This window comes from Ruegeria sp. HKCCD7181 (genome assembly GCF_057221055.1).
Window position 1 is genome coordinate 1 of the sequence record NZ_JBWVBC010000001.1, and the last position, 57671, is coordinate 57671.

The 57671-nt window shown below is 56.1% G+C and carries 48 protein-coding genes, 1 tRNA gene and 3 pseudogenes (1 of these 52 running past the window's edge); 26 read left to right on the forward strand and 26 right to left on the reverse strand.

Translation table 11 applies throughout. The features are described from left to right. Positions 1–368: 368 nt before the first annotated feature. A complete protein-coding gene (gene katG, locus AC2TCY_RS00005; RefSeq protein WP_480844668.1) occupies positions 369–2579 on the reverse strand; it encodes a catalase/peroxidase HPI in 2211 nt (736 codons plus the stop codon). 409 nt (positions 2580–2988) lie between these two features. Here katG and AC2TCY_RS00010 point away from each other — a divergent pair, with 409 nt between their 5' ends. Then, positions 2989–4617 (forward strand): GMC family oxidoreductase, encoded by a 1629-nt coding sequence (locus tag AC2TCY_RS00010; RefSeq protein WP_480844669.1) that lies wholly within the window; start codon positions 2989–2991, stop codon positions 4615–4617. A 187-nt stretch (positions 4618–4804) separates the two neighbouring features. Here AC2TCY_RS00010 and AC2TCY_RS00015 read toward each other — a convergent pair whose 3' ends face one another. After that, a complete protein-coding gene (locus AC2TCY_RS00015; RefSeq protein ID WP_480844670.1) occupies positions 4805–5662 on the reverse strand; it encodes an SDR family oxidoreductase in 858 nt (285 codons plus the stop codon). 87 nt (positions 5663–5749) lie between these two features. Between AC2TCY_RS00015 and AC2TCY_RS00020 the strand changes: the two genes are divergently transcribed. After that, entirely contained in the window at positions 5750–6382 is a 633-nt protein-coding gene (locus tag AC2TCY_RS00020; RefSeq protein ID WP_480844671.1) for a class I SAM-dependent DNA methyltransferase, read from the forward strand. Between the two features lie 72 nt (positions 6383–6454). Here the strand turns inward: AC2TCY_RS00020 and AC2TCY_RS00025 are convergent, their stop codons facing one another. Together AC2TCY_RS00025 and AC2TCY_RS00030 are read right to left on the reverse strand one after the other, a co-directional pair. After that, positions 6455–7441: a sterol desaturase family protein gene (locus AC2TCY_RS00025; RefSeq protein ID WP_480844672.1), complete on the reverse strand. Its 987-nt coding sequence runs from the start codon at positions 7439–7441 to the stop codon at positions 6455–6457. A gap of 21 nt (positions 7442–7462) precedes the next feature. Continuing rightward, complete coding sequence (locus AC2TCY_RS00030; protein ID WP_480844673.1) at positions 7463–8218, reverse strand: class II aldolase and adducin N-terminal domain-containing protein; 756 nt, start codon at positions 8216–8218, stop codon at positions 7463–7465. A gap of 123 nt (positions 8219–8341) precedes the next feature. On the opposite strand from AC2TCY_RS00030, the gene AC2TCY_RS00035 reads away from it, so the two are divergent. The 7 genes from AC2TCY_RS00035 (at position 8342) to msrA (ending at position 15120) form a co-directional block, all read left to right on the forward strand. Then, positions 8342–9223, forward strand: a complete 882-nt coding sequence (locus AC2TCY_RS00035; protein ID WP_480844674.1) for a LysR substrate-binding domain-containing protein — start codon at positions 8342–8344, stop codon at positions 9221–9223. Positions 9224–9398: 175 nt separating this feature from the next. Continuing rightward, positions 9399–11201: an adenine deaminase gene (gene ade, locus AC2TCY_RS00040; protein WP_480844675.1), complete on the forward strand. Its 1803-nt coding sequence runs from the start codon at positions 9399–9401 to the stop codon at positions 11199–11201. Continuing rightward, positions 11198–12658, forward strand: a complete 1461-nt coding sequence (locus AC2TCY_RS00045) for an AMP nucleosidase (protein ID WP_480844676.1) — start codon at positions 11198–11200, stop codon at positions 12656–12658. Before ade ends, AC2TCY_RS00045 begins: the two co-directional genes overlap by 4 nt. A gap of 130 nt (positions 12659–12788) precedes the next feature. Further along, positions 12789–13076 (forward strand): HU family DNA-binding protein, encoded by a 288-nt coding sequence (locus AC2TCY_RS00050; RefSeq protein WP_480535693.1) that lies wholly within the window; start codon positions 12789–12791, stop codon positions 13074–13076. 111 nt (positions 13077–13187) lie between these two features. Further along, positions 13188–14066: a DMT family transporter gene (locus tag AC2TCY_RS00055; RefSeq protein WP_480844677.1), complete on the forward strand. Its 879-nt coding sequence runs from the start codon at positions 13188–13190 to the stop codon at positions 14064–14066. 95 nt (positions 14067–14161) lie between these two features. Then, on the forward strand, positions 14162–14611 hold the full coding sequence (gene msrB, locus AC2TCY_RS00060; RefSeq protein ID WP_480844678.1) for a peptide-methionine (R)-S-oxide reductase MsrB: 450 nt from the start codon (positions 14162–14164) through the stop codon (positions 14609–14611). Next, positions 14608–15120, forward strand: a complete 513-nt coding sequence (msrA, locus tag AC2TCY_RS00065; protein WP_480844679.1) for a peptide-methionine (S)-S-oxide reductase MsrA — start codon at positions 14608–14610, stop codon at positions 15118–15120. The genes msrB and msrA overlap by 4 nt, the downstream gene beginning before the upstream one ends. Positions 15121–15146: 26 nt before the next feature. On the opposite strand, the gene AC2TCY_RS00070 is transcribed toward msrA, so the two are convergent. The 8 genes from AC2TCY_RS00070 to AC2TCY_RS00105 all read right to left on the reverse strand — a co-directional run bounded on the left by AC2TCY_RS00070 (position 15147) and on the right by AC2TCY_RS00105 (position 27404). Continuing rightward, positions 15147–17150, reverse strand: a complete 2004-nt coding sequence (locus AC2TCY_RS00070; protein ID WP_480844680.1) for a hydantoinase/oxoprolinase family protein — start codon at positions 17148–17150, stop codon at positions 15147–15149. A 70-nt stretch (positions 17151–17220) separates the two neighbouring features. Then, positions 17221–18258: a tRNA epoxyqueuosine(34) reductase QueG gene (queG, locus tag AC2TCY_RS00075; RefSeq protein ID WP_480844681.1), complete on the reverse strand. Its 1038-nt coding sequence runs from the start codon at positions 18256–18258 to the stop codon at positions 17221–17223. Between the two features lie 77 nt (positions 18259–18335). Next, on the reverse strand, positions 18336–19001 hold the full coding sequence (gene fzlA / locus AC2TCY_RS00080) for an FtsZ-binding protein FzlA (RefSeq protein WP_480844682.1): 666 nt from the start codon (positions 18999–19001) through the stop codon (positions 18336–18338). A 59-nt stretch (positions 19002–19060) separates the two neighbouring features. Beyond that, the gene (gene mtgA / locus AC2TCY_RS00085; protein ID WP_480844683.1) at positions 19061–19801 is read right to left on the reverse strand and encodes a monofunctional biosynthetic peptidoglycan transglycosylase; all 741 of its coding nucleotides are present in this window, start codon (positions 19799–19801) and stop codon (positions 19061–19063) included. Positions 19802–19840: 39 nt separating this feature from the next. Further along, positions 19841–20791: a Hint domain-containing protein gene (locus AC2TCY_RS00090; protein ID WP_480844684.1), complete on the reverse strand. Its 951-nt coding sequence runs from the start codon at positions 20789–20791 to the stop codon at positions 19841–19843. A 185-nt stretch (positions 20792–20976) separates the two neighbouring features. Further along, positions 20977–25509 carry a glutamate synthase large subunit gene (gene gltB, locus AC2TCY_RS00095; RefSeq protein ID WP_480844685.1) on the reverse strand — a complete coding sequence of 1511 codons (4533 nt, stop codon included), beginning with the start codon at positions 25507–25509 and terminating at the stop codon, positions 20977–20979. After that, complete coding sequence (locus AC2TCY_RS00100; RefSeq protein ID WP_480844686.1) at positions 25506–25943, reverse strand: GFA family protein; 438 nt, start codon at positions 25941–25943, stop codon at positions 25506–25508. Before AC2TCY_RS00100 ends, gltB begins: the two co-directional genes overlap by 4 nt. 27 nt (positions 25944–25970) lie before the next feature. Continuing rightward, positions 25971–27404 carry an NAD(P)-dependent oxidoreductase gene (locus AC2TCY_RS00105; RefSeq protein ID WP_480844687.1) on the reverse strand — a complete coding sequence of 478 codons (1434 nt, stop codon included), beginning with the start codon at positions 27402–27404 and terminating at the stop codon, positions 25971–25973. Positions 27405–27633: 229 nt separating this feature from the next. Between AC2TCY_RS00105 and AC2TCY_RS00110 the strand changes: the two genes are divergently transcribed. Further along, complete coding sequence (locus tag AC2TCY_RS00110; RefSeq protein WP_480844688.1) at positions 27634–28437, forward strand: undecaprenyl-diphosphate phosphatase; 804 nt, start codon at positions 27634–27636, stop codon at positions 28435–28437. Here AC2TCY_RS00110 and AC2TCY_RS00115 read toward each other — a convergent pair whose 3' ends face one another. Further along, on the reverse strand, positions 28438–29421 hold the full coding sequence (locus AC2TCY_RS00115; RefSeq protein WP_480844689.1) for a complex I NDUFA9 subunit family protein: 984 nt from the start codon (positions 29419–29421) through the stop codon (positions 28438–28440). It lies immediately after the preceding gene. A 211-nt stretch (positions 29422–29632) separates the two neighbouring features. Here AC2TCY_RS00115 and AC2TCY_RS00120 point away from each other — a divergent pair. The 4 genes from AC2TCY_RS00120 to AC2TCY_RS00135 all read left to right on the forward strand — a co-directional run bounded on the left by AC2TCY_RS00120 (position 29633) and on the right by AC2TCY_RS00135 (position 31055). Further along, positions 29633–29719: transfer RNA gene (locus tag AC2TCY_RS00120), tRNA-Leu, on the forward strand. A gap of 423 nt (positions 29720–30142) precedes the next feature. Further along, positions 30143–30427, forward strand: coding sequence for a DNA-binding protein (locus AC2TCY_RS00125; RefSeq protein WP_480844690.1), 285 nt, complete (start codon positions 30143–30145; stop codon positions 30425–30427). Next, complete coding sequence (locus AC2TCY_RS00130) at positions 30385–30774, forward strand: hypothetical protein (RefSeq protein ID WP_480845502.1); 390 nt, start codon at positions 30385–30387, stop codon at positions 30772–30774. Before AC2TCY_RS00125 ends, AC2TCY_RS00130 begins: the two co-directional genes overlap by 43 nt. Further along, positions 30771–31055: a hypothetical protein gene (locus AC2TCY_RS00135; RefSeq protein ID WP_480844691.1), complete on the forward strand. Its 285-nt coding sequence runs from the start codon at positions 30771–30773 to the stop codon at positions 31053–31055. The genes AC2TCY_RS00130 and AC2TCY_RS00135 overlap by 4 nt, the downstream gene beginning before the upstream one ends. Here AC2TCY_RS00135 and AC2TCY_RS00140 read toward each other — a convergent pair. After that, positions 31055–31753, reverse strand: a pseudogene (locus tag AC2TCY_RS00140) (Tn3 family transposase); the annotation flags it as partial. The gene AC2TCY_RS00135 and the pseudogene AC2TCY_RS00140 sit on opposite strands and share 1 nt — an antisense overlap. Before the next feature lie 316 nt (positions 31754–32069). Between AC2TCY_RS00140 and AC2TCY_RS00145 the strand changes: the two are divergent. Next, a complete protein-coding gene (locus AC2TCY_RS00145; RefSeq protein WP_480844692.1) occupies positions 32070–32951 on the forward strand; it encodes an SDR family oxidoreductase in 882 nt (293 codons plus the stop codon). On the opposite strand, the gene AC2TCY_RS00150 is transcribed toward AC2TCY_RS00145, so the two are convergent. Continuing rightward, on the reverse strand, positions 32948–33850 hold the full coding sequence (locus AC2TCY_RS00150) for a LysR family transcriptional regulator (RefSeq protein ID WP_480844693.1): 903 nt from the start codon (positions 33848–33850) through the stop codon (positions 32948–32950). The genes AC2TCY_RS00145 and AC2TCY_RS00150 overlap by 4 nt on opposite strands. Between AC2TCY_RS00150 and AC2TCY_RS00155 the strand changes: the two genes are divergently transcribed. Beyond that, a complete protein-coding gene (locus AC2TCY_RS00155; protein WP_480844694.1) occupies positions 33744–34379 on the forward strand; it encodes a PACE efflux transporter in 636 nt (211 codons plus the stop codon). The two genes, AC2TCY_RS00150 and AC2TCY_RS00155, sit on opposite strands and share 107 nt — an antisense overlap. 351 nt (positions 34380–34730) lie before the next feature. Then, positions 34731–35487 (forward strand): annotated as a pseudogene (locus AC2TCY_RS00160) (IS5 family transposase). A gap of 844 nt (positions 35488–36331) precedes the next feature. Here the strand turns inward: AC2TCY_RS00160 and AC2TCY_RS00165 are convergent. From AC2TCY_RS00165 to AC2TCY_RS00215, 11 genes and pseudogenes are all read right to left on the reverse strand, one after another. Then, on the reverse strand, positions 36332–36763 hold the full coding sequence (locus AC2TCY_RS00165) for an RNA-dependent RNA polymerase family protein (protein ID WP_480844695.1): 432 nt from the start codon (positions 36761–36763) through the stop codon (positions 36332–36334). 637 nt (positions 36764–37400) lie between these two features. Beyond that, positions 37401–38306, reverse strand: a pseudogene (locus AC2TCY_RS00170) (AMP-binding protein). Between the two features lie 52 nt (positions 38307–38358). After that, positions 38359–39594, reverse strand: a complete 1236-nt coding sequence (locus AC2TCY_RS00175; RefSeq protein ID WP_480844696.1) for an NAD(P)/FAD-dependent oxidoreductase — start codon at positions 39592–39594, stop codon at positions 38359–38361. Between the two features lie 91 nt (positions 39595–39685). Continuing rightward, the gene (locus tag AC2TCY_RS00180; RefSeq protein WP_480844697.1) at positions 39686–40624 is read right to left on the reverse strand and encodes a 3-hydroxyacyl-CoA dehydrogenase NAD-binding domain-containing protein; all 939 of its coding nucleotides are present in this window, start codon (positions 40622–40624) and stop codon (positions 39686–39688) included. Then, a complete protein-coding gene (locus AC2TCY_RS00185) occupies positions 40624–41385 on the reverse strand; it encodes an SDR family NAD(P)-dependent oxidoreductase (RefSeq protein WP_480844698.1) in 762 nt (253 codons plus the stop codon). The genes AC2TCY_RS00180 and AC2TCY_RS00185 overlap by 1 nt, the downstream gene beginning before the upstream one ends. Next, the gene (locus tag AC2TCY_RS00190) at positions 41378–42799 is read right to left on the reverse strand and encodes an aminobutyraldehyde dehydrogenase (RefSeq protein WP_480844699.1); all 1422 of its coding nucleotides are present in this window, start codon (positions 42797–42799) and stop codon (positions 41378–41380) included. Before AC2TCY_RS00190 ends, AC2TCY_RS00185 begins: the two co-directional genes overlap by 8 nt. Before the next feature lie 12 nt (positions 42800–42811). Then, complete coding sequence (gene kce / locus AC2TCY_RS00195; RefSeq protein ID WP_480844700.1) at positions 42812–43747, reverse strand: 3,5-dioxohexanoate:acetyl-CoA acetone transferase; 936 nt, start codon at positions 43745–43747, stop codon at positions 42812–42814. 12 nt (positions 43748–43759) lie between these two features. Continuing rightward, a complete protein-coding gene (locus AC2TCY_RS00200) occupies positions 43760–44554 on the reverse strand; it encodes an SDR family NAD(P)-dependent oxidoreductase (protein ID WP_480844701.1) in 795 nt (264 codons plus the stop codon). Continuing rightward, positions 44551–46092 (reverse strand): choline-sulfatase, encoded by a 1542-nt coding sequence (gene betC / locus AC2TCY_RS00205; RefSeq protein ID WP_480844702.1) that lies wholly within the window; start codon positions 46090–46092, stop codon positions 44551–44553. The genes AC2TCY_RS00200 and betC overlap by 4 nt, the downstream gene beginning before the upstream one ends. Positions 46093–46197: 105 nt before the next feature. Next, positions 46198–47337, reverse strand: coding sequence for an aromatic ring-hydroxylating oxygenase subunit alpha (locus tag AC2TCY_RS00210; protein WP_480844703.1), 1140 nt, complete (start codon positions 47335–47337; stop codon positions 46198–46200). 118 nt (positions 47338–47455) lie between these two features. Beyond that, the gene (locus AC2TCY_RS00215) at positions 47456–48478 is read right to left on the reverse strand and encodes a GlxA family transcriptional regulator (RefSeq protein ID WP_480844704.1); all 1023 of its coding nucleotides are present in this window, start codon (positions 48476–48478) and stop codon (positions 47456–47458) included. Positions 48479–48589: 111 nt separating this feature from the next. Here AC2TCY_RS00215 and AC2TCY_RS00220 point away from each other — a divergent pair, with 111 nt between their 5' ends. From AC2TCY_RS00220 to AC2TCY_RS00260, 9 genes are all read left to right on the forward strand, one after another. Continuing rightward, the gene (locus AC2TCY_RS00220; protein ID WP_480844705.1) at positions 48590–49540 is read left to right on the forward strand and encodes an ABC transporter substrate-binding protein; all 951 of its coding nucleotides are present in this window, start codon (positions 48590–48592) and stop codon (positions 49538–49540) included. A gap of 8 nt (positions 49541–49548) precedes the next feature. Then, positions 49549–50613 carry a quaternary amine ABC transporter ATP-binding protein gene (locus AC2TCY_RS00225; RefSeq protein WP_480844706.1) on the forward strand — a complete coding sequence of 355 codons (1065 nt, stop codon included), beginning with the start codon at positions 49549–49551 and terminating at the stop codon, positions 50611–50613. Then, the gene (locus tag AC2TCY_RS00230; RefSeq protein ID WP_480844707.1) at positions 50613–52688 is read left to right on the forward strand and encodes an ABC transporter permease; all 2076 of its coding nucleotides are present in this window, start codon (positions 50613–50615) and stop codon (positions 52686–52688) included. Before AC2TCY_RS00225 ends, AC2TCY_RS00230 begins: the two co-directional genes overlap by 1 nt. After that, on the forward strand, positions 52685–53719 hold the full coding sequence (locus tag AC2TCY_RS00235) for a GlxA family transcriptional regulator (RefSeq protein WP_480844708.1): 1035 nt from the start codon (positions 52685–52687) through the stop codon (positions 53717–53719). Before AC2TCY_RS00230 ends, AC2TCY_RS00235 begins: the two co-directional genes overlap by 4 nt. Before the next feature lie 324 nt (positions 53720–54043). Beyond that, positions 54044–54634, forward strand: a complete 591-nt coding sequence (locus AC2TCY_RS00240; RefSeq protein ID WP_480844709.1) for a TetR/AcrR family transcriptional regulator — start codon at positions 54044–54046, stop codon at positions 54632–54634. Further along, the gene (locus tag AC2TCY_RS00245; RefSeq protein WP_480844710.1) at positions 54631–54894 is read left to right on the forward strand and encodes a hypothetical protein; all 264 of its coding nucleotides are present in this window, start codon (positions 54631–54633) and stop codon (positions 54892–54894) included. Before AC2TCY_RS00240 ends, AC2TCY_RS00245 begins: the two co-directional genes overlap by 4 nt. Positions 54895–54903: 9 nt before the next feature. Next, entirely contained in the window at positions 54904–56067 is a 1164-nt protein-coding gene (locus tag AC2TCY_RS00250; protein ID WP_480844711.1) for an aromatic ring-hydroxylating oxygenase subunit alpha, read from the forward strand. 84 nt (positions 56068–56151) lie between these two features. After that, entirely contained in the window at positions 56152–56637 is a 486-nt protein-coding gene (locus AC2TCY_RS00255; RefSeq protein ID WP_480844712.1) for a hypothetical protein, read from the forward strand. A 7-nt stretch (positions 56638–56644) separates the two neighbouring features. Continuing rightward, a protein-coding gene (locus tag AC2TCY_RS00260) for a 2Fe-2S iron-sulfur cluster-binding protein (RefSeq protein ID WP_480844713.1) crosses the window boundary here: on the forward strand, positions 56645–57671 show its 5' portion. The gene runs 32 nt beyond the window's last position; only the first 1027 of its 1059 coding nucleotides appear in the window; the start codon lies at positions 56645–56647; its stop codon lies off the right edge, out of view.

Sequence of the window (57671 nt, forward strand, 5' to 3'; positions counted from 1 at the left end):
ATGCGTCCGACCGTCTCTCCAGCCCGTCCCGCCGTCTCGCCAGCGTGTCAGCACCGCCTCAGCAGCGCCGGTGAAGGGGTATTTACGGATTACATTCTGCACCTGCAACCCCCATTTTGAAAAAACTTCACATTTCGTCTGAGTTTCTTTGATTATCATTTAAAAACAGATAATTAAGGAAACATTGCCGGGAAATTAATCCTCTGATCAATGCTACACGCCGATGTCCAATAGTTATTTTGAAGGCCCTTTTACGGAATCGCGTTCAATACGGGGTTGCCGACGCCGGAGGAAAGCAGATCATCCATGAAAAAGTCGCCCCGATACAATGATCGGGGCGACTTGGAGGCTTGTGAAGCGCAAGTAGCTCAGCTCAGATCAAAGCGGTCCGCATTCATCACCTTGTTCCAGGCACTGACAAAGTCGCAGACGAATTTGCCGCCAGCATCGTTCTGGCCATAGACTTCTGACAGTGCCCGCAATTGCGAGTTCGAACCGAAAACCAGATCGACGCGTGTCCCGGTCCATTTGACGTCACCCGTGGCACGGTCTCGGCCTTCGTAGACGCCATTACCCTCTGCCGATGGTTTCCATTCGGTCTCCATATCGAGCAGGTTGACGAAGAAGTCGTTGCTGAGCGCACCTACGCGATCTGTGAACACGCCGTGCTGACTGTCGCCGAAGTTGCCGCCCAGAACGCGCATACCACCCACAAGGACGGTCATCTCGGGCGCCGACAAGGTCAGCAGCTGGGCTTTGTCAACCAGCAGCTCTTCCGGGGACACACTGTATTCCTTACGCTGATAGTTGCGGAAACCATCTGCGATCGGTTCCAGCACGGCAAACGAGTCAACATCCGTTTGGTCTTGCGAAGCATCAGTACGACCCGGCGCAAAGGGAACGTCGACATCATGACCGGCGGCTTTGGCTGCTTTCTCAATCGCCGCGGCGCCACCCAGGACGATCACGTCAGCCAGAGATACCTTCTTATTGCCTGACTGCGCGTCATTGAACGCCTTTTGGACGCCTTCCAATGCACCCAGCGCTTTGGACAGTTTCAGCGGTTCGTTGACATCCCAGTCCTTTTGTGGAGCAAGGCGGACATGCGCGCCGTTTGCCCCGCCACGCATGTCTGATCCACGGTAGGTCGAGGCCGAGGCCCATGCAGTTGACACAAGTTCGGAAACCGACAGTCCTGAGGCCAGGATTTGCGCCTTCAGCTCTGCTGCATCCGCTTGATCGATCAGATCGTGATCAACAGCGGGAACGTTATCCTGCCACAGCAGTTCTTCGTCTGGCGCTTCCTCCCCCAGATAGCGCGAGCGCGGACCCATGTCGCGGTGGGTCAGTTTGAACCACGCGCGGGCAAAGGCATCGGCGAATTCATCTGGGTTTTCGTGGAAGCGCTTCGAGATCGGGCCATAGATCGGATCCATGCGCATCGCCATATCAGCGGTGGTCATCATGGTCTTGACCTTTTTCGACGGATCATGCGCAGCCGGGGCCATGTCTTCGTCTTTCACGCCGACCGGCTCCCAAATCCAGGCACCCGAGGGGCTTTTGGTCAAATTCCAGTCATAGCCGAACAGCAGATCGAAATAGCCGTTGTCCCATTTGATCGGGTTAGCGGTCCATGCACCTTCAATGCCGCTGGTGGTAGTATCGTCGCCCTTGCCGCTGCCGAACTTGTTGATCCAGCCCAGACCCATCTCCTCGATCGGGGCTGCTTCGGGCTCGGCCCCGACCAGTTCCGGATCACCGGCGCCGTGCGCCTTGCCAAAAGTGTGACCCCCTGCGACCAACGCTACGGTTTCCTCGTCATTCATTGCCATCCGGCCAAAGGTGTCACGAATGTCGCGGCCCGAGGCCAGCACGTTCGGCTCTCCATCAGGACCTTCTGGGTTCACGTAGATCAGGCCCATCTGGACGGCGGCCAGAGGATTTTCCAGATCACGGTCCCCAGAGTACCGGCTATTGGGATTGTCAGTAGGCGCCAACCATTCGGTCTCGGTACCCCAATAGATGTCTTCTTCGGGCGCCCAGATGTCTTCGCGCCCACCGGCAAAGCCAAAAGTTTTTCCGCCCATCGATTCAATGGCGCAGTTGCCTGCCAGAATCATCAGGTCGGCCCAGGAAATCTGGTTGCCGTATTTCTGCTTGACGGGCCACAACAGGCGGCGGGCCTTGTCGAGATTGCCATTGTCCGGCCAGCTGTTCAGCGGCGCAAAGCGCTGGTTTCCGGTCGAACCGCCGCCGCGACCGTCAGCCGTGCGGTAGGTTCCGGCGCTGTGCCAAGCCATGCGGATGAACAAGCCGCCATAGTGGCCGTAATCTGCTGGCCACCAATCCTGCGAGTCTGTCATCAGCGCATACAGGTCGTCTTTCAGGGCCTTCAGGTCCAGCTTTTTGAATTCTTCCGCATAATTGAACGCGTCGCCCATCGGGTTCGAGGCCACTCCATGCTGATGCAGGATCGAAAGATTCAGTCGGTTGGGCCACCAGTCGCGAATCGTCTGACCGCCTGCCGCGCCATGCATTACTGGGCATTTGCCCGAGTTCGGGTTGTCGCTTCCATCCATTTCAATCTCCAATCCTGACTGAGGTCTTTGCTCGCGCGGTTAAATCTGGGGTGAACTCTGATACAAGAAGGCTAAGTTTTTCTGACGTATTCCTAAAATGCGCCCCAAAGGCGCAACTGCGATCTCGGCAATTTTCCGGAAGGAATGCATTGGCGACTCGTTCTTCTTGGCTGACACGAATGTAGCAAATCAAAGTCATGCAAATAAGTTTTGTTTTTAGATCATTATCATAACTTAAAACTATGATCCAAACTCCCCTCTACAGCGTTGTCTCGCTGGCAGAAATTGACGTGACGTTTCCACCCGGCACCTGGCAATACGACTGTATTTCTTTGAGTAAGGTCACCACAGTAATCACCGCCACCCGCCGCGGCACACTCACAGGCGCAAGTCAGTAAAGAGGACGGGGATGGAGTTTGACTATGTGATCGTCGGGGGCGGTTCCGCCGGATCGGTGCTGGCCAACAGGCTGAGCGCGAACCCCAGAATCAGCGTTTGCCTTCTCGAGGCCGGTGGACGGGGTGACAACCTTGTGGTGCGGATGCCCGCCGGCGTCGTGGCGATGCTGCCGGGACGCCCGAAAATCAACAACTGGGTCTTCGAAACTATCGCCCAGCCGGGGTTGAACGGGCGCAAGGGATACCAGCCGCGCGGCAAAGCACTGGGTGGATCCAGCGCGATCAATGCAATGCTTTATATACGTGGCCAGCGTCAAGACTATGACGGCTGGGCCGAGCTGGGCTGCGAAGGTTGGGATTGGGATAGCGTCCTGCCTTATTTCAAACGCTCGGAAAACAACGAACGCGGGGCGGATGACATTCACGGGGATGCAGGCCCCCTTCAGGTTTCCAACCAGAAAGCGCCGCGCCCGATCTCCCAAGCCTTCGTCGAGGCCGCAACTCAGATGCAGCACCGCCGAACTGACGATTTCAATCAGGGCGACAACGAAGGAGCTGGTCTTTATCAAGTCACTCAATTTCACGACCCGGCACGCAATGGCGAACGGTGCTCGGCTGCTTCAGCTTTCCTGTTTCCGGTCATGAAGCGGCCCAACCTGACCGTAATCACGGGCGCCCACGTGCAGCGGGTTACCTTGGACGGCAAGCGCGCTACTGGGATCGTCTATCGCAAAGGCAGCAAAGGTCGAGACATCTCAATTACCGCACGGCGAGAAGTTCTGCTTTGTGGAGGTGCGCTGAAGTCACCGCAGCTGTTGCTATTGTCGGGTATTGGTGATGGCGCTGAGCTTTCCCGGCACGGCATCGCGGTCCGGCACAACCTGCCCGGCGTAGGGCAGAACCTTCAGGACCATCTGGATTTCACTCTGGCATACAAAACCAAAGACACGGATACGTTCGGGATCGGCCCGGTCGGCGCTGTCAAATTCCTGGGTCACCTTCGGCGCTGGCGCAAAACTGGTGTGTCGATGGCCGCCACGCCTTTCGCCGAGGGCGCAGCCTTTCTGAAAACGTCGCCGGATCTGGATCGGCCGGACATTCAGCTACATTTCACCGTCGCGGTAGTCGATGACCATGCCCGAAAACTGCATATGGGCTATGGTTTCAGCTGCCATGTCTGCAAATTGCGCCCGGAAAGCCGCGGCTCTGTCTCGCTACACAGTGCCGACCCGGTGGCAGCACCGGCCATTGATCCCAATTTCCTGTCGGACCCCCGCGATTTGGACACAACGATCAAAGGCGCACGGATCATGCGGGACATTCTACAAGCTCCGGCGATGGCAAAGTTCAGACATAAAGAGCTGTTTGGGACTGACACAGTGCAAACGGAAGCGGATTGGGAACAGCACATCCGCGCCCGGGCAGACACCATCTATCACCCGGTTGGCACCTGCAAGATGGGAGCGGATGGCATGGCGGTGGTCGACCCGGCCCTGCGCGTCCATGGTGTCAAAGGCTTGCGGGTAATTGATGCGTCAGTCATGCCCACAATCGTGTCTGGCAACACGAACGCACCCACAATGATGATTGCCGAAAAAGCCGCTGACATGATCCTTGAGGACAGCATTCCAGCCGCGTGATGTCTGGCTGGCTGCAATTGGTGAAGGATCACTCAATGCTATCTTTTCGCTCTGGCCCATACCTCGTATGGCCGCCAAGGCTCGCGCAACAGCCTCGATGATTTCATGGAAATCAAATACCTGAGCATGGTCGGAATAGACACCGAATAATCTAAACGCTCGAACCCTTCCGAGTTTGGGTTAATACTCAGGAGGTGCTGGCCTGATCCTTCATCAGCGCTTCCAACCCGACGCGATAGTTCGGATAGCGCAACGTGACACACAGTTCGGACTTGATCCGTTCATTCCGCACCCGCTTATTCTCATTATAAAAGCTGCGCGCCATCGGGGTCATGTCCGCCTCTTCGAATGGGACGGCTGGCGGCAGCGGCAAGTCCTGCAGTTCCGCAGCGTAACCGATCACATCCTGCGGCGGTACAGGTTCGTCATCACATACGTTGTAGATCGCACCCGGATTCGGGCGCTTCATCGACGCGGCCAGAACCTGTGCGATGTCCTCCACATGAATGCGTGAAAACACCTGCCCCGGCTTGATGATCCGGCGTAGCCCTCCGCGCCGCAGCTTGGAAAACGGGCCACGCCCGGGGCCGTAGATTCCGGCCAGACGGAAAATGTGAAGGGGTAGATCGGGGATATCCGCCCACTGCGTCTCGGCTTTGACGCGCCAGCGCCCGCGCTCGGCTGTTGGGGCCGGCGGAGTTGCTTCATCGACCCAGGCCCCCTGATGGTCACCATAGACGGCCGTGGTCGACAAATACCCAACCCATTTGAATTGCTTGGCTCGTGCCGCAATTGAATCGCCCAGTTCGGCCAGAACCGGATCGCCTGCCGTATTTGGTGCGGTCGAGATCAACAGATGGGTTACACCGTCCAGATTGGGGACCGATCCGGGCCAAATCAGCGGCTCAGCACCCGAATCGCGAATGATTTCCAATTGTCCGGCATCCCGGGTCGTTCCAATCACTTGCCAGCCTTGCGGGGCGAGTTGGCGCGACAACGCTCGTGCCGAATATCCATGTCCGAAAGAAAAAAGAGTGCCTGTCATGCCCCTTTGATGGTCCGCCCAGCGCCAGGATGCAAGCGCCGGATGGACGCACTTGATTCGAATCCCAGGATGCGCCTTCATGCATGAATGAGTGACAAGAAGCCAAACATAAAAGCTGCCTACGCGCTGGAAACGCCCGAGGACAACAAACGTCTCTATGCCGAGTGGGCTGGCGATTACGACGAGGGGTTTGCGGCACTGGAAGATTATCAGCTGCACATCCACACCGCTCGCGCCTTTGTCGGTGCCGGTGGGCAGGGTCCCGTACTGGATGTTGGCGCCGGTACCGGTCTTTGCGGCGCTGTACTGGCCGGGCTGGGCGTAGGCCCCATCGATGCAGCCGATATCAGTGCAGAGATGTTGGAAGAGGCCATGCGCAAAGACATCTACCGGGACGCGATAGAAGTCGACCTGCATCAGGGCTTGCCGGTGCCGCGCGACAGCTATGCCGGTGTCGTATCATCTGGCACGTTCACGCACGGCCATCTCGGGCCAGGTGTTTTCCCCGCACTTCTGCGCGTGGCGCGACCCGGCGCGCAATTTGCCGTGTCGATCAATGCCAGCCACTACGAGACGCTTGGATTTTCCGACGCCCTGAACCGGATGGAAGCCGGCCAGATAGAAAACCTGACCCTGACCCGCGTCCGCATCTACGGAAACCTCGCCGCTGGTCCGAACAAGGATGATGAGGCCCTGATCGCTCTGTTTGAAAAATCCTGAGATCGAGCGGATCAGAGCCTATTACTGTGCATTCCAAACGCGGTAACGTGGCCCCACAAGGGGCGCACGCACTTACGTGTACATCTGTTTTTTGAAAGCTCGCGTACGGGTCGTCGCCTCGGCCGAGCCATCGTGATAAGTTCCGAACCACTTGTCGAAAGGGATTTCCGACGTGCCATAGTTGCACTCGAAATACCGATGATGCAGCTGGTGAAAGAAATCCCCTGCCCGTGCAGCGTCTGTATTCCCGGCTTTCAGCTTTTCGAACCCCGAGTGGGACAGAACCGGACTGATCTGCTGGAAATAGGCGTGAAACAGCAGATGCAGAGGATGGGAAGGGATAACCAGGTGGACGAAATAGGTGGTGAAGTAGAGCAGGTTCTCGAACCAGTGATTTGAAATCCCGGACCACGGGCCGGTGTTGACGTTGCGATGATGCACGGCATGGACATGTTTATACAGCCTTGGGTGATGTTCCAGACGATGCACCCAATAGAAATGAAGCCCTGACCACATGGGAATGAAAACCATCCAGGCAACAAACCAGACGGGTGCAGCAGCCCAGGTGACCACCGGTACATAGGCATTGGCCATCGCCCAGTAGATCAGGCACTGATAAACGGTCGCCACGGTCATCGCGCTGCCCAATGTCCACCAGATATTGTCCAGCACCTGATTGCGGAATGTGAATGTACCATTTTCCCGGGTCAGATCACGCCGGTCAAACTTCTTGTACATGCCCTGCCCCTTTCGCATGTACAGCCACCAGTGAAGCCCCCCCGCAATCAGGATCTGAGGCACCATGTTCAAAAGCCAGATTCGAAACACCCAGCCAGGAGCGAAGCTCTGCATTGTTTCAAGCGGCGGGAGAAAGGCAAAATAGGTCACCAATGCCAGCACCATGCACAAAGTCAGCGACGTTATCTGTAGCCAGGCGCCAGTGTACCAGTGCAAGACTGCCATAGGGCGCGGCGGCCAGTTGAACAGGGGATTCAGGCCGACAGGTCCCTCAGGTCGGTAATTCCAGCGGGCGGTTTCGGGATCGTGAACATCTGTCATAGCATGCACTCTTTGCAGCAATCAGGTTGCGTAGTCTGAGTTTTCGGTGTCCAGAACGGCCTTGATCTCGCGCAGATGCGCTTCGGCCTGCCCGGGATATTCGTCCAGCTCTTGTGCTGTTTTCTCGGCGACTTCTTCGGACAATACCCGCAGCGGCTGGCCAGTTTGCAGCGCGCGGATATAGGTTTCGGCTGCTCGCTCGAAATAATAGAGTCTGTTAAAGGCATCACCGACATCACTGCCGATTACCAGAACTCCGTGGTTGCCCATGATCATGACCTTCTTTTTCGGGTCAGACAGCATCCCGGCGCAACGCTCTCCTTCGCTATCGAAAGCCAACCCGCCAAAGGCGCCATCGACCACATAGCGGTTGTAAAACGTTGCCGTGTTCTGATCGATCGGTGGCAAATTGCTGTCGGCCAGTGAGGCTAAAACTGTGGCAAAAATCGAATGCACATGCATGACGCAACGGGCATGTGGGCAATGCCGATGGATAGAGCCGTGCAACCCCCATGCCGTCGGATCGGGGGCTCCGGGCTGGGTCATGACGTCCGGGTCATTTGCGTCCAATAACAAGAGGTCCGAGGCCTTGATGCGCGAAAAGTGCATTTGGTTGGGGTTCATCAGGAATTGCGTGCCCTCTTCATTGACGGCCAGGCTGAAATGGTTGGCCACCGCTTCGTGCATGTTCAGTCGCTCTGTCCATCGGAAGGCCGCCGCCATGTCGACGCGTTTGGACCAGTGATCAATGTTGGGGCGCAGGTTGGTGACGCTCATCCCGTGGCTCCTGTATTGGGCGTTTTGGTTACTTCTGCGCAAATCGTGCCTATCGACGCGTCATTTGACCAACGAAAAAAACGCAACTATTCCATTAGCTGAACTAATGGCTGAGTTATGCAGATGCAGAATCCACTTCCCCCACTGGGCTGGTTGCGTACATTCGAGGCTGCTGCGCGGCACCTATCCTTTACTGGCGCCGCCCGTGATCTGAACATGACCCAGAGCGCTGTCAGTCAGCAAATCAAGTCGTTGGAAGGGTATTTAGGCCAGCCATTGTTCCTGCGCCGACCCCGCGTGCTGGAGCTGACTGAGGCTGGAATTACTTATCTGCCCGTTGTGCGCGAAGCCTTCCGGACGTTGGCCCGGGGAACTCAGGCCGTGACAGGGGCCAAACAAAATGCGGTTCAAGTTCAGTGCAACCTCACCTTCGCCGTCAATTGGCTGGCGCCTCGCCTGCCCAGGTTTCGAGCGCAACACCCTAACGTCCAGCTCAACATTTTTACCGAATTGTGGGAACCCCGCGAAATGGCCGAGGGCGCATCAGTCGAGATCCGGTATTCCCTTCGACCTGCGGACACTGTGAGAACCGAACTCTTGAGGACTGACCAATATTATCCCGTCTGCGCGCCGGACTACCCTGCACAATTGGAAAAACTTGACCAGCATCCGCTGTTTGACTGCTCGAACCTCATGTCGAACTGGTCAGACTGGGCTGATTCTCAGGGTCTAACATTGGAAAATCAGAGTATAACCTATGCTACGACCTATCTTGTCTGCCTGTCTGCAGTGATGGCCGGAGGCGGCCTGTGCCTTGCTCACGACACGATCGCGCAAGATCTTATCGATCAGGGGCGCCTGATTGCCCCATTCGAGCATCGCGCTGTTATGCCGGAAGCCTATTACCTATTGTTGTCCCCTCAGGCCGAAGATACTCCCGGAGCGGTGACCTTTGCCGATTGGATAAGAACGGAAATCAGCCGGGGAACACCTCGATTGACGTAAGCCGACGTACTCCCACCCATCGTCGAAGCTCTCTCAGCTATCTCCTCTGGCTAGGCCGGGCATCGCGGGCGCGCTGTGCTGAGAAGCAATCCAGCCGGCCCGCCAATCATAATGGTTTTATGATAACGCTAACTCTGGGGGTTGAACCTTTTTCTTCATTAGGGAAAGTTGGGCCATGGAATACACACCTTTCCCCAGCTGGCCCGAAACCGCCCCCCGTCTGATTGCCGTCGCTGCCGGACGCGACGTCGCTGATATGGTCATTCGTGGCGGGGTTTGGATCAATGTTCATAGCCGCGAGGCCCTGCCCGATCACGACATAGCGATTGCCGAGGGGCGCGTCGCTTATGTTGGCCAGGATGCAAGCCATTGTATCGGCCCGAATACACAAGTGATTGAGGCCAACGGCGGCTACATGATCCCCGGTTTGTGCGACGCACACATGCATATCGAGTCGGGAATGCTGACCCCGGCCGAGTTCGCAAGGGCCGTCATCCCGCACGGAACAACGTCGATGTTCACTGACCCGCACGAGATTGCCAACGTGCTGGGCCTGGACGGCGTACGAATGATGCACGACGAGGCGATGATGCAGCCGGTGAACATCTTTACCCAGATGCCTTCCTGCGCACCTTCGGCACCAGGGCTGGAGACGACCGGATATGAAATCACTCCGGAGGACGTCACCGAAGCGATGGCTTGGCCCGGAATCATCGGTCTGGGCGAGATGATGAATTTCCCCGGCGTGATCAATGGCGATCCAAAGATGCTGGCCGAAATCGCCGCGACGCAAAAAGCTGGAAAAACAGTTGGCGGGCACTACGCTTCCCCTGATTTAGGGTCTGATTTCTCGGCCTATGTGGCCGGGGGACCGGCAGATGACCACGAGGGCACTTGCGAAGAGGACGCCATTGCGCGGGTCCGGCAAGGGATGCGATCAATGATGCGGCTGGGCTCGGCCTGGTATGACGTGGAAAGCCAGATCACGGCTGTGACGGAAAAGGGGCTCGATCCGCGAAACTTCATCCTTTGTACGGATGACTGCCACTCGGGGACTCTGGTTAATGATGGCCACATGAACCGGGTCGTACGGCACGCGATTGCCTGCGGCTGCGATCCACTTGTTGCCTTGCAGATGGCGACGATCAATACGGCCACGCATTTCGGGCTGGAACGTGAGATCGGCTCTATCACACCTGGTCGGCGGGCGGACATAATATTGTCGTCGGATTTAAGAGAACTGCCGATTGAGACGGTTATTGCCCGCGGTCAGATCGTCGCCGAAAACGGAGAGATCAACGTAGATTGCCCCCATTTCAGCTGGCCTGATACGGCACGAAACACTGTGCATCTGGGCCATGAACTGAGCGCACGCGACTTCCAGATCGAAGCCCCCACAGGGGCAAACCGGGTTCAGGCCAACGTGATCGGTGTGGTGGAAAATCAGGCTCCAACAAAGGCCCTTAAGGCTGAGTTGCCAATAATCGAGGGACTGGTCGAGGGCGAAGGCGACGTTTGCCAAATTGCGCTGGTAGAACGGCACCGCGCGACCGGAGGGGTCACGAATGCCTTTGTCTCGGGATTTGGCTATCAGGGCCGGATGGCGATGGCGTCAACTGTCGCTCATGACAGCCACCATATGATCGTTGTAGGTACAGATCGCGAACAAATGGCGCTGGCGGCCAATCGCCTGGCCGAAGTGGGCGGCGGCATCACCATCTTCCGGGACGGGCAAGAGCTGGCACTGGTCGAATTGCCCATAGCTGGCCTGATGTCCGATAGCCCTGCGGCGCAGGTTGCCGCGAAGACACAAGATATGGTCGAGGCCATGGAGGCCTGCGGCTGTGTTCTAAACAACGCTTACATGCAGCACTCACTTCTGGCGCTGGTCGTGATCCCGGAATTAAGAATCTCGGACCTCGGGCTGGTAGATGTGCGGACATTTGAAAAGATAGACCTTCTGGAACCACTTGCATGACAATAATAAAAACACCCAACGCGCCAGAACCGGAACAATTTACCGACCCAAAGGCCGCAGTCGCACGGCTGGAAGAGCTGTATGAGCAGGCCACAGGTTTTCTGTGCGACAGCTTCGCCAAGGCGATGCAGAGTACACCCGATGCGCGATTCAGAGCCTATTACCCGGAAATTCGCATCAAAACCTCGTCCTATGCGCAAGTCGACAGCCGATTAAGCTTTGGACATGTATCCGAACCTGGCACCCATGCCACAACCGTGACACGGCCCGATCTGTTCAGATCATATCTGACGCAACAGATTGCCCTGCTGATCAAGAACCACGACCAGCCAGTGACAATTGGCGCCTCGGATACTCCGATCCCGGTGCATTTCGCAGTCGCCAACAATCCCGATCTGGTTGTTCCGCATCAGGGAGCGGCGGGGTTTACTTTGCGTGACGTATTCGATGTCCCCGATCTGACAACGACCAACGACGATATTGTCAACGGCGTGCACGGCAGTGAAGACGAAGTGGGTCCGCTGTCACTGTTCACGGCCCAGCGAGTGGATTACTCGCTTGCGCGGCTGGCACATTACACTGCGACCGATCCCAGCCATTTCCAAAACCACGTGTTGTTCACCAACTACCAGTTCTACGTTTCGGAATTCGAAGCCTATGCACGCGAGCAGTTGGCGGATCCGAACAGCGGCTATACGAGTTTTGTCTCGACCGGGAATGTGCAGATCACAGCGCCTGAAGCCAGCTTGGAACAGCCGTTGAAGCTGCCTCAGATGCCGACTTACCACCTGAAACGCGCGGATGGGTCTGGGATTACGCTGGTCAATATCGGTGTCGGCCCATCGAATGCCAAAACGGCCACTGACCACATCGCAGTATTGCGCCCGCATGCCTGGCTGATGGTCGGGCACTGCGCCGGGTTGCGCAACACGCAGGCGTTGGGTGATTTTGTTTTGGCCCATGCCTATCTGCGCGAAGACAAGGTGCTGGATGACGATTTGCCGGTTTGGGTGCCGATCCCACCGCTGGCCGAAATTCAGGTGGCCTTGGAACAGGCAGTGGCCGAGGTGACCAAGCTGGAGGGGTACGAGCTCAAGCGGATCATGCGTACGGGCACGGTGGCTTCCGTAGACAACCGCAACTGGGAACTGCGCGATCAGTCGGGACCAGTACAGCGCCTCAGTCAATCACGGGCGATTGCTCTTGATATGGAAAGTGCCACTATCGCTGCGAATGGTTATCGCTTCCGGGTGCCTTACGGCACTTTGCTTTGTGTCTCGGACAAGCCGCTGCATGGAGAATTGAAGTTGCCTGGTATGGCTTCATCCTTCTATACAACGCAAGTCAGCCGCCATCTGGCCATCGGAATACGCGCTATGGAGCACTTGCGCGGCATGCCGTTGGAACGGTTACACAGCCGGAAATTGCGTTCATTCGACGAAACGGCCTTTCTCTGAAGCAAAAAAGCAACGATTTCCCCATATTTTTAGGGTTTTCGACGCTACTATTCGTTGTGTTCACCCACAATATCCCGTTAGAGTTACGCGGTGAGGCCCAAATTATCGGGCACGTTAAGGAGACCAAGAAATGGCAAAGCCTATGACGAAGACTCAGCTGGTTGCTGCTCTCGCTGAGGAAATGGGAACCGACAAGAAATCCGCGAATTCTGCGCTGGAGGCCATGACCGGCCTGATCACCCGCGAAGTTTCGGCTGGTGGTGCAGTCACTCTGCCCGGCGTCGGCAAAATCTACTGCCGCGAGCGCCCCGAGCGCATGGTTCGCAACCCCGCCACTGGCGAGCAGTTCAAAAAAGAAGCCGACAAGGTGGTCAAGATGACCATTGCGAAGGCTCTGAAGGACAGCGTTAACGGTTAATACGCCGCTGACAGATCGCAAGTTCAAGGGGTCGCCAATGGGCGGCCCCTTTTCCTTGCAGCCGGATTGAAAACCGGAAACAGTCGCAATCGATCTCATCAGGAGTCCGACATGGATCTGCGCGCCATCGCAATGGGCCTGACATTTGCCTTTATCTGGTCGTCGGCCTTTAGCTCGGCGCGGATCATTGTTGCGGACGCGTCACCGCTGTTTTCTCTTGCAGTTCGATTTCTGATCTCGGGCCTTCTTGGAGTGATGATTGCACGTGCCATGGGCCAGAGCTGGCGCCTGACTCGTGGTCAGTGGCGGGCAACGATCATCTTTGGAATATGTCAAAATGCCCTTTATTTGGGTCTGAATTTCTATGCAATGCAAACGGTCGAAGCCTCTGTCGCGGCCATCATTGCCTCAACCATGCCATTGCTGGTTGCGCTGGCCAGCTGGCTATTGCTGGGCGAGAAATTGAGGCTTGGCGGATTGATCGGTCTGTTAGCGGGTTTTGCCGGCGTTGCTGTAATCATGAGCAGTCGGATCAGCTCTGGCATTGATCTATTCGGGATCACCCTGTGCGGTATTGGTGCTTTGGCACTGACATTTGCCACGCTGGCAGTGCGTGGCGCAACGTCAGGCGGTAATTTCATGATGGTCGTCGGCCTTCAGATGCTGATCGGATCAGCTGTCTTGTTTGTAGCATCGCCTTTGCTGGAAACCATATACATCAGGCCAACCGTGCCACTGGCGTTGGCCTTTATCTACACAACACTATTTCCGGGCCTGCTGGCGACCCTGATCTGGGTCACTTTGCTGAACCGGATCGGACCGATCCGCGCGGCAACTTATCACTTTCTCAACCCAGTCTTCGGAGTCACAATCGCCGCAGTTTTGTTGGGAGAGAAACTAGGCCCGTTAGACGTTATCGGTGTTGCGATCACGACATTGGGGATTCTGGCGGTGCAACTGTCGCGCCAGCCGACCGAAAACACCGTCTAATTCAACGCACAACTGCGCGAGCCCCGACCACAAGCCTTTGCTTTCGCCGTCCGGAACCCATTTATTGGGTCAAAGCCCCAAAAATCGGAGGAGCCATGCCCCGCTACACCAAAGACCCTGATGCCATCGCTGCCCTCTCACCGGAAGAGTTTCACGTCACCCAGCGCAGCGGTACCGAACGACCTGGAACAGGCAAGCACCTGAACAACAAGGAACCCGGGATCTATGTGGACATCGTCTCGGGCGAGCCGCTATTCGCCTCGACCCACAAATACGAATCCGGCTGCGGCTGGCCCAGTTTCACCAAACCCATAGTTCACGAGCATGTCGAAGAGTTTCAGGATCAAACACTGGGCATGATCCGAACAGAGGTCCGATCAAAACACGGGGACAGCCATTTGGGGCATGTGTTCCCCGACGGCCCGCGCGAACATGGCGGGCTGCGTTATTGCATCAACTCTGCCTCGCTGCGATTCATCCATCGAGACGATATGGAGGTCGAAGGCTATGGCGAATACCTGATCCATGTGGAGGAAATCCTATGACTGACGAACGAGCTGTTTTGGCCGGAGGCTGCTTTTGGGGCATGCAGGATCTTATCCGCAAACTACCCGGAGTGTCGCGCACCCGCGTCGGCTATACTGGCGGTGACGTGCCAAACGCCACCTACCGCAACCACGGAACCCATGCCGAAGGGATCGAAATATGGTTCGACCCCACGCAGATTTCGTATCGCAACTTGTTGGAATTCTTCTTCCAGATTCACGACCCGACAACCGTGAACCGTCAGGGAAATGATCGTGGTATGAGTTATCGGTCAGCAATCTATTTTGTCGACGACGCCCAGAAACAGGTGGCGCTGGATACAATTGCGGATGTCGACGCCAGTGGTATCTGGCCGGGCAAAGTGGTAACTGAGGTCGAACCGGTTGGTGACTTCTGGGACGCTGAACCGGAACACCAGGACTATCTCCAGCGTATTCCTAACGGGTACACCTGTCATTTCCCGCGCCCGGATTGGGTGCTGCCCAAACGCGCGGACGCGGCGGAGTAACGACTTCTCTTCGTCAATAGGTAAGATTAGCCAGCGGCCACCCTTGGTCGGCCGCTGGCTTCAACGGTGACCAGCGCCTCGACGAAGACCACCTGACCTTCGATCTGTGCCTTGCGAATATCGCGGTCGACCAGAACGCGAATATCCTCGGCGCCGGCCTCGCGAACGGATTGCGTCGTCGCATCCCGAAGAACGGATTCCAAAAGTGCCAACGCTTCGTCCGCCGTCGAAAAATCCTGCGGACCCTCCTCAAGATGCACACGGTAGCGCCCTTCAGCCGGTGACGTGACCGTACCGGCGCGGCGCAGAGTCAGCCGTCCGACAACGGCGCCGATAGCGTTGGCCACACCAGCATGTTCGGGCAGGATCATGTTACAGTGCACCCGATCCGCAACGGCCGGGTAATAGCTGGGCGCCGAGGCTCCCAAGCCAACAACATCCACATTTAACGCGGCATCCAGCGCCAGCAGCCCGCGATGCTGCGTTAAGCCTTTCTGCATCAACACATGTCGCGCCAACTCGTTCGGTGCTAGGCCGAAATTTTCTACTTCTTCGGCAAATGCAGTCTCTAACAAGGTCAAAGAAGTCTGTTCTGTCAGTTGATCCACGATCATCTGAGCCAGTTCATCGGGCGACTTGGCCAACAAGTCACCCGACCCGACCCGCTTGCGCGAAATCAGCTCAAGCGCCTTGACGGCAGCAGTACTGTCCCACTCGTTCAAGCGCCCCAAAACGTGGCTGGCGTCAGATGGTGTCACGCCCGAGACCTGAACAATTCCGCGATCCACTAACCGGCTCAACGCACCATGTTCTATGCGGGTTCTCAGCAGTTTGCTGAGTGGCACAACATGGGCCCCAAGCCTATCCAGCAAATCGGCTTCACGAGGAACGACCCCATCCGCAGGTAATCCCGGCACCCTGCGCGCAAAACGTGTGTCGTGCTCGCCCACGCTGGTTGCGCGCAATTGTTCATCCAGTGCTGCGTGCACGACTTCAGGGGACTCAGCTGCGATCAGCGATACTGGCAACACGCGACGTGGACCCAAGAACACGCCGCCGTTCAACCCTTGCGTCACGACGTGTACCTGGCTGTCGCCTCCCAATCCGTGCGTGCGCATGGCTACCGCCTCGACCATAGTGCGGAAGCCGCCAACCTGGGCTCCGCCCGGATCAATCGCAGGCTTGCCGTCCCGGATCAACGCGACATCGGTTGTAGTGCCGCCGATATCGGACACCAGCGCATTCTCGACCCCGGTCAGCCACCGCGCCCCCACGATCGAGGCCGCCGGTCCGCTGAGAATCGTTTCAATCGGTCGTTCCCGCGCCTGTTCCGCGCTCATCAGGGCGCCATCCCCACGTACAACCATCATGGGCGCCGAAATACCAAGATCCTGCAGCCGGTCTTGCGCGCGCCCGATCAGTCGGTCGATCATGCCGATCAGTCGCGCGTTCAGCACAGCCGTCACCGCCCGTTTCGGGCCGTTCAACTTGGCGGAAAGATGGTGCGAACAGGTCACTGGCACACCGGTTTTCTCGGCGATGATGCGGGCAACTTCCAACTCATGCGCCGGGTTTCGCGTGGCGAACTGAGCAGCCACAGCGTAGCCGGAAACACCTTTTTCAGACTCTAAAAAGGCCTCCAGCATGGCTATGTCCAGCGGCGCAGCTTCTCTACCCGAGTGGCTGTGACCACCTGCCAGAACAAGGGCTGGATCGCCCTTCAGAACTTCGGCCAACCCATGTTTCGCTAAATCACTCTCGCGGAAGCCGACATAGACCAGCGCCACGCGCCCGCCTTGTCCTTCGACAAGCGCATTTGTGGCCAGCGTTGTCGAGAGCGACGCTAGGGCAATCTGATCCGGCGAAACCTGCGAGGCCTCCAAAACCGCGGAGATCGCTTTTCCGACCCCAATCGCAAGGTCTGCGCGTGTCGTCAGGGATTTGGCCGAGGCGATGACCTCTTGCTCGTCCCGGACCAACACCGCATCCGTATAGGTTCCACCAGTATCCACCCCCAAAGCCAGCGCCATCGGGTCCTCCATCCATTCGCGTAGATCGGGTGTAGCGGTTAATCGCGGCGCGTCCAGCCTGTTTGCGGCATTATGACAACTGTTCTACCGCCCAGCGCGCAGCATTAGAAACTGCAGGGTCCGGATCATCAGTCAGAGCCTGCGCCGATGGCAGCAGAGCAGCAGAACCGGAATTGCCGATCGCATACAGCACGTTCCGGACAAACCGATCCCGGCCAATACGCTTGATCGGCGAGCCCGAGAACAGGGACCGGAATCCGGTGTCATCCAACGCGGACAGCGCAGCGAGCCGTGGTGCTTTCAATTCATCGCGAGCCGCATAGCGCATATCGCTCGCCGCGACAGCAAACTTGTTCCAAGGACAGGCCGCAAGGCAATCGTCACACCCATAAATCCGATTGCCCAACAAGTGGCGCAAACCCTCTTCAATCGGCCCTTTATGCTCAATTGTCAGATAAGAAATGCACCGTCGTGCATCCAACTGATAGGGGGCCGGAAATGCGTCTGTCGGACACGCATCCAGACAGGCGCGACACGAGCCGCAATGGTCTACTTCCGCCAGATCAGAAGGAAGTTCCAAAGTCGTGAATACAGACCCTATAAAAGCCCAATTGCCCCAATCCCGGCTTAACAGATTGGTGTGTTTACCCTGCCAACCCAACCCTGCCGCATGACCCAGCGCCTTTTCCGGAACCGGAGCGGTGTCGACGAAAACTTTCACTTCGCCGCCCGACTCGGAAATCAGCCACCGCGCCAGTCGCTTCAATCGTTTCTTGACCAGATCGTGGTAATCCTTGTTCCGGGCATAAACGGAAATCGCACCCAGTTCCGGATGGCTCAGGATCTCTGTCGGATCGGATTCAGGTGTATAGCTTTCGGCAAGCATGATCACAGATTGCGCCTCTGGCCACAGCGCCGCCGGATCACCGCGCCAATGTGTCCGCTCGGCCATCCAACCCATTTGCCCGTGATACCCGGCCTCCAGAAACGCCTTCAACCGCGCGGGCACCTGAGGAACATCCCATGGCCTGCAAATCCGGCATGAAACAAAACCTTCGGACAAGGCCTGCGCCACAAGCCTTTCTTTCAACTCCGATCCGCTCTTCATCTGGCCCAAAACATCCTCGGGAATTAACTGGCCCATAGGACCAGGAGGAGCAGACAGCCCCCTCGGCCGCTACCCTATCAAAAATCCAAATCAGCGTAATGAGCCGGAGGTCGAAACCCGGGGACCTGATCGGCAAGAATGGAACGGAATGCAGGGCGAGATTTGATCTTTGCATACCAGTCCTTAACTGCGGAGCTGCGATTCCAATCCACATCCGAGATGTAATCCAGCGCTGACAGATGCGCCGCAGCGGCAAAATCTGCCAAGGTCATCTGATCCCCCGCCAGCCAACGTCGCTGGTCCAGCAACCACGCCATATAATCCAGGTGATATTTGATCGCCCGCGCGCCTTCCTTGACATTCTTGCTGTCAGGGTACCCTTGCCCGGTCACCTTCTTGTTGACCCGCTCATACAGAAGCTTCGAGGTTACCTCATGGTGAAACTTGTCATCGAACCAGCCCACCAAACGCCGAACTTCGTACCGGTCTTCGGGTTTGTTCGGCATCAGGGACGGTTCAGGGCGGGTTTCCTCAATATATTCGCAGATCGCTGCACTTTCCGACATGACGCGCCCGTCCAACCGTAAGACAGGCACTTTGCCCGCCGGATTCCGACGCAGAAAGTCCGGGTCCTGTTCCCAGTATCTCTCTTCAACCAGCTCGACCTCAATCTTCTTTTCGCCCAGAGACAGGCGAACTTTGCGGCAATAGGGGGACAGGGGAACGTGAAACAAGCGCGCCATGAACTTCCAATCGAACCAGAGAATACTCTTCCAGCTTTAGCCTTTGACGGGTCTTGGTTTCAATCCTCGAAACAATCGGCGCGACCATCTGCGCGGATGGTGGCCGCCCCATCAAGAATTGAAGCCGCCCGTCTGCGCAGTCGAGCCGAAGGATCGGCAAGCGATCTGTTGCGCGGCGAAGGTAATATGGCCGCCAGGCGCGCAGCCTGGACCGGTGTAAGATTGGCCGCGCCAACACCGTAATAACGTTGCGCCGCAGCCTCGACGCCAAAAACGCCTTGCCCGGTTTCGGCGACATTCAGATAAACCTCGAGTATGCGCTGCTTGCTCCACAACAGTTCGACGACTGGTGTCATGGATGTCTCAAGCGCCTTGCGTATCCAGCTGCGGCCTTGCCAAAGGAACACGTTCTTGACGACCTGTTGCGAGATGGTCGATGCGCCCCGGGCTCCGCCATCCTCCAGCGCGTCGCGAATTGCTTCGACATCAAATCCCCAATGAAGACAGAAATTCGCGTCCTCTGCCGCTACGACTGATCGAGCCATAATCGGAGATATCTCTTCGATCGGCACCCAGTCACGCTCGACGCGACCCAAACGGCGCCATTCAGACCAGATAGTATGCGTCACCGGGGGGTTCACGACCGAATATAACAGAACCAATGCTACAAATACGGCCGCGGTGCCCAACGCACCCCGCGTCAGCCAGAACCGAATCCGGCGGCCCAATGACATGCCTGTCTTTTTCTTTGTTGCCTTGTTTTTCTTACCGCGTGACTTGCGGGCTGCTTTCTGTGCCATGACCATGCTATACGTCGCGCCGCGCCCGTTTGGAACGGCTTAAATCGCGATCAGCCGTCCTTCTCGCGGATGTACTATCGGGCGAGCTGTTGTCAGAGAGCCAAAATCGGTGTGATCAAGTTCCGGGAAAAGAGCCAGGATTTCCGCCTGCGTGCGGCGCTCGGGTTGCGATACGGCGTGGCCGGGGTAGTAGCTTTCGGTTTTGGCACCGTTGGCCACGATAATCTCGTGCTGAGCAAAAAGCAGATGGATGTAATCGACCGTGCCTCCTTCGATCCGCGTCACGGTATCCCCGTTCACCATGCAATGCGCAGCGACCAATACCTCGGGCTCACCATACAGATACTGAGCGCGCCAGTCGTCGATCAGCATCCGATGCTGCGGAGACACCAAAAGCGCCTGCTTCAACCCGAACATTCCGGCCGGAAACCGAATGGGCGCAAACTTGCCTTCGGCGGCAACTGTCGTTCGCCCGATCCACAACAAGGGCTGAGGTCCCCTGTCTTGCGTGTTTACCAAATCCCCAACCTTGAGATCTTCGACCGCACGAGGTCCGGCCGGAGTGTCGATCATTGTGCCGGGTGTGAAGCACGGCGGGCCGAGATCTCCACCTACGGCGTCCACTGATCCGAAGGAACCGCCGTTATCGCTGAAATCCGTGACGGACGAGGACACAAACGTCCCCTCCTGCAGCACTTTGCCGTCGGTTGGCGTAAACACTTCACGCCCATCAGCCAGATAAAACGTCACCCCGGTATAGGTGACCTGTGAGCCGTCCGGCAACTCGATGGTCACGACATCGTCGAAATAGGAAGCAGAGATATCGGAACCGTCAACCGAGTCCCCATTCAACCGATTGATCAGGCCATTATCATTCTGATCGACCAGATCGAAACTCGAGACTGTCAGCGTCGATCCTGGCACAGTTCCGTTCGCCCCGGGATTTGCCGGGTCGAGGATGAAGAACTGGTCCGTATAGGTTGTGGGCATCTGAACACTCCACTTAACTCACACCATCAGGGATGCACCTTGACCGGGTATCCCAAAGAAACTGTGACCAACGCTAGGCGTTTTTTGTCGATTTGAGCAAGGAAATGCGATCAGAACGCTAAAATAACAAAACCCCGCGTGTTGCACAGGACACGCGGGGTTCCAATTCTCAGGCCGAAACGGTGTTATTCAGCTGGCACCGCTGTCGCTTCAACAGACAGAGGATGGCTCAGCTTATTCAGCATTTCTTTCGGGCAAACCTGCAGGAAGTTGCCTTTCTCGACATCCCAATGCTGCAAAATATCGGCCGCTTTTCGGCTACCGGTTTCCAAAACATGGCGTTCGATCAGAGATTTCAGCTGATCTTCCCAATGCTCCACTGTCACCGGACAGGCAACCAGCGTTTCCTTATTCATCAGCAGCTCTGCCTTGCCTTCGGGATCATACAGATAGGCCATGCCGCCGGTCATACCGGCACCAAAATTGGCACCGATTTCACCCAGGATCACGGCCACACCGCCGGTCATGTATTCACACCCGTTTGAGCCACAACCTTCGATCACGACCGTTGCGCCCGAATTACGGACAGCAAACCGTTCTCCGGCACGTCCCGCAGCAAACAGATGGCCGTCAGTTGCACCATAAAGGACAGTGTTGCCAATAATCGTGTTGTCATCTGCCTTCAGAGGGCTGACCTGAGGAGGTCGCACCACGATGGTACCCCCCGACAGACCTTTGCCGACATAGTCGTTGGCGTCGCCCGACACTTCCAGCTTCAACCCCGGAGCCGCAAAGGCGCCCAAAGACTGCCCCGCCGAGCCTTGCAGTTTCACATGCAAGTGGTCGGACTGGAACGTGTTGCGCATCCCAAAGTTCTTGACGATATGGCTGGACGTACGGGTACCCACCGTGCGGTGCGTATTCTGGATCGCGTACGACAGCTGCATCTTTTCGCCATCCTTCAGGAACCGGGCCGCATCCCGTACGATCTCTGCATCAAGCGTATCGGGTACCGCGTTGCGGTCCTTGTCACGGTTGTAGACGATATTGGCCGAGCCATCGACGGTGATCAGCAATGGGTTCAGGTCCAGATCGTCCAGATGCGCCGAACCACGGCTGACCTGCGCCAGCAAATCGGCCCGGCCGATGATCTCTTCGATGGACCGCGCACCAAGGCTGGCCAGCAATTCACGCACTTCCTGCGCGTAGAAGGTAATCAGGTTCACGACCTTGTCCGCGCTACCGGTAAACTTGGCGCGTAAGGCGTCGTCCTGCGTACAAACTCCAACCGGGCACGTATTCGACTGGCATTGACGCACCATGATGCAACCCATCGCGATCAGGGCGGCAGTGCCGATACCGTATTCCTCGGCCCCCATCATCGCGGCCATGACGATATCGCGACCGGTGCGTAGGCCACCGTCGGTCCGCAGCGTGACGCGATCCCGCAGGTTGTTCATCGCCAGAACCTGATGTGCCTCAGTCAGGCCCATCTCCCACGGAAGACCGGCATATTTAATCGAGGTCGCGGGCGAGGCGCCGGTGCCACCGTTGTGACCCGAAATAAGGATAATATCCGCTTTCGCCTTGGCCACACCGGCGGCAATCGTGCCAACGCCCGAGGATGCCACCAGTTTAACCGTCACCTTGCAGCGCGGGTTGATCTGTTTGAGGTCATAGATCAGCTGCGCCAGATCCTCGATCGAGTAGATGTCGTGGTGCGGCGGCGGCGAGATCAGAGTGACGCCCTTGGTCGAGTGCCGCAGACGGGCGATCAGGTCGGTGACCTTCATGCCCGGCAGCTGACCGCCCTCACCGGGTTTCGCACCCTGAGCCACTTTGATCTCCAGCTCTTCACACTGGTTCAGGTATTCGGCGGTCACACCGAACCGGCCCGAGGCCACCTGCTTGATCTTGGCCGATGGGTTGTCGCCATTGGGTTCCGGCACGAAATGCGCCGGGTCTTCGCCACCCTCGCCGCTGTCGGATTTCGCACCAATCCGGTTCATCGCGACGTTCAGCGTCTTGTGCGCCTCGGGGCTCAACGCGCCCAAGCTCATGCCCGGCGTCACGAACCGCTTGCGGATCGAGGTGATCGATTCCACCTCTTCCAGCGGGATTGGTTTACCCAGCGGTTTGAAGTCCATCAGGTCGCGCAGATGGATCGGCGGGTTTGATCGCATCTTGGCCGAATATTGCTTCCACAGCTCATATGAGGCTCTGTTACAGGCCATTTGCATCATATGCATCGAAGTGGCTTCCCACGCATGGGTCTCACCCGATTTGCGCGCCTTGTAGAAACCACCGATGGGCAGCACGTCGAGACCGCTTTCCCAGCCCTTGGCATGGATCGCCTCGGCCTTGACACGGATACCATGCACGCCGATGCCCGAGATGCGGCTGGTCATGCCGGGGAAGTACTCGGCCACCATGGCGCGGCTCAGGCCAACGGCTTCGAAATTCAGGCCGCCGCGATAGGACGACACCACCGAGATACCCATCTTGGCCATGATCTTGAGCAGACCCTGATCGATGGCTTCTCGGTAACGCGCGACGTTCTCGGTCAGCGTGCCATCCAGCAGGCCACGCTCGATCCGGTCGGCCAGCGAATCCTCGGCCAGATAGGCGTTCACCACCGTCGCGCCACAGCCGATCAGAACGGCGAAGTAATGCGGGTCGATACATTCCGCCGAGCGCACGTTCAGCGAGCAGAAGGTGCGCAGGCCCTTGCGGGTCAGATGGCTGTGCACGGCGCTGGTGGCCAGGATCATCGGCATCGCAACCTTGCCCGGTCCTGAGTACTGATCGGTCAACGCAAGATGCCCGGCACCCGAGCGTACGGCCTCCTCTGCTTCGGCTCTGATACGGGTCAAGGCGGCGTCCAGCGCGCCCTCACCCGGCTCGAAGGTACAGTCGATCTCGGCCAGCGGCGCGTTGAAATCCTTAACCAGAATTTCCCACTGCGCGTTGCCGACAAAGGGGCTTTCCAGAACGATGATCTCGGTCTGGCTGCTGTCCTCATCCAGCACGTTCTTGAGGTTACCGAACCGAGTCTTCAGCGACATCACGCGGTATTCGCGCAGACTGTCGATCGGGGGGTTGGTCACCTGGCTGAAGTTCTGGCGGAAGAAATGGCTGAGCGGGCGGTATTGCTTGGACAGCACCGCCGAGGGCGTATCGTCACCCATCGAGGCCAGCGCCTCTTTCCCGTCCTCGGCCATCGGCGCCAGGATCTGCTCCAGTTCCTCGACTGAATACCCCGCAGCAATCTGACGCTTGCGCAGCTCTTCGCCCGTGAACAGCGGTTGTTCGGTCACACCGGCGAGTGTCGTGTCCAGATCGGCAATCTTGCCCACCCATTCGCCAAAGGGCAGCGCGGCGGACAGCTTGTTCTTGATCTGGGTATCGCGGAACAGCTTGCCCTTTTTCATGTCCACGGCCAGCATCTGGCCCGGACCCAACGCGCCCTTTTCGACCACGGTTGCCTCGTCAATCGGTACCATGCCCGCCTCGGACCCCGCGATCACCAGCCCGTCGCCGGTCACCACATAACGCATTGGGCGCAGACCGTTACGGTCGAGACCGGCACAGACCCAGCGGCCATCGGTCATCGCCAACGCAGCGGGACCATCCCAAGGCTCCATCACCGAGTTGCAGTAGGAATACATGTCACGCCACGCCTGCGGCAGTTCGACGGCCTGCTTGGACCAGCTTTCCGGAACCAACATGGTCTTTGCCATTGGGGCCGAGCGACCTGCACGCACCAGAACCTCAAAAACCGAGTCTAATGCGGCGGAATCCGACGATCCACCTGCGATGATTGGCTTGATATCTTCAGCGTGGTCACCAAATGACGCCGACGCCATGCGGATCTCATGGCTCTTCATCCAGTTGATATTGCCCTTCAGCGTGTTGATCTCGCCGTTATGGGCCAGCATGCGGAACGGCTGCGCCAGCCACCACTGTGGGAAGGTGTTTGTGGAATAGCGCTGATGATAGATGGCAAAAGCGCTTTCGAACCGTTCATCCATCAGGTCCGGGTAGAATACGGCCACTTGCTCGGCCAACATCATGCCTTTGTAGATGATCGACCGACAGCTCAGCGAAGCTAGGTACAGATCCGTGATGCCAGCCGCCATTGCAGCCTTTTCGATCCGGCGGCGGATCACGTACAGCTCACGCTCGAACGTTTCTTCGTCCACACCTTTGGAATTCGAGATCAGAATCTGCTCGATCTCGGGCCGGGTTGCATTGGCCTTTTCTCCCAGGCAAGTCACATCCACCGGCACGTGACGCCAGCCGTAGATGTAGTAACCCATCCGCAGAACTTCGGTTTCGACGATGGTCCGGCACTGTTCCTGCGCGCCAAAATCCGTGCGGGGCAAGAATACCTGACCGACGGCTACCAGCTGATCCAGCTTGGGCTCATGCCCGGTGCGGCGAATCTGGTCATAAAAGAACGGAACCGGGATCTGAACGTGAATCCCGGCACCATCGCCGGTTTTGCCATCGGCATCCACGGCTCCGCGGTGCCAGATCGCCTTGAGCGCAGCGATACCGGCATCAACAACCTTGCGCGATGCCTTGCCATCGACAGATACAACAAGACCCACACCGCAGGAGGAATGCTCTTCTTCCTCGGAATAGAGACCATTTTCAGCCATCCACTGACGTTTGGCTTCTTCGGCCCGCACCCAATCGGCATCATATTTGGTCATTGGCTGTCTCCTTCTTCGGATGGGGCATACATGGCTTCAACCTCAGCTTTGGTCATTTGCCGGCGTTCGCCTGCGAACGCGTAAGCCTCAGGCTTTTTGTCGATATAGAGTTCAAGTTTCAGTTGGTTGCCGGTGCTGTTTTCAAACAAACCGGCCGCCATTTGTGTTTGGCCGTGCATCTCGCCAGGCAAAGTGATCCGGTACCATAGGGAAGAGCCGCATTCTCCGCAAAAGGCGCGCTCGGCCCAATCGGAAGAGGTAAAGGTCTTCACCGGGCCCAGCGCGGCATATCCGGGCTCGGCCGGGAACGTCACCAGCATCGAACTGGTCCAACGGCGGCACTGGTCGCAATGGCAAGCCCCCAGCGCGTCGCGCGCAGGGGTTGCGGTGACTGTGACCGCGCCACACATGCATTGGCCTTGCAATTCGGGCATCATACCCTCCTGTCGCTGGGCAGTTGATTATTCGGCTGCAATGGCAGCCTTGGTGTTGAAGCGGTCGATAATAGCGTCGGCACAGTCGCGGCCGTCGCGGATGGCCCAAACCACCAGCGAAGCACCACGCACAATGTCGCCGATGGCATAAACACCATCCAACTCGGTCTCGCCGGTTTCGAAGGCCGCCTTGACGGTACCCCAGCGCGTTACAGGCAGATCGGGTTGGCCAAACAGGGTGGGCAGGTCCTCGGGTTCGAAGCCCAAGGCCTTGATGACCAGATCGGCCTCTTCTACGTAGTCGGCACCTTCGATCACTTCCGGTGCCTGACGGCCCGTCGCGTCAGGCTGCCCCAGGCGCATCTTCTGCACCATCACGCCCGAGATCATGTCATCGCCGATGAACCCCTTGGGTGCGCTGAGCCATTCGAATACAACGCCCTCCTCTTCGGCGTTCTGTGTTTCGCGCATTGAGCCGGGCATATTGGCCCGGTCACGCCGATACAGGCATTTGACCGAGATCGCGCCCTGGCGGATCGAGGTGCGCACGCAGTCCATTGCGGTATCACCACCACCGATCACGACAACCTTTTTGCCTTCGGCATTCAACCGGCCATTGTCGAACTCCTCGACAGCATCGCCAAAGCTTTTTCGGTTCGATGCAGCAAGGAAATCGATCGCTTTCTCGATCCCTGCAAGACCACTGCCCGGCATGGACAGGTCGCGCGACTTATAAACCCCGGTCGCAATGATCACGGCGTCATGCTTGGAATGTATTTCCTGGAACTTGGCCGCGTCCACGTCACAGTTCAGCACGAACTCGACCCCGCCGTCGGCCAACAGCTCGTTGCGGCGCTGCACGATATCCTTTTCCAGCTTGAAGCCAGGGATGCCGTACATCAGCAAACCACCCGCACGGTCGTAACGATCATAGACCGTGACCTGAATACCAGCGCGGCGCAACATATCCGCGGCAGCCAGTCCACCCGGGCCACCGCCGATGATTCCAACGCTTTCGCCGCGCTCCGTGCCCGGTTCCACGGGCTTGATCCAGCCTTTGTCCCAAGCTGTGTCGGTGATGTATTTCTCGATCGTTCCAATGGTGACGGTTCCATGACCGGATTGCTCGATCACGCAATTGCCCTCGCAAAGGCGGTCCTGCGGGCAGATGCGGCCGCAGATCTCGGGGAAGGTATTAGTGGCCTGGCTGGTCTGGTAGGCCTCTTCAAGGCGTCCGGTCGCCGTCAAACGCAGCCAGTCCGGGATGTTGTTATGCAGCGGGCAGTGCGACTGACAATAGGGAACGCCACACTGGCTGCATCGGCTCGCTTGTTCGGCAGCCTTTTCGGCAGCAAATTCGGCATAGATCTCATCAAAGTCTTCCTTGCGGTCGTTGGCGGCACGCTTTTCCGGCATGTCGCGTTCGATCTGCACAAATTTCAGCATCGGTTGCTTGGCCACGGGTCAGACTCCATGAATTGGCTTGGTCGAGCCTCTTTACGGGATGCCATATCGAATGAAAAGTCAGCCATACTGACCTAAATACGAAAAAATTCCACTCAAATACTAATCGCGCCGGATTTATTTCATTTTTTAGGTCCGATTCGGACCCATATGAGCGCTTTTCTTTCAGGCAACACACTTATACCCATGAAATCAAAGAATGCGTGACGGCACCACGGCAGGGCACATGAGTCTATTTCAACTGATTCTCGTGGCAATTATTCAGGGCATAACTGAATTTTTGCCAATTTCATCCTCAGGGCACTTAATCCTGCTGCCCAGCCTGACCGGGCTGGACGACCAGGGCCTGGCTATAGATGTGGCTGTGCATGTCGGCACACTGGGCGCGGTTGTTCTGTATTTTTGGGCAGACGTAAGACTGGCCCTCGTCGGGTTACCCAAAGCCCTGACGGGACGGATCGACACCCCTCAGTCGCGCTTGGCGTTTTGTCTAATCATAGCAACCATACCAACAGTGATTGTCGGAGCGATTCTGCATTTGACGGGCCTCAGCCAAGCCATGCGTTCCATTACGGTGATCGGATGGACGATGCTTGGTTTTGGTTTGCTTCTGTATTGGATGGATCAAAAAGGGGCGCAGACCAAACAGGCGTCAGATTGGGGCGTGCGAGACGCGGTCATCATGGGATTGTGGCAGGTGCTGGCGCTGGTTCCAGGCACATCGCGCTCGGGCATTACGATTACAGGCGCTCGTCAGCTTGGTTATACCCGAGAAGACGGCGCCCGGATCGCTATGCTGATGTCCATTCCTACAATTATCGCGTCCGGAGCCCTGCTGTCGGTAGATGTAATCCGGTCAGCTGACGCACAGCTGGCAAAAGACGGGGCCATCGCCGCCATCTTTGCCTTCGTCGCAGCCCTGCTGGCTCTGACTCTGATGATGCGCTTGCTGCGCAGCGTCAGCTTCACACCTTATGTGATCTATCGTGTGATTCTGGGTGCTGTCCTTCTGACCATCGCCTACAGCTGATCAGATCCGCAGGTTTCCGGCCGAGTTCTGAATGTCGTCATACTGGCCCGCAGGACGGAATTTCCACAGATACTCGGGCAGAATAGACTCCAGAGCGGAAGGCTCGATACCCAGATCTGTGAAGGTCATTGCGCCTTCGGACACAACATTGTCCTGACGCAGGTTTTTCAATTGATCCCTGGTCAGGATATGGTTCGGAAACAGCTGAAAGCTGACAAACTTCGCGATATCCAGCGCGCCGGCCATGATTTTTCCGATCCAGAACGGCAGACCAACGATAACGCGACGTCGACGAATGACTTCCAGCATCTGCTGCATCAGTGCGCGGAAGGTTTTGACCTCGGGCCCGCCCAGCTCATACCTGCCCGCAGCCGCGTGACCTAGAACGCCGCGAACAGCTGCCTTTGCTACATCGTCCACATAAACCGGCTGAAAGTGTGTGTCTGCCCCAACCAGAGGCAGAATTGGCGCCATCCGCGTCATGGCCGCGAACCGGTTAAAGAACTGATCTTCAGTCCCGAAGATCACCGATGGGCGCAAAATGACAGCCTCTGGCACGTGGGCGAGCACAGCCGCCTCGCCTTCAGCCTTGGTGCGCGAATATTCGCTATTTGAACCCGCATCGGCGCCAATCGCCGAGATGTGCACCATTCGGGTAATGCCCTGTTTCGCGGCCAAACGGGCAACGCGCTCTGCGCCCTCAGACTGCACCTTGTCAAATTCGTTCTTACCCAGCTCGTTCAGAACACCAACACAGTTGACCACGGCATCCGCACCGCGCATTGCCATAGCGACTGACGCGTCGTCGCGAATGTTGCAGAGAACGGGTTCGACTTGTCCGACAACACCATAAGGTTTGACGAACATTGCTTCATTGGGGCGACGCACTGCAACCCGAACGCGCCACCCTTCATTCGCCATGCGCCGCGCAATGTAGCGGCCGACAAATCCCGATCCACCGTAAATCGTGACCATTTTGGACATGATGGAGCTCCTGCTGTGTAGGTCTTGGTTCGATCTACCGTTCTCAAGCCCGGCAAACAAGGAGCAATAACGCCGCGCAACCATGAATTCACGCAACGTGCACAGACCGACATCCGGACCCCTGAGTTTGCGCCAAAAAAACTTTCGAAATTCTTTTCGAATCTAGTTGACGCCCCCCGCCAGTAGGCTTAAACGCCCCTCCACGACACCTGCCCAGGTGGCGGAATTGGTAGACGCGCTAGCTTCAGGTGCTAGTGTCCGTATGGACGTGGAGGTTCGAGTCCTCTCCTGGGCACCAAACTTCCCATTAAAGTATAAAATTTTCAGGGCCTTATGGAAGGCTGTCTAATTTTCGTCCATCTTATTGCCCACCCTTAGACTAACGCTGTAGCAACTCCTTTCTGGCTTGAAGGGCCTATTCCGTTGAAAAGCTCTTCCTTGATTGCGGGGTAACTCGCTGATTCAATTCTGCCAACAAGCGGGGGGATCAGCCATGATGGGACCAAGACAAGAATCTCAGGCAGCGCGGTTTTACGAGTTCTCACTTGCGGATCACTTTCCCCAAAGTGACGAAGGTTTTTCGCGGCTGCAAGTCATGCAGACGCCTAAAATCAGACTGAAACATTTAGAATTCCCCGATGTTTGCTTTTCTTGATTTCGGGTAACTGTAACACTTTATACCAGTGTAACAAATAACGTAACAATTAGTATTTAGGTAACGATGAGCGGAATCTCAGCCGAGGATGTTGCCGGCGCCGCAGAAAAAATTCTCGAAGAAAACGATTGGATGACGGCTGATAGAGTCAGCGTCCGAAAAGTTCGGGAGAAGCCGGGCTCAGGAGCCCTAACAACGATCCTGGAGCACCTCAAGACGTGGAAAGTCGGCCAGCAGCCGGAGATTTCCGCCCCGACGATCTGCAGGACCGGGCCTAGTCATTCGTCGACAAGGTCTTCGAGGCCGCCATGGCCACGGCCCGGGCGGAGTTGGAGGATGAGCGCCGCCTAAACTCTGAGGCTCTTCTTGATGAAGCTAATGAGCTCGAACGCCGGTTCGAGGAGATCAAGGTTACCGAGGCTGAGCTTGTCGCTGCACGAGAACAGAACCGGGATTTGCGCAACGAGAACGAGCGCCTCGGTGAAGAAGCTAATCGCCTGACTGGCGCTTACGAGGATGAAAAGAAGAGGGCTGACGCATTGTCCGCCGGAAATCTCGCGCTTGAGCGTGAAAATGCAACGGCCGGCAAGGATGAGATCGCCGATCTGAAAGCGCAGCTGGCAGCTATGACGGCAAAATATGAAGCGGCCGAAGCTGAAAGGGGAAGTTTGGAAGAGATTCTGAAGGTGCGGAAATGACCGAAGAAAGAAGGGAGCCTGAAATTCTCCGCAAGATCGCCGAGGAACTTAAAGCCCGAGGTCCGCGGACCGACATCCCGTCCGATCCGGATGAGTATTGGCGCCAGCAAGTACCGGAATTTTACGGGCCCGGGGGAATTTGGCACGTGAATGCTCAGGTCGAAGATGTGGAGAAGGCGATTAAGAAAGCCAGGGGTCAGCAGGCATTAGCCGGCACACCTTTCTTGCGGGACACGACTGATCGAGAGCGGGTCCTCTCTGAACCACGCAAAATGGGTTAATCGTGAGTGTTGCTAGCTTCGGCCATCTTACTCAGGCCGAGATTCAGCCCCTCCGCCAGCAGAACATTCAGCGGTCCAATCCTGTCTTTGCAAGGCCCACCTGTTCGCAGATGGGTGAAGGCGTCTGTGAATCCAGTGACTTCATCCACTTCCAGAAGCAGATCGGTGATACGAATGTCTGGAAGTTGCCGATAGAGATCGAGGACGAGCTCTTCCGCCTCGTCAGGTACGGCGGTGGTCAGTCGTTCGATCTTGAGCGCGCCATTCTCGATAGACCCGCCGGGGGGTGGCACCGTGCCTGGCAGCACGCGCTAAACGGTTCAGGCCGTCGATGATCTGCACCTTTCGATCCGCAAGCCAAGTGACCGGATCACGAGGCATTGTTAATCTGGGGATGGCGGAAACGGCTGGGATTGGCACAAGGGCCTGCTTCAAATCGGCGTAGCGCTTTGAATGCCCAGCCAGATATCTCCGGAACGGAAATCGTCGCGTAGATGAAACGGCACTGCAACTTCCCAGAGGCGATGGTCATCCTCCGGCTGAGCTTTAAGGTGTCGATGCCATTTCGAGTTTTTGCGCAGAAATTCTATCGGTTTCACCCGGTCGCTTTTTCCACCAACTAACTCAGCGGCATTCACCATGGGAATAGCCACCGGGGCGGCCCTAATATCCAGAGCTTTCAGCATTCGCGGCGCATAAGGGCTGTCCTTGATTGTACGGTTAGCTTTCCATGGGTCAGATATTGCGCTGTATCCGAGGTCTGGAATAAGCCCATCTTAACTGATTTCGCGTCCGGTTTTTTATGGCGCGCAATGCGCAGCAAGCTGACTTTGCAAGACCAGCGTCGCTCCGTGAAAGCGGATATTGGCTGCGGTTAAAGTCGCCGGACGCAACTTTCCATTTATCAGGTCCGGTTAAGTTCTTTCCCAAAATAGTATCTATCAGATAGATGGATTGTAACTAAAGGTATTTCATCCGGATCTGTAGAAGCGTCGGAAAACAGGAGATACCACCATGACAAAATCAATCACGATCATCGGCGCCACGGGCCATTTGGGACATCGCGTGACTGCCAAACTCGTTGAAAAAGGTGCTGACGTGACCGCAATGGTGCGGAACCAAACGGCAGCTAAAGCCACTTTGCCCGCTGGCGTTCGGTTGGTTCAGGGCGACGTGTCAAACCCGGCCAGCCTGGCATCGGCTTTGCAGGGAACGGAGACACTGTACATCACCTTGAACACCGAGACGCTGGACACCAGCCTGCCATTCCACACGGAACGGGAAGGTGTGATAAATATCGTAGCGGCCGCAAAAGAGGCTGGCGTTCAGCACATCATGCAAATTGCCGGGGTCGACTACGCGTATCCCGAGTTTTCAACCGAAGGCATGGCCTATGGCACCAATGCCATCCGCAAAGGCGGCATTGAGGCCATCAAGGCATCGGGCATCCCCTATACCTTCTTTTATTGTTCGTTCTTTCTGGATTCGCTGCCCAAGCTTTTGATGGATAACCAATTGGCGGTTATCGGAAATCACATTAATCCGATCTGGTTCACCAATACCAGCGATCTGGCGAAACTAGTCTACAATGCCATTGGCAATGATGCGGCCAAAAACAAGGAATTTGCGGTGCAAGGCCGGCAGGCCATCACGTATACCGAAGCAGCGACAGAGTTTCTGGCGTCTTACGCGCCAGACGCACAGGTGATCGAGTTGCCGATGGAAGCGCTGGGTGAGATGGGTCTGCCGAAAGAGCAGGCAGATTTTATCGAGCACGTTCTAACCTTCGTGCAGCAGCTAAAGGAAGAGCGAGTGGACGGTGAAACCCGTGCGGTTCTTGGTGCACCAAAACACACCATCACTTCATTCGCCAAGGAGCTTCGCACCGAGGCTTAAGTCACTGTGGAGTTCTGTATAACAGCGTTTTCAGCCAACAGTTCCATCAGCTTGGCAGTTGCCTGCCCAATTGGCTTTTCGAAAGACCAAACCATATCCACTGAACGTTCGGCATAGGGTTTGGTCTCGAATTGCAGGGGCAGGATCTTTAACTCACCGGTTTGAACAAAGACGTCCACCGCATGCAAAGGCAGTGCTGACCACCCAAGGCCAGCCTGCACAAGATCTATGGCCTCGGCTGCACTGCTGACCTGCCAAATCGACGGCGAGGCCTTGAGGATTGCGCTGTTGGGGTTGTCGGCTTCTTTAAGCAAGATCTGACGATGCAGGCGCAGCTCCTCCCACGAGGTCGAGGGCATCTGTGCAAGCGAGCTTTCCGGGTGGCTGACACAAACCAGTCTGAGTGCTCCCAGTGAGCGAAAATCGAGCGCTTGGGGAATGCCCGCTGGCTCCAAAATAATGCCCAGATCCGCCGTGCCTTCGGCGATCAACCGCTGAATTTCTCCGGCAGTAAAGGACTGGATTTCCACATCAACGGCCGGGAACTCAATGCTGAAGGTTCGGATGATCTCTCCCAGATTGGCCAGTTTGATGTGTGGCGCTATGGCAAGTTTGACACGGGTCTCAGGCGCCATCGCCAGAGCGTCTGCCACGGCAAGAAGCCGGCTGCGTCGTTCCAGCAGAATCTCGGCCGACGAGATCAATGCCTCCCCGGCTTTGGTGAGGATCGGATATCTCCGGCTGCGGTCGAATAACTCAACGCCCAGATCGATCTCAAGATTGGCGACAAGGGTGCTGATCACCGATTGCGCCTTGTTGCATTTACGAGCTGCGGCAGAAAAAGACCCTTCGCTGTGGGTGCTGACGAAGGCTTCCAATTGTTCAAAGGATGCGCGCATCTGGGTGACCTGCCATCTATCGGTTTACCAGATGGTATCTACCTTTATTGATCTCAACAATAGGCTAAAAGCTCCACTAAAACTGGATCTCGGGAGAATTCTCATGAGCTTTTCTGGAAGGATGGTTCACGCCGCGTTGTATGAGGTTTTCGCGCTTTTGAGCGTAGCCCTCCTGCTGCCGCTGATCTCGCATGCCGATGTGCAGAAATCCGTGATCATGGGGGCTTTCTTTTCCTTGGCCGCGCTGGTGTGGAACGTGATCTTTAACGTCACATTTGATTGGTATTTGGTGAATATCCGAAAAAACACTCATAAGTCGGCGTCAGTGAGGGTGGCGCATGCTCTGCTATTCGAAGGCACCTTTGTGATTTTGACCCTGCCTGTTCTCGCCTGGGTTATCGGTCTGACTTTGTGGGGAGCGATGAAATTGGAGGCGGTGCTGATTGTCTTCATCACAATCTACACGTTTGTGTTCAATATCGTATTCGATTGGTCTCGTGTGAAATTGGCTAATCAGACTGTGTCGTGACCGGCACGCGTGAAAGCCCACCTTTGGTTCACAGACCACCAGCGTAGCGCCCGCTTTGGGCTGCCTGTTGTCATTGCCTTTTGGCTTGGGAACGTCAGTTTTATTGGGCGGCTTGTTCCTTCGTGGCTTCGGAGATTTTGCATGCCCGCGAATGTCTCGTCTGACGGGCCGCACCGCGGCGTCGAACCTCTCCGACGGATAACCGCTTTGGGCCGTTGACGTTGGTGATTGTCTAATAGGGCTAGCCCTAGTAGGACATGAGGATCCTGAAAAACGGGCGTCTCACTAGGCTCAGGACCCATTGATTTCCGTCTGTCGGCGTGATTCATCGGTCGAAAACCGAGCGGTGACATGTCTGATCTTTTTTGGCTGAGCGATACGCAGATGGCGCGTCTGGAGCGCTATTTCCCTAAATCCCACGGCAAACCACGTGTCGATAACCGCCGTGCCCTGAGCGGGATTATTTTCGTTAACCGCAACGGCTTACGGTGGCGGGATGCGCCCAAAGAGTACCGGCCGCACAAGACCCAGTACAACCGCTGGAAACGATGGAGTGATAAAGGCATCTTTGCCCAAATGATGGCTGGTCTGGCCGCTGAGCATTGCGACGAGAAGACGGTCATGATCGCGCAACCTATCTGAAAGCTCACCGCACAGCGTCCAGTTTGGGCGTCAAAAAAGGCGACACGGTCGCCTGATTGGCAGAACCAAAGGCGGCATGAATACCAAGTTGCACGCCATCTGTGACAGCAAAGGGCGACCTTTGAACCTCTTTGTTACCGCTGGGCAGGTTAGTGATTACATCGGTGCAAAGGCCCTTTTGAGCAGCCTGCCCAATGTCGATTGGCTGCTCGGAGATCGAGGCTATGACGCTGATTGGTTCAGACAAGGCCTGAAAGACAAGGGGATACGCGCCTGTATCCCGGGCCGGAAGCAACGCACGGCCAACGTCAAATATGACAAGCGCCGCTACAAGCGGCGCAACCGGATCGAGATTATGTTCGGCAGGCTAAAGGATTGGCGGCGGGTGGCAACCCGTTATGACAGGTGCCCGAAGGTATTCCTCTCCGCCATCGCTCTCGCCGCCACTGTCATCTTCTGGTTATGAAACAAGAACGAGTCCTGACCCTAAGCACTTGAGCTCATGGTTACTATCAAACACAACACTCAGCGCACTTGATGGATGGTTGCGAATTTGCCCGGTGCACCAAGGGACTGAACTGAGGAATTCTTTTTGATGGTGGGTTAAACTGAAATTTGTCCCACCAAAATGAGCTCAAGTTCACTAATCATGTCGTGAGCGACGATCCAACTACTTAATTGGTGCAAAGACGAAAGAAATTACCTTGGCGAACCAAAGTCGCTAGATCGGTCTTCTCCTAAATTGCCAAAGCCTTGTGTAAATTCATCTGAAAAAACCAAGAAGCTGGGTTCCTGCGGAAATAACCGCTCAAACCAAACGGCTACAAGTGCTGGATTTCACGCCCCACTGTACTATTTGACGGTAGTTTTTGTGGATACGTCTTTGAGGGGCTAAGTACCTTTTCGTCGATCTGAAATACAGTGCGAAGACCATCCAAGTCGAAGTCGCAATGATCCTTCACGGTGCCAATCATTGACCCACAAAAGGCATGCGCTTGAACCCAGCCTTGGACCATGCTTTCGAACCGTAGGAAATCCTGCAGTCCTTTGATCCGAAGAAGCTTTGAATTTTCTTCTAAGGCCGCTGTAAGGCGCCCGTAGACCCGTTGCCGATGTTTTCTGGCGCGGGCAGCAAATTCGTTTTCGTTGGCTTCGGTCGGCCATGCCTCGAGTTCACCTGATTTGGTCGGACAAACCCAACACCCAAGCATACTGAAGCCTTGTAAAATGCCGATGGCCTGTTCCGTCTTCCTGTGAAAATCCCCTCCCGGCAGCCCGGCAATACCGGAACTCAGGGCTTTGGCTACGTCCTATGCAGCATCCGGTGAAACGGAAAACGCGAAGTTGTTATCGGCATGGTTCAAGACCTCTGACCCTGCCGTCTCCGCCAGTGGAATATTGGCGATGCACCAATCCGCTACGGCTGCTGAGGACGCACTGCCCTGTGGTATGCCTGAAGGGGATGATATATACTCGTACAGAACGTATTGGGGATGCGCAGTCCATTTTGCACCCTTTGCCAGCACGATTTGCCTTTTTGCCTCATTTGGGAGGGGTAAGGCGGCGATCAGGGCTTCTTCCGTGAAACTCGGGAAGAAATCCGTGATGTCGATTTCTGTTACTTGGGCATATCCTTTCTTCTCGATGATGGTCATTGCGTGCTGGACCTTTTCAGAAAAGGTCAGATCAGCGAGCTGGAAATCTTGCGGCGCAAATGTCAGTTCCAGCAGTTTTTTGACCATGCGTTGCGCCGCACGGGCAATCGGGCCGAATGAACTGATGACCCGGAAACTCTTGCCAGATGTCTTGGGTTGTTACGCAAGTTCCCGAATGCTGAGTTGCCCTTACCCTTGCGTCCACGCCTTTGTGTAAGAACCCCGACTAACGTGACTTCTAATGGTGTGGAACACCCGCGCCGGAGTTTTGAGACCCGCTTCTTGGACAATTTCCTCGGCTTGGACCAGGGCTTTCATAGCCCAGGAGTGAAGGCGAACGTTCTGATCTTCGACAAAAAGCCGACATCAAAAGAAGCTCAGACCAGGTAGCTGTGGATCTATGACTACAGAACGAATGTTCACAAGACGCTGAAGACCAAACCTTTGGTGCGAGCCGATTTGGATGATTTTGTGCGTTGTTACCATGAGCGCAAGAAGGGGAGCGCTTCAAACGGTTCAGCTATGAAGAGCCTGTTTCTCGGGACAAGCTGAATCTCGATGCCTTTTTGGTTGAAAGATGATAGTTTGGAGGATGCTGACGCTCTTCCAGAACCTGATGTGATTGCAGCTGAGATGCTGGACGACCTCGAATCCGCTTTGTCGCAATTTTGAGGTGTCCTTGGTGAGATATCCGGAATGATAGATGATTGAGGCGGGGAATAATCTACAAAACCTTGGTAACTCTGCCTAACAGATTATCGAACCCCGAAAAATCAATGGCCAATGTGCCGCCAACCGAATGCATGATGCACTTGGGTTGACCCGAGGTGCCGGACGAAAGCAGTATGAACAAGGGATCGTTGAGCGCCACTCGGACCAATTCTGGCGCTTTTGCAGGTAAACCTTGCCGCAGATCCTCCTCGGCTAGGCTGACAGAAGGCAGGCTTGTCTCCAACCCTCCCGGAATCCGCAATCGGATCGACGCCTTCACTGTTTGCAGCGCAGGCACCGCGTCCGACATCTTACTTGCGGCTTCGTACCATTTGCCGTTGTGGAAGTGACCATCGGCCCAGAGCAGCACTTTGGGTTCAATCTGTTGAAAGCGGTCAACGATTGCGCCAGCGCCGAAGTCAGGTGATCAGAACGACCAGATCGCACCCAAAGAGGCGGTCGCCAGCATATAGATCACCGCACCCGGAAAATTTGGAATGACAGCGGCCACCCGATCACCCGCAGCGACACCTTGCGCGCACAATACCTGCTGCACGAGCGAAACTTTATTAGCCAGCGCGTCCCATGAAAGTGAGACCGTTTCCCCACCCTCAGACCGGAACAGAATTGCAACGTCCTGCCCCTTCCGTCGCAGGCAATTCTCGGCATAGTTCAGACGCGCGTCGGGAAAGAAGCGCGCCCTTTCTATATTGTCAGCATCTACCAGCGCCGGGCCGATTTTCACTCCGATCACCCGGCAAAAATTCCACAGCTTGGACCAGAACTGGTCCGGTTCCGCGACAGACCACTGATGAAACGCCTCGAAGCTTTCAAACTGCTGATCTGTGATGTGTTCGATCTGGCGCTGCAGGCGCGTGATCGCCAACCCTTCGTGAGTGCAGGCGGATAAAGACCACAATTCTTCCTTCTTTTTTGCGTCGCATTCATCAATTTGGGCTGGGTCAAAACACTCAGCGTAGCAGCGCTTTCAGGTCTGTAGAGGGATCGGCCACCAGATCGGGATCCGGCGACTTATCGCCTTCAATCAGGCGCTTTGCGACCATGTATCCGCGCGGGTCATTGATTGCATCCACGGCCAACAGGCGATCCCTCGCGTAATACCAGAACGACACAGCGCCCATGCTGCCTTGGCGAGTGACGGTCCGGTCATAGCCGGTGGACAGGCCGACAATCTGGAGCTTGGTGTCATATTGGTCGGACCAGAACCATGGTTTCGCCTGATAGGTGGCGTGTTGCTGCATGATGTTCTGCGCTACGATCTCGCCTTGATCGATGGCGCTTCCGACGCTTTCCAGACGAATACGGCCCTTGCCATGTGGAAACGAAGTGCAATCTCCCACTGCAAAAATGTCCAGGTCCGATGTCCGACACCGGTCGTCAACACGAATGCCGTTTTCCAGCGTCAGACCAGCCTCGTTAGCCAAGGCGTCATTGGGGCGAATGCCAATCCCGACAATCGCGGTATCCGCGTCGATGTTGCTGCCGTCAGACAGCGTCGCCGAGACGATGCGACCATTGTCTCCCGTCAGCTTCCGCAACTTGACGCCTTCGCGAATGTCGACGCCATGACCTTGGTGCAAGCTGCGGAAGTAATCCGATGTCGCCGGCGATGCGACGCGCTGTAATATACGCTCCGCGGCCTCGACCAGCACCACCTTCATGCCGGATTTGGCGGCGACGGCGGCGGCTTCGAGCCCGATAAACCCGCCCCCAACAATCAGGGCCGTACGATCAGGACCAACATCGCTTTGCATCCTGTCAGCATCCACCAACGATCGCACATAGTGCACGCCCTTCAGATCACCTCCTATTGAAGCCGGTAGCCTGACAACGTTTGCGCCGGTGGCCAGAACCAACTTGTCATAGGGCAGGACAGTCCCATCCGACAGGGTCACTTCACGAGCCGACCGGTCGATAGCCTTCGCTGAATTCGACAAAATCAATTCGATGTTTTCGTTGGAGTAGTAACTGTCTGGACGAAAAAACAGCCGTTCAAGCGCCATTTCGCCCAGAAGATAGGCCTTTGACAGAGGCGGTCGCTGGTATGGCGGATGGTCCTCATCACCGATCAGAGTAATTTTTCCAGCAAAGCCAAGGGACCGCAGTTTGGAACAGACCGAAAATCCAGCCTGCCCGGCACCGATCACCACAACTTTTTGTGGCTCTGACCGCATCGAATCTTTCATAACGAAATTCCTCTTTTTCAAGCAGAACGAGACCGACACTGCGCTCAGGAAACCAAGCGCAATGAAAACGGCATGTTTACTGCAGCTGAATTCAGCTGACTTCGCGCAGCCTTGTGGTGGCCTTTTGCATGGCCAGAATGAGAGCATCGCGTTTTGCCGACAGTTCAGCCGGTGACTGACCTCGCGCGGCGTCGCCAACACCTTTGATCATCTGCATGGCGACGTCTTCGTTCAGGTGAATCTGACCAAGGTCATCCCACCAGCCGTTGAACGTCTCAGAGAAGTGATCGCAGAAAGCCTCCAGCCCGCCTTCACCTGCGCCCAGATTGAACAGCATGGTCGGGCCCATCGCAGCCCACCGCAGTCCGGGGCCTGCCCAGACCGCTTTGTCCACATCCTCTACCGAGGCGACACCTTCCATCACAAGGCTGATCGCTTCGCGCCAGATGGCGGCCTGCAAACGATTGGCGACGTGGCCGGGTTTTTCTTTGTTGACGCGGATGGTGACTTTGCCGACGGCCTCGTAGAACCGCTCGGCCCCCTCGACGGCACTGGCATCGGTCAGGTCGTTGCCCATCACCTCGACCAGAGGGATCAGATGTGGCGGGTTGAAAGGATGGCCCAGCACAAAGCGCGCGGGGTTTTTCCAGCCGCCCTGCATCTGACCTAGCGTCAAGCCAGAGGCCGAACTTGCCACGATGGCATTAGTCTTCAGAACAGGTTCGATTTCGGCAAATGTGGCATGTTTGATCGCCACCCGCTCGGGAACGTTTTCCTGAACGAAATCGGCGCCATCAACGGCCGCAGCGGCACTGCTGTGAAAGTTAAGAGCGTCCGGATTGCCATTTTCTGTAAGGCCAAGCTCGGTCAGGGTCGGCCACGCCATCTCGACGTAGTCGCAAACAGCTTTTTCCGCCGTCGGAGCCGGATCGAACACCGCGACCGACCGGCCCGAAGCCAGAAACAAGGCGGCCCAACTGGCGCCGATGACTCCGCCTCCAAGGCAGGCTGTATGTGCAAATTCCACCATCAGAATAATCCCGGATTAAGAGGCGATGCAGCCGTCATGCCGCCATCCACCGTGAAACACTCGCCGCTGACATAGGCCGCTTTTTCTGAGGCCAGCCACGATACCATATGGGCGATGTCCGAGGGCTGCCCGAACCGGCCGACCGGGTGACGGGCCAGTGCATCAGCCATGGCCTTTTGCGGGTCATTGGCCAGCGCAAAACCGTCTTCGGCCATTTCCGTCATGATCCAGCCGGGGCGGATCGCGTTACAGCGTACTTTGGGGCCATGATCGACGGCGATTGAACGGGTCAACCCGTGCACCCAGGCCTTGGACGCGTTATAAAGCGCCATGGACGGGTCCGCGACCACACCCGAGATCGAGCCGATGTTGACGATGTTGCCGCCGAGCTCGGTCATGTCTTTCAATGCTTCCCGGCACATGTTGAACACGCCTTTGCAGTTGACGTTCATCACCAGGTCCCAGTCGCCATCTTCGCTGTCGGCGACAGTCTTTTCGACCTGAACACCCGCATTGTTGACCAGCAACGAAACCGGGCCAAAGGCCGATTTCGCCTCGGCGAACAAACGCATGGCTTCGTCGTTTCGGGACACATCGGCAGTGACCCAAAGAACAATGTCAGGTAGGTTCTCCGGACGACTGCCCCGCCCGCATGTAACGACGTTATACCCATCGGCGACAAGCTGATCGACGATGGCTCGGCCAATACCCCGGCTACCACCGGTTACAATTGCAGTCTGCTTTTCTATATTGTTATCCATGAGCGATCATTACGTGTCTGACGGCAGTATAGGCATCCAGCGCAAAGACACTCATATCGCAGCCGGTGCCCGAGGATTTCATTGCGGCCCAAGGCATTTCCGGGGTCGCGACTCCATGCGTGTTCACCCAAGTAAACCCATAGCGCATCCTGGATGACATCCGCATTGCGCGACCAGTATTGTTGGTCCAAATCGAGGAGGCCAGACCGAACGGGCCGGTATTGGCGACCTTCAGGGCCTCTTCCTCATCGCTGAAACGCGAGATGGTGACAACAGGACCAAAGATCTCATTGCAGAACACCTCGGCGTCATGGGCGACATTTGCCAGAACAGTGGGTTCATAGAAGAAGCCGGGACCGTCGATCACATTGCCACCGGCCACGACTTCGCAGTTCTCCCGCGCGCGGTCGACGAAACCGGCCACGGTGTTGCGCTGGCCTGCGGAAATAATTGGCCCCATTTCAGTGCCTTCGGCCTTCTGTGCGCCGACCTTGATCTGGCTGACCTGATCGACCACGGCGGCGACGACCTTGTCATAGACCGCATCGGTCACCAGCAAACGGCAGGGTTGTGCGCAATCCTGCCCGGCATTGAAGAACGAGCCAAAGCGCACGGTTTCTGCAATTGCGTCAATGTCAGCATCTTCGAACACGATCACGGGCGCTTTGCCGCCCAGTTCCAGATGCACATGGCGGATCTGACGCGAAGCGGCTTTCATCGCCTCGGCTCCGGTTGCGTTCGACCCGGTAATCGAGATCGCTTCGGTACGCGGATCGTTGATTATCTGGTTGCCGATGTCGCGCCCCGTGCCATGCAGGATGTTGACGACGCCCTTGGACGCAACACTGGCAATCAACTCGCCCGCTTTCAGTGTCGACAGCGGAGTGAGCTGCGACGGCTTCAGCGTTACCGGGCAGCCCGCAGCAAGTGGTGCGGCCAGTTTCCAGGCTGCCATCATCAGCGGATAGTTCCAGGGCGCAATCGCAGCAACGGGTCCGACCGGATCTTTGCGGATCATGCTGGTGTGACCGGCCACATATTCGCCGGCCGTCACGCCTGTCACAGTGCGTGCGGCTCCAGCGAAAAAGCGAAAAGTATCCAGCGTCAGCGGCGTTTCGTCATTCAGTGCCGAAGGCCAGGGTTTGCCTGCATCCAAGCTTTCCAACTCTGCCAGTTCCTCGATATTCTCTTCCAGAACATTGGCGATTTCAGTCAACAGCGCCGAGCGCTCGGCCGGCGTGGTTTGACCAAATGTCTCAAACGCCTCATGCGCGGCGGCGGCCGCGGCCTCGGCCTGTTCGGATGTGGCGGAGTTGATCGCACATATCTCTTCGCCAGAGGCAGGGTTCAGCACCGCGATTGCGTCGCCGTCCCCTTCGACCAATTCGCCATTGATCAACATTTTGGTTTGCATGTCTCCCCTCCCTCAGAATGCGACCTGATCGCCACCCTTAAGGCCAAGGCGTTCGCGCACCTCGGCCGGGGTCGCGACCGTGAGACCCAGGTTTTCAACAATGTTGCGGATTTTCTTTACCTGCTGCGCGCTGGACACCGCCTTTTCGCCCGGCCCGATATAGAGGCTATCCTCCAGCCCGACACGCACATTGCCTCCCAGCAGCGCGCTTTGCGTGGTAAAGGGCATCTGATGTCGTCCGGCAGCCAGAACGGACCATTCATAATCATCGCCAAACAGCTTGTTGGCGATGGTGTGCATGTGCATCAGGTTGTCCAGGTCGGCGCCAACGCCACCCAAAATGCCAAAGACCATCTGCACAAAGATTGGTCCCTTGATCCAACCCTGATCTATGATCCAGGCGAGGTTATAGAGATGGCCCAGATCATAGCATTCGAACTCAAACCGCGTGCCGTGGCCCTCACCCAGCTCTTTCAGGCAATATTCGATATCCGCGAAGGTATTGCGGAAGATAAAATCGCGCGTCATGTCCAGAAACTCCGGCTCCCACGCGTGTTTCCAGTTTGAATACTTGTCCTTCATCGGGAAGATGCCGAAATTCATCGACCCGATATTCATGCTGGCCATTTCGGGGCTCGCCGCGGTTGCCGCCCGCAGACGCTCTTCGCGGCTCATACCTAAGCCGCCGCCGGTCGAGACGTTCATCACCGCGTCTGTCGATTGTTTGATCCGCGGCAGGAACTCCATAAAAAGTCCGGGGTTGGGATCGGGTTTCCCGGTCTCCGGATCGCGCGCGTGCAGGTGGATGATCGACGCCCCGGCCTCGGCGGCCTCGATCGAGGCCGCAGCGATTTCGTTGGGGGTTATCGGCAGATGCTCCGACATGGTCGGTGTATGGATCCCGCCCGTAGGCGCACAGGTAATGATTACCGATTTCTGTTTGGCCATGGTCGTTACCCCTCAGACCCGCATTTGCTGGACTTGCGCCGACAGGCCACCATCAAGCACCCAAAGCTGGCCGGAGGCGTAGCGCGCCTCGTCCGAGGCCAGCCAGTTCACCAGATTGGCGATGTCGTCAGGCGTGCCATAGATGCGCATGGGGTGTACGTCGCGCACGGCTTGTTGCAATTCGCCGATGGATTTGCCGCCCCCACCGGAACCGTCGCCGGTAAAAAAGCTCTGCAGCATCGGCGTATCGATATAGCCGGGGCAGATTGCATTGACGCGGATGCCTTCTGGGCCATGGTCACAGGCCATCGCACGGGTCAGTGCATGCACAGCACCTTTGGTGGCGCAATAGGCCGCCAGGCCCGGGTCGGCGATGAACCCGTCATAAGAGCCAAAGTTGATGATCGAGGCGCTGTTGCCGGATTTGGCGGCTTCGCGCATCAAAGGCAGCGCGTGTTTCGATGTCAGGAATGTGCCGGTGCAGTTTACCGCAAAGGACATGTTCCATTCTTCGAGCGTTGTGTCCTCGATGGTCTTTTCAATCTCAATACCGGCAGCATTGACGAGTATGTCCAGCTTGCCGCAATCGGCCTGAACTTGCGCCATCGCCACCTTCACAACATCCTCGTCAGCCACATTCATCTTAACAAAACGGCTGCCGTCATTGTTGTGTTCGGCCAGCGAGCCCTGTTCGGTCAGGTCGGCTGCATAGACCGTGGCGCCCTCGTGCAGGAACCGTGCCACGATCGCACGGCCAATCCCGCCGCGACCACCGGTGACAAGCGCGACTTTTCCCTTAAGTTTCATGTTTGTTGTCCTTCTTTAAGGGGCGGAAAGCGGAAGCGGGCTGCCGCAACCGGCCAATCCATGTTGTTGCGTACATATTGCTGGGTCGCATCCGAGGGCGGGTTATAATCCCATGCCTCACCGGCGCCGGATTCCATTATGGTATGCAGCGCCCTGCGCGATTTTTGCGTGACCATGATGTCGTGGCGAAGTTGCTTGCTGTCCCAGCGTTTCGCGACCTCTGCGGCAAATTCAGCAGCCGCTTTGGTATAGGCCGGATCCTGAGCGACATTGGTTTTCTCCAGCGGATCTTTCGCCAGATCATAGAGTTGTGCCGGGTCCGCATCGCAGTGGACGTATTTCAGCGCCCCGCGACGGATCATGAAAACCGGATAAGGTGTCATTTCCGCGCAATACTCACCGATGGCTTCATCCACGGGATCCTCTTCGCCGCGGGCCAGAGGCATCAGGCTGCGACCGTCAACCGGTTCGCCCAGTATCGCGTCATCACCGCCGCCGATTTCCACCAGCGTTGGCAGCATATCGACAAGCGAACAGGCATTGGCGGCGGTCCCGCGCACCACGCCTGGGCCGGCCATAATCAGCGGCACCCGGCTTGATGACTCGAAAAAGTTCATCTTGTACCAAAGGCCACGCTCGCCCAGCATGTCGCCGTGATCTGCGGTGACCATGACAATGGTGTTGTCCAGCTCGCCGATGTCCTCCAGCGTTTTGACAATCTTGCCGATCTGGCTGTCGAAAAAGCTGACATTGGCCAGATAGGCGCGGCGGGCGCGACGCACCTCTTCTTCTGTCAAGGGCACATGGCTGGCCTCGATCCCATCCATCACCCGGCGCGAGAACGGGTCCTGCTCCTCGGGTGAGAGCACGAATTCCGGCATGCTGATCTCATCATCGGAATAGAGATCCCACCATTCAGGTTGCGCCACGTAAGGGTCGTGCGGGTGAATGAAGCTGGCCACCATCGCGAAAGGGGCATCGTCGCCATGGGCGCGGTCACGGCCCCGGTCGATCAGCCAGCGACGCGCGGCAAAGCCGACTTCGTCGTCATAATCGGTTTGGAATGTCGCAACGGCCACTCCGCTTTCCTTGACGGTCTGCATGTTGTGATACCATTTTTCCATCCGCTCGTCCGGGGCTTCCCAGTCCGGAGTCCAGGCAAAATCAGCCGGGTAGATGTCGGTTGTGACGCGATCCTGAAACCCATGTTTCTGATCCGGGCCGATAAAATGCATCTTACCCGACAGGCAGGTGCGATACCCCAGTGCTTTGAGGTAATGGGCAAAAGTTGGCACCGTTGCCTTGAATTCAGACGCGTTGTCAAAGGCGGCGATCCGGCTGATCAACTGCCCCGACATGAATGAAAAGCGAGACGGCGCGCACAGCGGTGAATTGCAATAGGCCGCATCAAATCGCATACCCCGGGCAGCAAGCGCGTCCATGTGCGGAGTTTTGGCAATCTTGTGGGCATAGGCACCGCAGTAATGCGGTGCCAGTTGATCAGCCATGATTATGACGATATTTGGCGTGTCCGGCATTTACTTTCTCCCTGTTAAACCGATGCGAGTAATAGCTCCTTGAGAGTGGAGGAGGCTCAAACCGCATCGGTTTTGTTCCCGGCAAAACCGGGAACCAGGCTGAGATCATTTGGCGGCCGTCTTGTAGGCATCAAGAACCAGCCCGTGGAAATGGTGGACTGCATGTTCGCTCATGCCTGACCCGTCGGGATCATTCACGATGCGGCCTTGGGTGAAGGCAGGGGTATTCATGCCCTTTTGCACGCTTTCGACGATATTGATGTCTTCAACCTGCAATACTTCATCCAAATAGCGGATGGATTCCAACTCTGCCTCGTTTGGCTTTTTTGTTTCGAGGAAGAAATCATAGGTTTCGAACGTTCGGTCCGGGCCTGCCGGGATAATGTTCAGTATGATCATCGACGAGCGGCCTGGATAGCGCATGATGCATGTATTGGGCCAAAGCCACCAAACCGCATGGGTTTTTACCGTGGCGTTTGACACGTCATAGGCACTGTTGGCGTTGTTGCCAGCTTCAGCCATGTGGCTGGAATAGATGCCATGGGTGGTCACCTTATAGGTGTCCATCTCGATCAGTGTGCAAAAGTCCTTGTGCGCGGTCGGGCAGTGATAACACTCCAGAAAATTGTCGACGACGTTTTTCCAGTTCGATTTGATGTCGTAAGTCAGACGGTGCGCGAATGTCAGGTCCTCGATATCCGGTGCCCAGTGCTTGATCTCGGTCGCGAGATTGCCGGTGGTTTCCGCAAGCGATTTAGCGCTCGGGTCGAGATTGACATAAATAAAGCCACAGAACTCTTCGACCTGAACCTGATCCAGGCAGATCTCTTTGGGTTCGAAGCCATCCAGGTTCTCGGTGTGGGGCGCGCGCACCAGGTTACCGTCAAGCTTGTAGACCCAGGCGTGATAAGGGCACATGATGCGGGTCGTGTTGCCTTCACCGGACAACAGTTCGTGTGCGCGGTGCTTGCAAACGTTGTAGAAAGCACGGAGTTCACCCTGTTTATCGCGAACGACTGCAATCGGTTTGCCGGCTATTTCAATAGTCATATATGACCCCGGCTCACGCACCTTCTCAACATGACAGACCCATTGCCAGGTTTTCGAGATTACCGCTTCCAGATCGACGTTGTACCAGGCGTCCTCGACATAAGCTTCTTTGCGCAATGAAAGCGAGCGCGAAGCGTTTTCGTCATAGCCCGTGGCGATGTTTGCAAAATCCTTGGCCGATGGCTGTTCAGTCATGGTGATCCTCATCAATTCTTGAGCGGGCGGGTGCGTTTTTAACCGCCAGGTGAGGACATTTTGTCGATTACATGTCAGTCATACTTTACATGAATCGCCCTTCGTTTTCCCTGAATGGTCATTTTTGCACTTTGTCGCGCTTCCGGTGCATTGGCCAGGCACGAAACTCGAAAGGAATCCTGCCCTCGATTCTGTCCTTTTTCGGCGGCAACCCGAACCGTTCCTTGTATGCACGGCTGAAATGCACCTGACTGGAAAACCCGCAAGCGAAGGCGATTTCGGACATCGGAAGCGACGTTTGTGTCACCAGCCCTCGTGCACGATCCAGCCGAATGTCGCGATAATACAATACGGGCGTCTTTTTCAGGTATTGAGCGAACAGTCGATTTAGTTGTCGTTGCGAAATCTCTGCCGCTTCGCAAATTCCACTCATCGGAAGGGGATCCTCGAGGTTTTCTTCCATAGCTTTGATCGCTTTTCGTATCGAACCCGGAACTTTCGCACCCAATGGTTCAACAAATTGCGGGTTTTGTGGCGTTCCGCGTTCGCGCATGTTGGGATGAAACACGTACCGGGCCGCAGCGTTTGCCAGTGCGTTGCCGTGGATCCCCTGTAAGATATGCAATGCGAAATCGAATGAGGCTGAACCGCCGCAGCAAGTGATCCGGTCACCGTCAAACTCAAAAAGCGCCTCGGTGCAGTCGACTTGCGGATAGAGTTCTCGAAACGCATCGATGTGCTCATAGTGAACAGTTGCGCGGCAATTGTTGAGAAGCCCCGCTGCAGCAACAATGAATGCGCCGGTATCTATTCCGCCAATCGGGATTTTCCGCAGCGCGGCTTGACGCAGCACAGCCTGAACATCCGCAGTTCCGTGATCTTCCGGCGTCCAGCTCGATGATACAATCAAGAAGTCAACATCGTCGGTCGACAGGTCTTTCATACCTTTGGTTGCGATAGTCGCACCGCTGCTTGACACGCATGCGCCCCCCACCGCGGACACAAAATCCCAACTGAAATGAGTGATCCCCTCAAGGTAATTGGCAGCCCTGAATGGGTCCACGAATCCCATGGTCGCCGCGATATTGAAATTTGGGGTGACGATGATCCGAAGATGTATTGGGCGAGAATATTTTGCCATTTTTGTCCAACGAAGTTAATTTGATGTCTTTCCGGTATAAATATTCCCCAGATCTCCTGCAACAATTGAAAGACCCACGAACTATGTGACCAACACGCAGGGAGACTCACAATGAAAATTCCAGCCATTGCCGCAAGCATCATTGCCATTGCAAGCGCTGCGCAAGCCGTCGACCTAGGCGCAGTCGACGAGCCGATAAAACTGGCCGTCAATGAATGGACTGGCCAGCACGTAAGCACGCACATTGCGGGGAGGATGTTGGAAGCGGCAGGTTACAAAGTGGAGTATGTGACCGCCGGTTATATGAACATGTGGCAGGCCATGGCGGATGGAGAAATTCATGCCGCGCTTGAAGTCTGGTCTTCCAATGTTTCCAAGGATTTCACCAGGAAGGCTGAAGCCGGAGGTGTAGCCGACCTGGGCGATCTTGGCCTGGATGCCAAGGAAGGCATCGCCTATCCCGCGCATGTCGCTGAACTCTGCCCCGGATTGCCCGCCTGGGAGGCGCTGAACGACTGCGCGTCGCTGTTTGCCACGGCAGAAACCCTTCCGATGGGGCGTCTGGTCGACTACCCGGCAGATTGGGGTACACCCGGAGCTGAACGGTTGACCGGTTTTGACCTTCCGTTCAAGGCTATTCCTGCGGGATCCGAAGGCGCACTGGTCACCGAGCTTCGCGCCGCAACCGAAAAGAAATCACCGTTGCTGATCACTTTTTGGCAACCGCACTGGGCGATGTCTGCATATGACGTACAATTCGTAGAACTGCCTGACGGAAGTGAAGCCTGCTTCACTGACCCGGCTTGGGGTAGCAATCCGAGTGCGACTCATGATTGCGGTTTTGCCCCGACGCGGGTCTTTAAGACCGGGTGGTCAGGAATTGCTGGAAAATGGCCGGCTGCATACGAAATTCTGACCAATTTTCAATTGGATGTGTCTGATCAGCAGCCGATGATGGGCGCCGTGGACGTAGACGGCCAGCCTGTGGAACAGGTCGCCACAGACTGGATGGCCGCCAATGAAGCCATTTGGAAACCTGTCGTTGAAGCCGCGATAAACTGAGGCCGGACATGTCGGAACGTTCCAACGCCCCAGCGGCCATCACTTGCCGAGGCCTGTGGCAGGTCTTCGGTGTAAACCCAGAGAAAAATCTCGAGGCGGCGCTGGAACGGTCCGGCGGAAACACAAGACGTGCGGCTGAGGATCTGCGAAGCCAGGGCTTGATCCCAGCAGTGCAGGACGCAAGTTTTGATGTGAAGGAAGGTGAACTGTTTGTCATCATGGGCCTGTCCGGCTCGGGCAAATCCACCATGATCCGTTGCATTTCGCATTTGGTGCAGGGCACGGCGGGCGAAATTCAGATTGAAGGCGAAAACATTCTTCATGCCAGTAAGAAACGCCTGATCGAATTGCGGCGCCACAAGCTGGGGATGGTCTTTCAGCACTTTGGGTTGTTTCCTCATATGACGGTAGCCGAAAACGTGGGCTTTCCCCTGAAAATGCAGGGAAAAACCCGAAAGGAACGACGCAACCGCGCGCTGGAGGTGATTAACCTGGTTGGCTTGGAAGGGCGAGAAGATGCCTTCCCGCGTGAACTGTCCGGAGGGCAACGCCAAAGGGTCGGTATCGCACGTTCTCTTGCCGTCAATCCTGACATCTGGTTCCTGGACGAACCATTTTCGGCGCTTGACCCTCTTATTCGACGTCAATTGCAGGATGAGTTTCTGAACATTCAGGCGACGCTCAAGAAGTCGATTGTCTTCATCACCCACGACATAACCGAGGCACTTAAACTGGCTGATAGAATTGCCATCATGAAAGACGGCGAAATCGTGCAGATCGGCACACCGACCGAGATTGTGTTGTATCCGGTCAATGACTATGTAGCCGAGTTTTCAAAAGATGTCGCCAAGGGCCAGCACGCCCGGGTTGCGTCGGTCATGGATGATCAAAACCCAGTTCCTGAAAAAATGGATGATGATCCGGGTCTCCGCACAAGCATGACCATTGACACCGCATTGGCCAAATGCATGTCGCTCTACGATCCGGTGCCGGTTTGGGATGACAACGGAAACATGGCTGGCTTTGTGCGTCCCGGCGAGCTCGCCGCTGCGCTGCAGGTAGAGGCTGACTGATGACCATCACAACCACCTTTCCGGCGACCAAAAGCCTTCAGCCTATTCGACTTAGCCCTGGCGCTCTTGCGGCATGGATAAGTGCGTGTGTTGGGCTGATCTGCTTGGTTCTGTCGCCGATTCTCCCGATGCTCAGCGACTGGCCCGAGTTTCTCACATTACCCATTTCTGACTGGGTCGGAATCGTAATGGACACTGTTCTGAGTTGGCTTAAACCCGCCGCCCGGCTGTTTTCGGATTTGCTTTACTATCCAATGAGCTGGACAAACACACTGTTGGTTGCAACCCCCTGGCCAATCCTGATCGGAATGGTCACGGCCATTGGGTGGTATTTGGGTGGTTGGCGGATGGCCGCGCTGGGTTTGTTCGGATTGGGGTTCGTACTGGCATCCGGTTATTGGATGGAAAGCATGAACACTCTGGCGCTGGTCGCCGTTTCGGTCCCACTCGCGCTGCTTGCTGGCCTGGCAATCGGAATATTCGCCTATGAGTTTCCTGGGTTTCGGAACATTGTTCAGGCGGCATTGGATTTCATGCAGACTGTACCAACCTTTGCCTATCTGACCCCACTGCTTGTGTTGTTCGGTTTTGGTCCTGTTGTGGGGTTGATCGCTTCTGCAATCTATGCAGCACCGCCAATGGCCCGCAACGTGTTGCTCGGGCTTGATCGCGTGGAAGAAGACATCAAAGACGCCGCTGTGATGTCAGGCGGGAACCGGCTTCACCAATTGTTTTTGATCGAACTGCCATCCGCCGCGAAACAGATCATGGTAGGCGTGAACCAATGCCTGATGGCAGCGCTCAGCATGGTGATCATTGCCGCTGTGATTGGTGGGTTCAACGATATTGGCTGGGAAGTGCTGTTGACCATGCGCAAAGCTCAGTTTGGCCAAGCCTTTTTGGCAGGCCTGGTTATCGTGGTCTTCGCAATGGTTATCGACCGCATGAGCGGGGCACTGGCGCTAGAGCGCAAGCGGCACGAAAAAAATGTCATCTTGGTAATCATGGCGATTTCAGTGGCCTTTACGGTTTTGGTCTGGGGCCAATTGCCCGACCCGTCCAGCTATACATATTTCGATCCGGTTTCTGCCTATGTCGATGATAGTTTGGGCCAGTTTATCGCCACACACGGTGCCGCATTGGACGGTTTCAAGAACTTCGTGCTGTTCTATTTGATGCTGCCATTGCGAATTGGCTTCGATAATGCCGTGTTGCCATTCACTTGGGGGTTTTCCTGGACCCCGTTGATGAGCTTCGTGCTGGTAGCCGGCGCTGTAATTGCGGGAGCGGTCATTTCACTGCGTGGACATGCCACTACCGGGGGGGTCATCGTGCTTCTGGCCATTGTGCTGGAAACCGGCATTGCAGAGTTGCCGTGGGTCTTTGTTATCGCGGGAACAGCTCTGTTGGGCTGGGTCTCTGGAGGACGGGCCCTGTCGGTCCTTGTTACAGTTCTCATGACTCTCATCCTGATCTCTGGCCTCTGGGAGCGGGCGCTCCTGTCTCTCTACTTGTCGGGGATATCTGTTTTGGCCTGCACGTTTTTCGGCGGTCTAATCGGCCTGATCTGCGCGATCAGCCCCACTGCGTGGCGCATTGTGCGACCCATTTGTGATATGTTGCAGACAATCCCTCTGTTCGTGTTCCTAATTCCGGTGCTGATGTTCTTCCAGATCGGTGAATTTTCAGCGTTCCTCGCCATCTGTGCTTACGCGATTGTCCCGATGATCCGTTACACACACCATGGCCTGCTCGAGACACCGGAAGAATTGATCGAAGCGGCCGTGTCTTCGGGAGCAACCGGAGCTCAGACTATGCGCGAGATACGTATTCCTTACGCAGTTCCAACCATTTTGCTCGGAGTTAACCAGACCATCCTTTACGCGTTCTCTATGCTGGTGATTGCCGCACTGATCGGGACAACGGGGCTGGGTCAATCCATTTTCCTGGCACTGGGGCAAGCAGATGTCGGACTGGGGCTGACGGCTGGAATTGCGATGGCAATATTGGCTTTGGTCGCAGATCGAATTGTACAAGGGTTTGCCGAGGAACAGCGGAAAGCACTAGGGTTATGACCAACGACAGCATTCCACGTGGGGTCGCATATTGTGCTTTGGATCAGGATGTAGAAACAGAGCATTACGCTTTCGTGCTACTGCCGTGCCTTTCAATGAATGCGCTCAGTTCAGCAATTGAACCGCTGAGAATTGCCAATCAATTTACCCGCAAGGAACTGTTTCGTTGGCGTTGCGTGTCAGAGGACGGACAGCCGGTTCGCTGCTCCAATGGCCTGGAAATCTCGGTTGATGGGAGCGTTGCAGAAGTTTCAAAGCATGAAATTGTGATCGTCTGTTCAGGCGTATTACCCGAAACTCATTCGTCCCCAAAAGTTGCGAACGAAATCCGAAGATTCTGGCGGAGGGGACAAACAGTTGGTGGATTGTGTACAGGGGCCTACACTCTGGCGCGAGCGGGTATCCTTGGAGGAACCTCGGTGACACTGCATTGGGAGAACTTGCTGGCTTTCCGCGAGTTGTTTCCCAACTTGGAAGCCACGGATCAATTATACCAGTTCGGCAACAGGATTTGGTCGTGTGCAGGGGGAAGCGCCGCAACTGACATGATGATAAGTCGGATACGCCAACTCCATGGAACGACTCTGTCTGGGGTCGTAACCTGCATGTGCTTGCACCAAGCACCACGAGCTGAGGCCGAACCCCAAAAAAACGGCGCTGCTGCGGCTCTCAACGTGCGGAATTCATCGCTGTTGCAAATCATCGAATTCATGGAAGAGAATCTGGATAGCGCTTCAAACCTCGATCACGTGGCCCGCAAGTTTGACATCTCGAGACGTCAGATGGAGCGGTTGTTCAACAAGTATCTGTCCACAACTCCCAAAAAGTACTTAATGCAGCTTCGAATGCACCGGGGTCGGGCAATTATGGCAGAAACCAACCTCCCGGTAGCAGAGATCGCGGCCGCGTGCGGGTTCAATTCCAGCAGTCATTTTTCCAAGTGTTTTAGGCAGTTGTTTGGCGAGTCTCCTTATCGGTTTCTCCAAACGGAAAAGTACTCAGGTTTTATCGGTAAGAGCGCAAAGATCTAGTTGCGCTCCAACACGTGAAGAAGCCGGAATATTGCAAACAGATCGCCTTGGGTCAGGGTCCGTAGCCCTGCCCCAACATCGCTCCTCACGATCCTCAATGCCCAATAAGGTGGACAGCGTAGGGGATTGTTTCTGGCGGAACGCAGCGCAAAATGCGCTTCTTCAACTGTATCTCCCCAAGCCCCACGGTGAACCTACAACGAGCACTGAAACACGCTTACGCATCCAGGGTTTCACACGGTTTCGCTGGAGATTATTTATTGTCATGGTTGACAATCTATTCTGAACGGTTATTTGTCAGATGTGACAATAAACGTGAGCCCGATGTCCCGCCCTAGTTTAAAAGACCAAAGATCAGAACAGATCCTCGATGCATATCTCACCTGTGTGGCCCATTTCGGATTGGAAGGGGCGACCCAGGAACGCATTGCAACCAAAGCCGGGGTCAAACGACCCATCCTGCGTCACTATTTGGGCAACAAGGATCAGATGACCGGAGCCCTTATCAGCTACGTCGTGGATCGGTTCGCTCAGGCGACTTTCGCTCTGCAAGGTGCATTGGAACCGACGGGTACTCCGGCAGATTTGATTGACCTGCTGTTTGACAAATCTACTCCCAATGATCCGCGCGTGATGCTGGCCTACCAATCCCTTGTCACATCCGTTGCCGAACACCCATCGATGCGTCAGCCCCTTGTGGAAAGCCTGGAACAGTTTTTGGACGTGATTGAAGCAGTACTAAAACGCGCGGGGCCTTTCGCCTCCGCCACCCAATTACGCGCGGTCTCGCAGGGGATCGCCGCGACATATGTGAACCTGGACTCTCTGACCCCACTCAGTCCGCCCGACGCTTGGCGTGAGGAGCTGAAGCAAGCGGCTCTGATACTTGCCGCTAGCCTGGACACAAAGGCATGAGCACTTCTCGCCTTATCAATTATGTTGCCTTCCCAGTTCTTTTGGTTGCGGCAGTTCTAGGGCTCTACTGGGTTTGGGGGATGCTGTTTCTATGGTGGTTGGTGCCATCAGTCCTGACTGGCCAGACCGCGCTTGTCTCTGAAATTACGCGCGATCAAGACCCGATTCTTTTCTGGTCCGTGTCCATCCTCTGGGCCGCGTTCGGTCTGATGATGATCGCGGCCAGCTTGTTTCCCCCCTACGCCATCTGGCTTGTTTAAGAGGTAGTCATGACCCGCATGTACCACCACCTTCCTGTTGACGCTTATACATCACAGGACTGGTTCGACCGCGAACAACGGCTGATCTTCTCTCGCACCTGGCGCTACGCGGGGTTGGCCGAGGATGTGCCGGAACCCGGTCATTTCACCTCGGTCCAGGCAGGGTTAAACAATATTTTTGTTGTGATGGGTCGCGATCACCGATTGCGCGCGTTTCACAACATTTGTCGACATCGCGGCACGCAACTAATCCGGGCGGTCGGGAAAACACAAAAGGCGCTGACATGTCCTTATCATGACTGGACATACGATCTGGAAGGCAACCTTATATCTGTTCCGGATGAGGCGAAGGAATACCCCAATGGTATCGACAAATCCTGCCTGGGGCTGAAACCCGCCAGTGTCGACATCTGGCGTGGAATGCTTTTTGTCCATCCTGATCCAGATCCGCCAAGCCTTGCCGAGTGGTTTGGCGCGGTTGATCCGCTGTTGGGGCCACACAAACCGGAAGAATTGGTGGAGTATCCCGATGCCCGGCAGAGCTATGAAATCAAGGCCAACTGGAAGATCGTGGTCGAGAATTACATCGACGTCTATCACCTGAGCCATCTGCATTCGAACACGCTGCATATGTATGATCATGCGCGGGCGGAATATGGGTGGAAGGGTCCGCATTATCATTTCTGGGAGCCCCCTGCGCCGGATTATGCGAAGGATCTGAACAAGAACCTGCCTTCACCTCGGACGATCCCCGAACCGCATGTTGGGGCCTGGGTGCCGATGCTGTTTCCGGGTATCGGTGTCGGTGCTGGTGAGGATAGTTGGAACCTCTTCGTTATCACCCCCCTCGCACCGGGCCTGACGCGGGTGGAAAACCGAACCAAACTGGCCAATGCCTCAGGTTGGGAGTTTCAAAAGCAGCAATGGCGCAGTTGGAGTTTCTGGAAGGAATTCGGCGGTCCAAAATACCCAGACGGCAATGCAACCGGCGAAGATGATCCTATGGCATCAGGTGATTTCACTGCCGAGGATATCTATGCCTGTGAGCAGCAACAAAAGTCGTTGACCAGCCCGTTTTTCGAGGTCGGCCCAGCCGCCAGCGGAGAAGGCCCGGTAGTGAGACACCAACAAGCGATCCTGAACTTCCTTGAGACACAAGAGACCGGGCCATAGCCTGTTGCTTGGGATCGACACCGGATCATTCTATCAATCGAGTGCAAAAACGTCTGCATTCCCTCCTCCGAATCTGAGGACACAATGATACGCATTCTTGCAATTCTGAACGGCACAGCCCTGGCAGCCGGACTAGTCTTGGCCAACCCATCAGACGAACCGAGGGATCTGGCTGTTCGCTATCTCAAAGCAACAGATGAGTCCGCCATCGCCGCAACGTGGAAGGATTGGCACCCGGAGGCGGTGCATACTGTCACGATCAAATACGGGCTGGGATTGCGGGATGAACAGTTTTTTTATTCGGTAGCAGGATGGGAAACTCTGCCTGATTGGCGCCAAGATCCATCGTTAACCGAAGCGATGCGGGGATACACAGAAACCACGCGCGATACGCCCACAATAACTTCAAAAAACGCCAACGGCGGTACACATGTCACCGCTGTCACTCGCGTTGGTTACATCTGGGACGATGCACCCGGACTTATGACCCAGACTGATAAGTTCTTCATCGTCTCGCAAGCAGGTCGGTTTGTTATCCGCACTCTGGACACCACGTTTGACTATCGTTGAGGATGCCATGAACCCCAACTTCTTTTCTCTGAAAGTTGCTGAAGTCCAGCCTGAAATCAAAGACAAAGCCACAAGCGTAATCTTTGATCTACCCACTCACCTGACGGAGACCTTTTGCTGGCAGGCAGGGCAGCACGTCACTCTGCGCTTTCACCTCAACGATAAAGAGCAACGTCGCAGCTACACCATTTCCAACCCACCCGGCGCGCCTTTGCGCATTACGGTAAAACGGGTGACCAAAGGGCTTGTCTCAACCCATATCGGTGACCGGCTAAAGCCCGGTGACATGGTCGACGTCATGCCGCCCTTCGGCCAGTTTTTTCTGACGCCGAGCTCACTGTACCGTCGCACCCACTATTTTTTTGGCGCAGGCAGTGGCATCACGCCGCTTTTCGCGATGATCAGCGCTGTCCTCGAAGAAGAACCTCATTCGATGGCCCATTTGATTTATGGCAACTCCGATGACCAAAGCATCATCTTTCACAAAGAACTGGAAAAGCTGGCAATGGATCATGCCGGCCGGTTCACATTGCGCCATGTCCTGTCCGCACCATCGATGTGGAGTTGGATCAGCCCTTGGCGAAAGGGTCGTTTGGGTTCCGAAGCCATAAAAGCTGCCATCGCAGAAACCCCGCCTGTTGCGCAGGACGTCCAATACTGGGTTTGCGGTCCCGGTACTATGAATACGGACGTGAACGAGGCGCTTATGGCACTGGATGTACCTGTGAACCGAATTCACATGGAGAGCTTTGGAGGCGCGACAGTCACAGCTTCCAGTGTGACGGGGATTGCCGCGAGTGCACGAGTAGTACTGGGCGGGTCGACCTACGAAATACCGGTTGCCGCCAATCAAACCTTGCTCAATGCGATATTGTCGGCGGGTGTGGCACCACCTTACAGTTGCCAGTCCGGACTGTGCGGTGCCTGCAAAGCGCGTCTGACAAATGGCCGGGTTCATATGCATGCCAGAATGGCTCTTGAAGACAGAGACGTCGCCCGAGGAGATATTCTTTCCTGTCAGAGTGTCGCCGTGA

Coding starts and splice junctions, on each gene's coding strand:
- AC2TCY_RS00115 (WP_480844689.1), bottom strand. CDS start 29,421: ATGTCCAAAATGGTCACGATTTACGGTGGATCGGGATTTGTCGGCCGC.
- ade (WP_480844675.1), top strand. CDS start 9,399: ATGGAATACACACCTTTCCCCAGCTGGCCCGAAACCGCCCCCCGTCTG.
- AC2TCY_RS00190 (WP_480844699.1), bottom strand. CDS start 42,799: ATGCAAACCAAAATGTTGATCAATGGCGAATTGGTCGAAGGGGACGGC.
- AC2TCY_RS00210 (WP_480844703.1), bottom strand. CDS start 47,337: ATGACTGAACAGCCATCGGCCAAGGATTTTGCAAACATCGCCACGGGC.
- AC2TCY_RS00230 (WP_480844707.1), top strand. CDS start 50,613: ATGACCATCACAACCACCTTTCCGGCGACCAAAAGCCTTCAGCCTATT.
- AC2TCY_RS00020 (WP_480844671.1), top strand. CDS start 5,750: ATGAGTGACAAGAAGCCAAACATAAAAGCTGCCTACGCGCTGGAAACG.
- AC2TCY_RS00215 (WP_480844704.1), bottom strand. CDS start 48,478: ATGGCAAAATATTCTCGCCCAATACATCTTCGGATCATCGTCACCCCA.
- AC2TCY_RS00185 (WP_480844698.1), bottom strand. CDS start 41,385: ATGGATAACAATATAGAAAAGCAGACTGCAATTGTAACCGGTGGTAGC.
- AC2TCY_RS00220 (WP_480844705.1), top strand. CDS start 48,590: ATGAAAATTCCAGCCATTGCCGCAAGCATCATTGCCATTGCAAGCGCT.
- AC2TCY_RS00090 (WP_480844684.1), bottom strand. CDS start 20,791: ATGCCCACAACCTATACGGACCAGTTCTTCATCCTCGACCCGGCAAAT.
- AC2TCY_RS00045 (WP_480844676.1), top strand. CDS start 11,198: ATGACAATAATAAAAACACCCAACGCGCCAGAACCGGAACAATTTACC.
- fzlA (WP_480844682.1), bottom strand. CDS start 19,001: ATGGCGCGCTTGTTTCACGTTCCCCTGTCCCCCTATTGCCGCAAAGTT.
- AC2TCY_RS00025 (WP_480844672.1), bottom strand. CDS start 7,441: ATGACAGATGTTCACGATCCCGAAACCGCCCGCTGGAATTACCGACCT.
- AC2TCY_RS00250 (WP_480844711.1), top strand. CDS start 54,904: ATGACCCGCATGTACCACCACCTTCCTGTTGACGCTTATACATCACAG.
- AC2TCY_RS00050 (WP_480535693.1), top strand. CDS start 12,789: ATGGCAAAGCCTATGACGAAGACTCAGCTGGTTGCTGCTCTCGCTGAG.
- AC2TCY_RS00200 (WP_480844701.1), bottom strand. CDS start 44,554: ATGAAACTTAAGGGAAAAGTCGCGCTTGTCACCGGTGGTCGCGGCGGG.
- mtgA (WP_480844683.1), bottom strand. CDS start 19,801: ATGGCACAGAAAGCAGCCCGCAAGTCACGCGGTAAGAAAAACAAGGCA.
- AC2TCY_RS00055 (WP_480844677.1), top strand. CDS start 13,188: ATGGATCTGCGCGCCATCGCAATGGGCCTGACATTTGCCTTTATCTGG.
- kce (WP_480844700.1), bottom strand. CDS start 43,747: ATGGCCAAACAGAAATCGGTAATCATTACCTGTGCGCCTACGGGCGGG.
- gltB (WP_480844685.1), bottom strand. CDS start 25,509: ATGACCAAATATGATGCCGATTGGGTGCGGGCCGAAGAAGCCAAACGT.
- AC2TCY_RS00125 (WP_480844690.1), top strand. CDS start 30,143: ATGAGCGGAATCTCAGCCGAGGATGTTGCCGGCGCCGCAGAAAAAATT.
- msrA (WP_480844679.1), top strand. CDS start 14,608: ATGACTGACGAACGAGCTGTTTTGGCCGGAGGCTGCTTTTGGGGCATG.
- msrB (WP_480844678.1), top strand. CDS start 14,162: ATGCCCCGCTACACCAAAGACCCTGATGCCATCGCTGCCCTCTCACCG.
- AC2TCY_RS00100 (WP_480844686.1), bottom strand. CDS start 25,943: ATGCCCGAATTGCAAGGCCAATGCATGTGTGGCGCGGTCACAGTCACC.
- AC2TCY_RS00010 (WP_480844669.1), top strand. CDS start 2,989: ATGGAGTTTGACTATGTGATCGTCGGGGGCGGTTCCGCCGGATCGGTG.
- AC2TCY_RS00165 (WP_480844695.1), bottom strand. CDS start 36,763: ATGGTCAAAAAACTGCTGGAACTGACATTTGCGCCGCAAGATTTCCAG.
- AC2TCY_RS00130 (WP_480845502.1), top strand. CDS start 30,385: ATGGCCACGGCCCGGGCGGAGTTGGAGGATGAGCGCCGCCTAAACTCT.
- AC2TCY_RS00015 (WP_480844670.1), bottom strand. CDS start 5,662: ATGACAGGCACTCTTTTTTCTTTCGGACATGGATATTCGGCACGAGCG.
- AC2TCY_RS00240 (WP_480844709.1), top strand. CDS start 54,044: ATGTCCCGCCCTAGTTTAAAAGACCAAAGATCAGAACAGATCCTCGAT.
- AC2TCY_RS00030 (WP_480844673.1), bottom strand. CDS start 8,218: ATGAGCGTCACCAACCTGCGCCCCAACATTGATCACTGGTCCAAACGC.
- katG (WP_480844668.1), bottom strand. CDS start 2,579: ATGGATGGAAGCGACAACCCGAACTCGGGCAAATGCCCAGTAATGCAT.
- AC2TCY_RS00110 (WP_480844688.1), top strand. CDS start 27,634: ATGAGTCTATTTCAACTGATTCTCGTGGCAATTATTCAGGGCATAACT.
- AC2TCY_RS00235 (WP_480844708.1), top strand. CDS start 52,685: ATGACCAACGACAGCATTCCACGTGGGGTCGCATATTGTGCTTTGGAT.
- AC2TCY_RS00255 (WP_480844712.1), top strand. CDS start 56,152: ATGATACGCATTCTTGCAATTCTGAACGGCACAGCCCTGGCAGCCGGA.
- AC2TCY_RS00245 (WP_480844710.1), top strand. CDS start 54,631: ATGAGCACTTCTCGCCTTATCAATTATGTTGCCTTCCCAGTTCTTTTG.
- AC2TCY_RS00035 (WP_480844674.1), top strand. CDS start 8,342: ATGCAGAATCCACTTCCCCCACTGGGCTGGTTGCGTACATTCGAGGCT.
- AC2TCY_RS00135 (WP_480844691.1), top strand. CDS start 30,771: ATGACCGAAGAAAGAAGGGAGCCTGAAATTCTCCGCAAGATCGCCGAG.
- AC2TCY_RS00225 (WP_480844706.1), top strand. CDS start 49,549: ATGTCGGAACGTTCCAACGCCCCAGCGGCCATCACTTGCCGAGGCCTG.
- AC2TCY_RS00070 (WP_480844680.1), bottom strand. CDS start 17,150: ATGGCGCTGGCTTTGGGGGTGGATACTGGTGGAACCTATACGGATGCG.
- AC2TCY_RS00150 (WP_480844693.1), bottom strand. CDS start 33,850: ATGCGCGCATCCTTTGAACAATTGGAAGCCTTCGTCAGCACCCACAGC.
- AC2TCY_RS00175 (WP_480844696.1), bottom strand. CDS start 39,594: ATGAAAGATTCGATGCGGTCAGAGCCACAAAAAGTTGTGGTGATCGGT.
- AC2TCY_RS00145 (WP_480844692.1), top strand. CDS start 32,070: ATGACAAAATCAATCACGATCATCGGCGCCACGGGCCATTTGGGACAT.
- betC (WP_480844702.1), bottom strand. CDS start 46,092: ATGCCGGACACGCCAAATATCGTCATAATCATGGCTGATCAACTGGCA.
- AC2TCY_RS00180 (WP_480844697.1), bottom strand. CDS start 40,624: ATGGTGGAATTTGCACATACAGCCTGCCTTGGAGGCGGAGTCATCGGC.
- queG (WP_480844681.1), bottom strand. CDS start 18,258: ATGAAGAGCGGATCGGAGTTGAAAGAAAGGCTTGTGGCGCAGGCCTTG.